Annotated in this window: 49 protein-coding genes and 1 other RNA gene (2 of these 50 cut by a window edge); 16 read left to right on the plus strand and 34 right to left on the minus strand. The window is 37.1% G+C overall.

Annotated features, from left to right (window positions below; genetic code table 11):
• On the plus strand, nucleotides 1–348 hold the 3' portion of the coding sequence (locus GYM71_RS04950) for an aldose 1-epimerase family protein (protein ID WP_103751604.1). It extends 540 nt beyond the left edge of the window; the window shows 348 of its 888 coding nt (coding positions 541–888); its start codon lies off the left edge, out of view; it ends in the stop codon at nucleotides 346–348.
• A gap of 312 nt (nucleotides 349–660) precedes the next feature.
• Here the strand turns inward: GYM71_RS04950 and plsY are convergent, their stop codons facing one another.
• The gene (plsY, locus tag GYM71_RS04955; protein WP_103751605.1) at nucleotides 661–1296 is read right to left on the minus strand and encodes a glycerol-3-phosphate 1-O-acyltransferase PlsY; all 636 of its coding nucleotides are present in this window, start codon (nucleotides 1294–1296) and stop codon (nucleotides 661–663) included.
• Between the two features lie 96 nt (nucleotides 1297–1392).
• Here plsY and parE point away from each other — a divergent pair, with 96 nt between their 5' ends.
• From parE to GYM71_RS04975, 4 genes are all read left to right on the plus strand, one after another.
• On the plus strand, nucleotides 1393–3351 hold the full coding sequence (gene parE / locus GYM71_RS04960) for a DNA topoisomerase IV subunit B (protein ID WP_220221127.1): 1959 nt from the start codon (nucleotides 1393–1395) through the stop codon (nucleotides 3349–3351).
• Between the two features lie 15 nt (nucleotides 3352–3366).
• Nucleotides 3367–5820, plus strand: a complete 2454-nt coding sequence (gene parC / locus GYM71_RS04965; RefSeq protein WP_220221128.1) for a DNA topoisomerase IV subunit A — start codon at nucleotides 3367–3369, stop codon at nucleotides 5818–5820.
• Nucleotides 5821–5959: 139 nt separating this feature from the next.
• Nucleotides 5960–6895, plus strand: a complete 936-nt coding sequence (locus tag GYM71_RS04970; RefSeq protein WP_220221129.1) for a LysR family transcriptional regulator — start codon at nucleotides 5960–5962, stop codon at nucleotides 6893–6895.
• A 61-nt stretch (nucleotides 6896–6956) separates the two neighbouring features.
• On the plus strand, nucleotides 6957–7886 hold the full coding sequence (locus GYM71_RS04975; RefSeq protein WP_220221130.1) for a manganese-dependent inorganic pyrophosphatase: 930 nt from the start codon (nucleotides 6957–6959) through the stop codon (nucleotides 7884–7886).
• An 81-nt stretch (nucleotides 7887–7967) separates the two neighbouring features.
• Here GYM71_RS04975 and GYM71_RS04980 read toward each other — a convergent pair whose 3' ends face one another.
• On the minus strand, nucleotides 7968–8327 hold the full coding sequence (locus tag GYM71_RS04980) for a helix-turn-helix domain-containing protein (protein ID WP_103751610.1): 360 nt from the start codon (nucleotides 8325–8327) through the stop codon (nucleotides 7968–7970).
• Between the two features lie 1655 nt (nucleotides 8328–9982).
• Here GYM71_RS04980 and xerS point away from each other — a divergent pair.
• Complete coding sequence (gene xerS / locus GYM71_RS04985; RefSeq protein ID WP_220221131.1) at nucleotides 9983–11056, plus strand: tyrosine recombinase XerS; 1074 nt, start codon at nucleotides 9983–9985, stop codon at nucleotides 11054–11056.
• A 52-nt stretch (nucleotides 11057–11108) separates the two neighbouring features.
• Here xerS and GYM71_RS04990 read toward each other — a convergent pair whose 3' ends face one another.
• The 3 genes from GYM71_RS04990 to GYM71_RS05000 all read right to left on the minus strand — a co-directional run bounded on the left by GYM71_RS04990 (nucleotide 11109) and on the right by GYM71_RS05000 (nucleotide 13181).
• Nucleotides 11109–11744, minus strand: a complete 636-nt coding sequence (locus GYM71_RS04990) for an NUDIX hydrolase (protein ID WP_220221132.1) — start codon at nucleotides 11742–11744, stop codon at nucleotides 11109–11111.
• Nucleotides 11745–11819: 75 nt separating this feature from the next.
• The gene (locus GYM71_RS04995) at nucleotides 11820–12695 is read right to left on the minus strand and encodes a DegV family protein (protein WP_220221133.1); all 876 of its coding nucleotides are present in this window, start codon (nucleotides 12693–12695) and stop codon (nucleotides 11820–11822) included.
• Between the two features lie 72 nt (nucleotides 12696–12767).
• Nucleotides 12768–13181, minus strand: coding sequence for a MarR family winged helix-turn-helix transcriptional regulator (locus GYM71_RS05000; protein ID WP_103751614.1), 414 nt, complete (start codon nucleotides 13179–13181; stop codon nucleotides 12768–12770).
• 369 nt (nucleotides 13182–13550) lie between these two features.
• Between GYM71_RS05000 and GYM71_RS05005 the strand changes: the two genes are divergently transcribed.
• On the plus strand, nucleotides 13551–15239 hold the full coding sequence (locus GYM71_RS05005; RefSeq protein WP_220221134.1) for an Rqc2 family fibronectin-binding protein: 1689 nt from the start codon (nucleotides 13551–13553) through the stop codon (nucleotides 15237–15239).
• A gap of 51 nt (nucleotides 15240–15290) precedes the next feature.
• Here GYM71_RS05005 and GYM71_RS05010 read toward each other — a convergent pair whose 3' ends face one another.
• From GYM71_RS05010 to GYM71_RS05060, 11 genes are all read right to left on the minus strand, one after another.
• Nucleotides 15291–18467, minus strand: coding sequence for a carbamoyl phosphate synthase large subunit (locus tag GYM71_RS05010; RefSeq protein ID WP_220221135.1), 3177 nt, complete (start codon nucleotides 18465–18467; stop codon nucleotides 15291–15293).
• 2 nt (nucleotides 18468–18469) lie between these two features.
• A complete protein-coding gene (locus tag GYM71_RS05015) occupies nucleotides 18470–19525 on the minus strand; it encodes a carbamoyl phosphate synthase small subunit (protein WP_220221136.1) in 1056 nt (351 codons plus the stop codon).
• Between the two features lie 4 nt (nucleotides 19526–19529).
• Nucleotides 19530–20438 (minus strand): RluA family pseudouridine synthase, encoded by a 909-nt coding sequence (locus GYM71_RS05020; RefSeq protein WP_220221137.1) that lies wholly within the window; start codon nucleotides 20436–20438, stop codon nucleotides 19530–19532.
• A complete protein-coding gene (gene lspA, locus GYM71_RS05025) occupies nucleotides 20431–20895 on the minus strand; it encodes a signal peptidase II (protein WP_103751619.1) in 465 nt (154 codons plus the stop codon). The genes GYM71_RS05020 and lspA overlap by 8 nt, the downstream gene beginning before the upstream one ends.
• Nucleotides 20896–20903: 8 nt before the next feature.
• The gene (locus GYM71_RS05030) at nucleotides 20904–22580 is read right to left on the minus strand and encodes a formate--tetrahydrofolate ligase (RefSeq protein WP_220221138.1); all 1677 of its coding nucleotides are present in this window, start codon (nucleotides 22578–22580) and stop codon (nucleotides 20904–20906) included.
• 213 nt (nucleotides 22581–22793) lie between these two features.
• Nucleotides 22794–23132 carry an acyltransferase gene (locus tag GYM71_RS05035; RefSeq protein ID WP_220221139.1) on the minus strand — a complete coding sequence of 113 codons (339 nt, stop codon included), beginning with the start codon at nucleotides 23130–23132 and terminating at the stop codon, nucleotides 22794–22796.
• Nucleotides 23133–23145: 13 nt separating this feature from the next.
• Nucleotides 23146–24375, minus strand: a complete 1230-nt coding sequence (locus GYM71_RS05040; protein ID WP_220221140.1) for a metallophosphoesterase family protein — start codon at nucleotides 24373–24375, stop codon at nucleotides 23146–23148.
• Entirely contained in the window at nucleotides 24372–25496 is a 1125-nt protein-coding gene (locus tag GYM71_RS05045) for a THUMP domain-containing class I SAM-dependent RNA methyltransferase (RefSeq protein WP_220221141.1), read from the minus strand. Before GYM71_RS05045 ends, GYM71_RS05040 begins: the two co-directional genes overlap by 4 nt.
• A 68-nt stretch (nucleotides 25497–25564) precedes the next feature.
• Nucleotides 25565–25934: RNase P RNA component class B (rnpB, locus tag GYM71_RS05050), an RNA gene on the minus strand.
• 26 nt (nucleotides 25935–25960) lie between these two features.
• On the minus strand, nucleotides 25961–26395 hold the full coding sequence (locus GYM71_RS05055) for a DivIVA domain-containing protein (RefSeq protein ID WP_103751624.1): 435 nt from the start codon (nucleotides 26393–26395) through the stop codon (nucleotides 25961–25963).
• A 95-nt stretch (nucleotides 26396–26490) separates the two neighbouring features.
• Nucleotides 26491–27060, minus strand: coding sequence for an SLOG family protein (locus GYM71_RS05060; protein WP_220221142.1), 570 nt, complete (start codon nucleotides 27058–27060; stop codon nucleotides 26491–26493).
• A gap of 69 nt (nucleotides 27061–27129) precedes the next feature.
• On the opposite strand from GYM71_RS05060, the gene recU reads away from it, so the two are divergent.
• The gene (recU, locus tag GYM71_RS05065; protein ID WP_220221143.1) at nucleotides 27130–27762 is read left to right on the plus strand and encodes a Holliday junction resolvase RecU; all 633 of its coding nucleotides are present in this window, start codon (nucleotides 27130–27132) and stop codon (nucleotides 27760–27762) included.
• The gene (locus GYM71_RS05070) at nucleotides 27752–30100 is read left to right on the plus strand and encodes a transglycosylase domain-containing protein (RefSeq protein WP_220221144.1); all 2349 of its coding nucleotides are present in this window, start codon (nucleotides 27752–27754) and stop codon (nucleotides 30098–30100) included. Before recU ends, GYM71_RS05070 begins: the two co-directional genes overlap by 11 nt.
• A 59-nt stretch (nucleotides 30101–30159) precedes the next feature.
• On the opposite strand, the gene nth is transcribed toward GYM71_RS05070, so the two are convergent.
• The 7 genes from nth to GYM71_RS05105 form a co-directional block, all read right to left on the minus strand.
• Nucleotides 30160–30786: an endonuclease III gene (nth, locus tag GYM71_RS05075; protein WP_103751627.1), complete on the minus strand. Its 627-nt coding sequence runs from the start codon at nucleotides 30784–30786 to the stop codon at nucleotides 30160–30162.
• Nucleotides 30787–31428 carry a DnaD domain protein gene (locus GYM71_RS05080; RefSeq protein ID WP_220221145.1) on the minus strand — a complete coding sequence of 214 codons (642 nt, stop codon included), beginning with the start codon at nucleotides 31426–31428 and terminating at the stop codon, nucleotides 30787–30789. It lies immediately after the preceding gene.
• 77 nt (nucleotides 31429–31505) lie between these two features.
• A complete protein-coding gene (gene asnS, locus GYM71_RS05085; protein WP_220221146.1) occupies nucleotides 31506–32804 on the minus strand; it encodes an asparagine--tRNA ligase in 1299 nt (432 codons plus the stop codon).
• A 66-nt stretch (nucleotides 32805–32870) separates the two neighbouring features.
• Nucleotides 32871–33356 carry a hypothetical protein gene (locus GYM71_RS05090; RefSeq protein WP_244986848.1) on the minus strand — a complete coding sequence of 162 codons (486 nt, stop codon included), beginning with the start codon at nucleotides 33354–33356 and terminating at the stop codon, nucleotides 32871–32873.
• Entirely contained in the window at nucleotides 33346–36135 is a 2790-nt protein-coding gene (locus tag GYM71_RS05095; protein ID WP_220221147.1) for a helicase C-terminal domain-containing protein, read from the minus strand. The genes GYM71_RS05090 and GYM71_RS05095 overlap by 11 nt, the downstream gene beginning before the upstream one ends.
• Before the next feature lie 22 nt (nucleotides 36136–36157).
• Nucleotides 36158–39775 (minus strand): helicase-exonuclease AddAB subunit AddA, encoded by a 3618-nt coding sequence (addA, locus tag GYM71_RS05100; protein ID WP_220221148.1) that lies wholly within the window; start codon nucleotides 39773–39775, stop codon nucleotides 36158–36160.
• 2 nt (nucleotides 39776–39777) lie between these two features.
• Nucleotides 39778–43251 (minus strand): PD-(D/E)XK nuclease family protein, encoded by a 3474-nt coding sequence (locus tag GYM71_RS05105; RefSeq protein WP_220221149.1) that lies wholly within the window; start codon nucleotides 43249–43251, stop codon nucleotides 39778–39780.
• A gap of 78 nt (nucleotides 43252–43329) precedes the next feature.
• On the opposite strand from GYM71_RS05105, the gene mvk reads away from it, so the two are divergent.
• The 4 genes from mvk to fni are packed head-to-tail and all read left to right on the plus strand — an operon-like array spanning nucleotide 43330 to nucleotide 47353.
• Nucleotides 43330–44238 (plus strand): mevalonate kinase, encoded by a 909-nt coding sequence (mvk, locus tag GYM71_RS05110; RefSeq protein WP_220221150.1) that lies wholly within the window; start codon nucleotides 43330–43332, stop codon nucleotides 44236–44238.
• Complete coding sequence (gene mvaD, locus GYM71_RS05115; RefSeq protein ID WP_220221151.1) at nucleotides 44238–45197, plus strand: diphosphomevalonate decarboxylase; 960 nt, start codon at nucleotides 44238–44240, stop codon at nucleotides 45195–45197. Before mvk ends, mvaD begins: the two co-directional genes overlap by 1 nt.
• A gap of 36 nt (nucleotides 45198–45233) precedes the next feature.
• Complete coding sequence (locus GYM71_RS05120) at nucleotides 45234–46316, plus strand: phosphomevalonate kinase (RefSeq protein WP_220221152.1); 1083 nt, start codon at nucleotides 45234–45236, stop codon at nucleotides 46314–46316.
• Between the two features lie 17 nt (nucleotides 46317–46333).
• Nucleotides 46334–47353: a type 2 isopentenyl-diphosphate Delta-isomerase gene (gene fni, locus GYM71_RS05125; RefSeq protein WP_220221153.1), complete on the plus strand. Its 1020-nt coding sequence runs from the start codon at nucleotides 46334–46336 to the stop codon at nucleotides 47351–47353.
• Nucleotides 47354–47473: 120 nt separating this feature from the next.
• Here fni and GYM71_RS05130 read toward each other — a convergent pair whose 3' ends face one another.
• From GYM71_RS05130 to GYM71_RS05145, 4 genes are read right to left on the minus strand one after another with little or no spacing between them, the layout of a single operon-like run.
• Nucleotides 47474–48265, minus strand: a complete 792-nt coding sequence (locus tag GYM71_RS05130) for a Cof-type HAD-IIB family hydrolase (protein WP_220221154.1) — start codon at nucleotides 48263–48265, stop codon at nucleotides 47474–47476.
• An 8-nt stretch (nucleotides 48266–48273) separates the two neighbouring features.
• Entirely contained in the window at nucleotides 48274–49671 is a 1398-nt protein-coding gene (locus GYM71_RS05135; RefSeq protein WP_220219674.1) for an RsmB/NOP family class I SAM-dependent RNA methyltransferase, read from the minus strand.
• On the minus strand, nucleotides 49664–50629 hold the full coding sequence (locus GYM71_RS05140) for a hypothetical protein (RefSeq protein ID WP_220219675.1): 966 nt from the start codon (nucleotides 50627–50629) through the stop codon (nucleotides 49664–49666). The genes GYM71_RS05135 and GYM71_RS05140 overlap by 8 nt, the downstream gene beginning before the upstream one ends.
• The gene (locus tag GYM71_RS05145; RefSeq protein WP_220219676.1) at nucleotides 50619–51371 is read right to left on the minus strand and encodes an SAM-dependent methyltransferase; all 753 of its coding nucleotides are present in this window, start codon (nucleotides 51369–51371) and stop codon (nucleotides 50619–50621) included. The genes GYM71_RS05140 and GYM71_RS05145 overlap by 11 nt, the downstream gene beginning before the upstream one ends.
• An 83-nt stretch (nucleotides 51372–51454) precedes the next feature.
• On the opposite strand from GYM71_RS05145, the gene lepB (GYM71_RS05150) reads away from it, so the two are divergent.
• The 3 genes from lepB (GYM71_RS05150) to GYM71_RS05160 all read left to right on the plus strand — a co-directional run bounded on the left by lepB (GYM71_RS05150) (nucleotide 51455) and on the right by GYM71_RS05160 (nucleotide 52877).
• A complete protein-coding gene (gene lepB / locus GYM71_RS05150; protein WP_220219677.1) occupies nucleotides 51455–52024 on the plus strand; it encodes a signal peptidase I in 570 nt (189 codons plus the stop codon).
• A gap of 21 nt (nucleotides 52025–52045) precedes the next feature.
• Nucleotides 52046–52624 (plus strand): signal peptidase I, encoded by a 579-nt coding sequence (gene lepB, locus GYM71_RS05155; RefSeq protein WP_220219678.1) that lies wholly within the window; start codon nucleotides 52046–52048, stop codon nucleotides 52622–52624.
• A gap of 61 nt (nucleotides 52625–52685) precedes the next feature.
• Entirely contained in the window at nucleotides 52686–52877 is a 192-nt protein-coding gene (locus GYM71_RS05160; protein ID WP_220219679.1) for an LBP_cg2779 family protein, read from the plus strand.
• Nucleotides 52878–52960: 83 nt separating this feature from the next.
• Here the strand turns inward: GYM71_RS05160 and GYM71_RS05165 are convergent, their stop codons facing one another.
• From GYM71_RS05165 to pepT, 7 genes are all read right to left on the minus strand, one after another.
• Nucleotides 52961–53788, minus strand: coding sequence for a hypothetical protein (locus GYM71_RS05165; protein ID WP_220219680.1), 828 nt, complete (start codon nucleotides 53786–53788; stop codon nucleotides 52961–52963).
• On the minus strand, nucleotides 53788–54492 hold the full coding sequence (locus tag GYM71_RS05170; RefSeq protein ID WP_220219681.1) for an ABC transporter ATP-binding protein: 705 nt from the start codon (nucleotides 54490–54492) through the stop codon (nucleotides 53788–53790). The genes GYM71_RS05165 and GYM71_RS05170 overlap by 1 nt, the downstream gene beginning before the upstream one ends.
• Nucleotides 54493–54827: 335 nt before the next feature.
• Nucleotides 54828–55667 (minus strand): hypothetical protein, encoded by an 840-nt coding sequence (locus GYM71_RS05175; protein WP_220219682.1) that lies wholly within the window; start codon nucleotides 55665–55667, stop codon nucleotides 54828–54830.
• On the minus strand, nucleotides 55668–56372 hold the full coding sequence (locus tag GYM71_RS05180) for an ABC transporter ATP-binding protein (RefSeq protein WP_220219683.1): 705 nt from the start codon (nucleotides 56370–56372) through the stop codon (nucleotides 55668–55670).
• A gap of 3 nt (nucleotides 56373–56375) precedes the next feature.
• Nucleotides 56376–56771 carry a GntR family transcriptional regulator gene (locus tag GYM71_RS05185; RefSeq protein WP_220219684.1) on the minus strand — a complete coding sequence of 132 codons (396 nt, stop codon included), beginning with the start codon at nucleotides 56769–56771 and terminating at the stop codon, nucleotides 56376–56378.
• Nucleotides 56772–56773: 2 nt separating this feature from the next.
• On the minus strand, nucleotides 56774–57136 hold the full coding sequence (locus GYM71_RS05190) for a GntR family transcriptional regulator (RefSeq protein WP_103751649.1): 363 nt from the start codon (nucleotides 57134–57136) through the stop codon (nucleotides 56774–56776).
• Between the two features lie 399 nt (nucleotides 57137–57535).
• A protein-coding gene (gene pepT / locus GYM71_RS05195) for a peptidase T (protein ID WP_103751650.1) crosses the window boundary here: on the minus strand, nucleotides 57536–57671 show its 3' end. It continues 1109 nt past the right edge of the window; the window shows 136 of its 1245 coding nt (coding positions 1110–1245); its start codon lies beyond the right edge, outside the window; its stop codon occupies nucleotides 57536–57538.

Genomic DNA, 57671 nt, shown 5'->3' on the forward strand with positions numbered 1-57671 from the left:
TGGGATAACCGCTCACTAGCATCAACTAACAGCTTGATAACTTTAAGTGATCATTTATTTAAAAATGATGCTTTAATTTTTCAATTGCGTGGTCATGATAATCGCGTTTCACTAAAAACAGATACTAGTAATTTCCATGTAAATGTTTGGTTGCGTGATGCTCCATTTGTTGGTATTTGGTCGCAATACCCTAAAACGGCTGATTATGTTTGTATTGAGCCATGGTGGGGGATTGCCGATCGGGCAGATACGAACCAAAAGTTAGAAGAAAAGTATGGCATGAATCATTTAGATGCTAACGCAACCTTTACCGCTGGTTTTAGTATGGCTTTTCATGATCAAGACTAGCTAGCAAATTTAGACTAAAGTTTAATAATTAACTAAAGGCGTCAAGTTAAAACTCGACGCCTTTTAATTGCCACTAAGAATAGATTGCTAGCCAAAAATTATTTGATTTTAGTTTTGAAGAACATTTTTAAAGCGACTAAGAGTAAAGCTTGCGGTGGCCTTATTACGCCGCGGTCAAAAGTTGGTAGTAAGTAAGATCCGGCTCTTTACATAAATAATCCAATTTGTTTATTTTTCACTTGCGAACTATTGTTCCCAAAAGTTATAATATAAAAGCCAGTAACTTAATTACTGGCTGTATTTATTTTAGCTTTATAACTTGTGGTGGCTTTTTTTATACCAGTACCACAACCCGAAAGGGATGATATTTTCTTGGTGGTGAATGAGCCGCTTGATGTTACTGCGGTGACGAACAAATAAAATGATCATGATGCAGCCAACAATTACCTCAAGGAAAATGTCATGAAAGAAAAAGGTAGCAATAAAAATTAATACGACTGCGATTAGACTGGATAAACTAACATACGATGTAATGAATACCAGTGGCAAGAAAATCACTGCACAGACGGCAAAGAATTTTAGGTTATAACCCAAAAACAGGCCTGCACTTGTTGCAACTGCTTTTCCACCCTTAAATTTAAGAAAAATTGAACAAGTATGTCCCAAAATAGCTAATCCACCAGAAATTAGCAATAAATATTTTGGCCCTGGAAGGTGAAACAGTCGTGGCAAGCTTGTTGCAAGTGTTCCCTTGAGAACATCAACTATCAAAACGAAACTTCCAGCAACCGGTCCAAAGACGCGAAAGGAATTTGTTGTACCGATATTACCAGAGCCATAATCACGGATATCTTCTGCGAAAAATATTTTACCGACGATTACACCTGTTGGGAAGGATCCGAGCAAGTATGCTAGAATAAATACCAGTATTAATTTAAGATTTATCATTTATATCCTACTTCCTTAATAACTAAAGCTATTTTATCAAAAATTGCTTAGTATGAGGATTAAAATAAATAAATGATTTAAACTGGAGGAGTTTATTTGGTTAAAGCAAATAAAAAAACGAATTCTTATGATGACTCATCAATCCAGATTCTTCATGGTTTAGAAGCTGTTCGTAAGCGCCCAGGAATGTACATTGGATCGACAGATATCCATGGATTAAATCAGCTCGTTTACGAAATAGTTGATAATTCAGTTGATGAGGCAATGGCCGGGTTTGGTCAAGAAATTGATGTAACCATCCATCAAGACAATAGCGTGACCGTCCGCGATTTTGGTCGTGGAATGCCAACAGGGATGCATAAATCAGGCAGACCGACAATTGAAGTCATTCTGACCGTTTTGCATGCCGGCGGTAAGTTCACGGAGCAAAACTATAAAACTTCAGGTGGATTACATGGTGTTGGTTCTTCGGTAGTTAACGCTCTTTCCAGTTATATGGATGTTAAGGTTGTTCGCGATGGCGTTGCCTATGAAGAAGAGTTTAAGGATGGCGGTCATCCTGTTGGTACTTTGAAGCGTTTAGGCAAGACAAAGGAAAAAACAGGAACGACAATCACCTTTAAACCGGATGAGAAGATTTTTTCAACGATTAAGTATAAGTATGAGACGATTCAGGAAAGAATTAGAGAATCTGCCTTCTTATTAAAAGGCGTTCGCTTTGTTTTGACTGATGAACGTGAGCCTGAGCATCATGATGATTTTAAGTATGACAATGGGATTGAGTCTTTTGTGTCCTACTTAAATGAAGGCAAAGATACGTTAAATGATGTTTTTTACTTTTCAGGTAAACAAGACGAAATCGAAGTCGAATTCAGTGGTCAATACAGTGACAGTTACTCTGAAAGTCTAGTATCGTTTGTTAATAATGTGCGAACTGCTGATGGTGGTACACACGAAGTTGGTGCACGAAGCGGTTTTACGCGGGCATTTAACGATTATGCTAAAAAGCAAGGCTTATTAGGTAAAAAAGATAAAAATATTGATGGCTCCGACTACCGTGAAGGTCTAAGTGCTGTGCTATCCGTCAAGATACCAGAAGAACAACTGGAATTTGAAGGACAGACGAAGGGCAAATTAGGCACGCCGCAAGCAAGATCAGTCGTAGACGCAATTGTTTACGAAAAGATGTCTTATTACTTAATGGAAAACGGCGAATTGGCCCAGGAATTAGTGAAAAAAGCTCAGCGTGCAAGGGATGCACGTGAGGCAGCTAAAAAGGCTCGAAATGAGAGTCGAAATGGTAAAAAACGTCGGAAAAAAGAAGTACTCTCGGGTAAACTGACACCAGCACAATCACGTAATCCTAAAAAGAACGAATTGTTCCTAGTTGAGGGGGATTCAGCTGGTGGTTCTGCAAAGCAGGGACGTGACCGTCGCTTCCAAGCTATTCTGCCATTGCGTGGTAAGGTGTTAAATACGCAAAAAGCTAAATTGCAGGATATTTTTAAAAATGAAGAAATCAATACGATGATCTATACCATCGGTGCGGGAGTTGGCGCTGAATTTAATGTTGCTGATTCTAATTACGACAAAGTCATTATTATGACGGATGCCGATGACGATGGTGCTCACATTCAGATCTTGCTGTTGACTTTCTTTTACCGCTACATGCGACCAATGATTGAAAACGGCAAAGTATATATTGCTTTACCGCCTTTATATCGGTTGCAAAAGGGTCGTGGCAAGAATACTCAAGTTAAATATTCTTGGACTGATGAGGAATTGCGGGCTGACGAAGATAAGATGGGCCGCGGTTACGCTTTGCAGCGATTTAAAGGTTTGGGGGAAATGAATGCCGAGCAGTTGTGGCAAACAACAATGAACCCAGAATCTAGAATGCTTATTAGAGTTAAAATCGATGATGCAGCTTTAGCTGAACGCCGAGTTACCACGCTAATGGGCGACAAGGTCGATGCCAGAAGAAGATGGATTGAAGAAAATGTTAAGTTCAGAATGGGCGAAAATGCTTCAATCTTGGAAGAAGAAAATGAGTAAAGAGGTTTTTAATTAATGGCAACAAAAGAACGAATTCGTGAAATGCCGCTTGAGCAGGTCATGGGTGAACGTTTTGGAAGATACTCCAAGTACATTATTCAAGAACGGGCTTTGCCGGATATTCGTGATGGTTTGAAACCCGTTCAAAGAAGAATCTTGTATGCTATGTACCGGGACGGGAATACCTATGACAAACCCTTTAAAAAGGCTGCCAAGGCGGTTGGTAATATCATGGGTAACTTCCATCCCCATGGTGACAGTTCAATCTATGGTGCTTTAGTTCACTTGTCACAAGATTGGAAGATGCGTGAGACTTTAATTGAAATGCACGGTAACAACGGTTCAATGGATGGTGACGGTCCTGCGGCGATGCGTTACACGGAATCACGTTTAAGCAAAATATCAAATATGCTTTTACAGGACATTGATAAAGATACGGTTAATATGGTGCTTAATTTCGATGACACGGAATATGAACCAACCGTTTTACCTGTCCGTTTTCCTAATCTATTAGTTAATGGTTCAACGGGAATTTCAGCTGGTTATGCAACAGAAATTCCGCCACACAACTTAACGGAAGTAATTGATGCGACCATCTATTTATTAAAGCACCCGGATGCAACCTTAGATGACTTAATGAAGTTTGTTAAAGGTCCCGATTTTCCTACCGGTGCAATCGTGATGGGACAAAAAGGGCTAAAAGAAGCGTATGAAACTGGTCGTGGTCGTGTGCAAGTGCGGGCCAAGTCATCTATTCAGGAAATTCGTGGTCACCGTGAAGAAATTGTCATTACGGAAATACCATATGCAGTCAATAAGGCTCTTTTAGTCAAAAAGATGGATGAAATCCGTTTGAATAAAGAAATTGACGGCATTGCGGAAGTACGTGATGAAACTGATCGTCATGGTTTGTCAATTGTTGTCGAACTTAAAAAGGGTGCAGATGCACAAAATATTTTAAATTATCTTTTTAAGAACACGGAATTACAAGTTTCCTACAACTTCAACATGGTCGCAATTGATCATATGACACCAATGCAAGTTGGTTTAAAGCATATCCTAGCGTCTTATTTGGAGCATGAGAAAGATGTAGTTACTAAAAGAACTAAGTACGACCTTAATAAAGCAGAGAATCGCCTAGAAATTATTCAAGGTTTGATTCACGCGATGGATATCCTTGATGAAGTAATTAAGGTGATTCGTGCTTCAAAGAATAAAACTGAAGCGAAGGTTAATTTGGCTAAAAAGTTCGGTTTTACTGAACGGCAAGCAGAGGCAATCGTTTCTTTGCAGCTTTACCGGTTAACTAATACCGATGTTGATGCATTAGTTGATGAGCAGACTGATTTAAACCAAAAGATTGCTCGGTATCAAACTTTGTTATCTGATTCAAAGGTTTTAGATAAAGAAGTCATTAAAGAGCTGTCGATTGTTAAGCGTGAATTTGGTAATCCAAGGCGAACGGAAATTTCGGCTGAAACGGCCAAGATTCAGATTGATGAAAAAGCATTGGTTGCTGATGAGCAAGTTCGAGTCCTAATAAGTAGGGATGGCTATTTAAAGCGTTCCTCTTTGCGTTCTTGGCAATCTAGTGATGATGAAGATAATGGTTTGCCGGATGGGGATGAAGTTGTTTTTGAAAAAACACTATCAACTCTGACCAATCTTTATCTCTTTACTAATCGCGGGAATTTGATTTACCGGCCAGTTAATGAATTAGTTGAAACTAAGTGGAAGGATACTGGTCAGCACCTTTCACAGGAAATTGGCTTAAACAGTGAAGAGCAAATCATCCGGGTCTTTGAATTTGATCAGCTTGATCAAGATGTCAACTTCCTGCTTGCAACTGATGATGGTTATATTAAGCAATTGCAATTGCAGAACCTGCAACCGACTAGAACCTACCGTTCCCGGGCAATTACTGCAATTAAAATGAAGAAAGATGATAGCCAGGTCGTACGAGTTGATTTAATTAAGCCGGATACTAAAGCAGAAATAATTTTATTTACCCATAAGGCATACGCTGTACGCTATGATGTCAGTGAAGTTCCTGAATCTGGTGCTAAAGCAGCCGGGGTAAAATCAGTTAACTTAAAAGATGATGATTTTGTTGTTTCTTATATTTTAGTTGATCCGCAATATTTCAATTTGGTACGAGTTGGCTTGGTAACGCAGCGAGGTGCATTTAAACAATTTAAAGTAAAACTAATTAATAAAGTTTCGCGTGCTAAACGCGGCGTTCTCGTATTGCGAGAACTCAAAAATAATCCTCATCGCATAGTAGCAGTGGCGTCATATGGCCAAGACCACAAATTAACAATTACTACTAGCAGCAAAAGGCGGATTAAACTGGAAACAAATGATTATCCACTTGGTGATCGCTATTCAAATGGTTCATTCGTAGTGGATACGACAAGTGACGGCATACCTGTTAATTTACAAATTGGTAAACCACTTAGTTCGAGATAAATTTTATTTACTTATACACTGTAAATAGGCTAAAAAAGGCTTAATTGACTTTGAATTATACTTTGACATGTAATATTTTTTGACAGATAATAGCATATAAATAGGGTTATATTATTGTTAAGATAGAAGGATAAATTTTATGCCTAAAACAGATACAATACTCTCAACTAAGTCTTTACATTATTTTTTACAGCTGATTGATACTATGAACTATACTCAAGCGGCCCAAATCTTAGGAATTACACAACCAGCTTTGACTCAACAAATTAAAAAAATCGAGCACGCGATTGGTACTCCTTTGTTTGGACAGATGGGTAAGAAGCTTTATCTGACTGAAGCAGGCAAGCAGCTGCAAACGGGTGCAATCAAGCTTTTGGGGACAATCAATTCAGTTGTCAATGATATTCAGGAGTTTACTCAAGCAGATAAGGGTAATATCTCAATCGGAGTCTTAGATAGTGTAGACTCTGAAGTATTACGAAAGTTTTTGGTCAAATTTAACCAAAAAAGTCCTGATATAACCGTAAACGTATGCTATTTTAATCGGAAGGATCTTTGGTATAATCTGGACAATAATTTAATTGATTTGGCACTTATTTATGTGCCGGATAATATGAAGAAGAGTCAGGTTAATCTCCAGAATCAATACGATTACATGAAAGTTTGTGAAGATCGGCTTACGATCTTGACGCATGATAAAAAAGCGAAGGCTGGAAAATCTTACCCGGTTTCTGAATTTATTGACAGACAGTGGGTAGCATATCCAGATAATTTTTATCTGACCCAAATAATGAGGGAAAAATTTGGTAGTAAGATGAATGCTAAAAATGGCATGAAGGTGCCGCTCAGCTTTTCTTCAACAAAGCAATTGCTTGATACGGCTGAAGAAACTGAGTACGATACTTTTATTAATAACTCATACTATCAATTACATAAAAATGACATCAATTTAACCCCGATTTATTTGAAAGATGATACAAAATTCTCAACGTCAGTAATTTATCGCAAGGGTAAAAAAGACGTTCCCCGAATTGAACGCTTTTTAGCCGAATTCAAAAAATTCTTGGATGAATAAGCATTATTAGGTAAACTTAATAATGAAGAATAATATTTTTGAAAGAAAAAGAGGAAGATTAATGGAAAAAGAGTTAATTTTTGGCCATCAAAATCCTGATACAGATGCGATTGGGACTGCTATTGCATACTCATACTTGCAAAACAAGCTGGGTTATAATACTGAGCCAGTTGCATTGGGTGAGGCTAATGATGAGACTGCATTTGCGCTGAAAAAATTTGGCTTTGAAGCTCCTAGAGTTATTAAAACTGCCGCAAATGAAGTAGACAAGGTAATGCTTGTTGATCACAATGAACCGCAGCAAAGTGTTTCAGATATTGATCAGGTAACTGTTACTCATGTGGTTGATCACCATCGAATTATGAATTTTAATACTAGCTCACCATTATTCTACCTAGCTGCTCCTGTTGGCTGTACAAGTACGATTATGTGGCAATTATATCAGCACTACAATGTTGAAATTCCCCAAAATATCGCTGGAATTATGCTTTCCGCAATTATTTCCGATACTTTGCTTTTGAAATCACCGACAACTACGGATGAAGATAAGAAAGCAGTTAAAGCATTAGCAGAAATTGCTGACGTGGACTACGAAAAATATGGTCTTGAAGAATTAAAGGCTGGAACTAATATCGCCAGCAAGTCTGAAGAAGACTTAATTGACTTAGATGCTAAGAGCTTTGATTTAAACGGCAAAACTGTCCGTGTAGCGCAAATTAATGTGGTTGACTTACCAGAAGCGATGGAACGTAAAAATGCCTTCTTGAAGGCAATGAACGCTGCTTCAGCAAGTGAAAATTATGATTTGTTCATGTTGCTAATTACTAATGTACTTGACTCTGATTCAAAGGCATTAGTAACCGGCTCAGATGATGCTATAGCAGCATTTGAGAAGGCTTTTGGCAAGGTTGCTGATTCAGAAATTAGTTTGCCAGGGGTAGTATCACGTAAAAAGCAAGTGGTTCCGCCATTGACTGAAGCATTTAACTAAAAACAAAATAAACAAAGCAATAGAAAAAGCACAAGGTAGGTGAGAAGCCTAACTTGTGCTTTTTAGTTTTAGGATTAATTCTTAATCTTTATTAATTTCTTTGGCCAGAATAATGAAAGACTTGCATACTCTTTCAGCTTTTTCTGGATCCATCTTTCTTAATTCATTAAGAACCTTCTTGATAAATACCGGTGTATTATCATGATGATTTTCAACCTTAACTTCTTTGAAGCGGTAAGCATTCATAATAATATCCGGCGTAGTAGTATTCAAAGCTCTAGCAATAGAATCCAATTTTTGAATACTAATGTTTTGGTTCTTAGTTCTTTCAAGACGTGAAATAAAGTTAACTGACAAATCGCTTAATTCAGCGAGGTCCTCCTGTGTCAGCTTCTGCTCACGTCTACGACGGCATATCTCTTTTCCTAAATTTATACTCATGGAATAAATTCAACCCTTTCAAAAATATAATTCCATATTACATAATAACAGATTAATTATGGAATTAAAAACTAAAACAATAAAAATAATGAATAAAACGCTTAAATTCAACTAAAACTTAAACAAAAACAGTCAAATAAAAACACTTTAAACTATACCCCAGATAGTATTGTAGGACAAAATAGAAAAAAATCAAATAAAAACTACTAAAAAAATCAACTTAAAATGGAAATTGAAAAAGTGGCAAATACTATTTTGCCTATTGGAAGGCTTGATTAGCAATGAAGTCCAAAATATGGTTAAGAATAGTTTTACCAAAAAGGGTAATAATATATAACATCAAGATGGAAAGCGCTTATTAATTTATTTTGAAAAACTGGCAATAATTAGCAAAATTGCTAAAAAGCAAAAGAAACAGTTCCAAAAATAATAAAATTCGCACAAACAAAAATTGCTTACAATTCTAAGAAAAATTTATAATCGCTTCAAAATTGAATAAGCAAATTAAACCAATTATTACACTAAATACATCAAATTAAAAAAGATAATTTGACGGTTGCTACAAACTTAAATAAATGCAGGTCCTAAGAAAGTAAATAAAGGGTATAGCAAGTGAAAATGATTCAATCCGTAAGATAACTTCGTATAATATATATTATGTAAAGTTGTCTCAATTTTATCAATGACTGCCAGTTGTTTTAGTAGAAGTGCGTTTTGCCAAAATCTGTTAATAATCAACGACAATCGACCTAATATTACTATTTAAGTTTTAAGCAGTAGTTAGTTTAATTCCTCTTAGCTTATTCGACAAATCTTACACTACTGACTTTAGAGAGTCTTAATAATTTTCAATAAAGGCAGTTTTATTGCTGAAATAAAACTATTGTCGTCAAGAAAACCAGTAGAAGTTAATTAATGACACACTTGATAACTTGATGCTTTCACGGTTAGTTTGAGCAAGCAAAAGCGTTCTGTTGCTGTTTAACTAGCTGTTTAACTATAAGATATCTTGGTGAGGAATTTGAACAAGTAAATGAAGATCACCACTAGCATGTATGAACTGAACGAAAAAACTATTCTCTGCCAGGATGCATTTGCTAGTAGAGTACTAATTTTACCCGGTATGGTTTGCTGCTTAAAATACTTTAGCTATCCGCGCTAAATAAGCAAAATTTTATTTTGGTATCATTAAAACTATAATTTTAATGATAAGTAAAAGTAGCTATCTGACAGGCTTTTGCTGAATTTGCTTAAATCTAACTCAAAAATATTATAAAAGTGATTACATAATTTTTGTTAAAGTCATTTGCAAATTATTCTAGTAATTAAAGTTTTAACTACTAACTTGGCAACTTGGGCGGTTTTGGCTGGATTTATTCAAAATATCTGTTTTTTATCGGCCTTTTTACCCTCCTGCGTGTTTCTTAATAAAAGGTTTCCCACACAAGGCTAAAGAACGCAATTTATCCTGCTTAGTTACCTAAAATGGTGCTGACCAAGTATTCTTTAACGTGGTCAACTTCCACTTATTATTGCAGTTAAATTAGCCTTATTAAGCCTCTTCTTCCCCACTTCCCACTCTTTCACTATAAAAAAGACAAACATACATTCAGATTTTGCTATATAATAGTTAGTAAAAAAGCTAGGAGAACTACGTGGAAACAAAAAAGTATTTGGATCTCATTCAAGAAGAATTAAATAAGATGCCGGATTTCGTTAAAGAGTACAATTTTGGTACCAGTCATTCTTTAGCGACATCGTACCAGTATCTTACAGAAATTAGACGTTTTTTTGATTGGCTTCGTCATGAAGGCATTTCCCCTGCTGATACCAATCAAAAAATTAGTATCGAAACTTTGGCGACTTTGCACCGAAACGATATTATGCTCTATATCAATTATTTGGGCCATGTTCGAAACAAGCAAGGTAATTTAAATTCACCGACAACGATTAACCGGTCAATTAATGCGTTGCGTTCCTTATTTAAATTTTTAACTATTACCGCTGATAATAATGATGGAAAACCATATTTTGAGCGAAATGTAATGCTGAAGATTGACTCACTTAACAATACTGAGACGTTAAATTATCGTGCACATGTTTTGGAATCGCATATGTACACCGGGAAATTAAAATATCAGTTTTTAGATTTTATAGCTAATGAATTTGAAAAGCAGTGTAATGTTCATGCGCTACCTAGTTTTAAAGTCAATAAGGAGCGTGATATGGCTATTATTGCTTTAATTCTTGGAACCGGCATTCGCGTTTCAGAATGTGCCGGAATTGACCTTACCGATTTGAATTTAAAAAAGGCTACTTTAGATGTCACCCGTAAAGGCGGACAGCGCGATAGCGTGCCGATTGCTCAATGGACACTAAACTATATATCCGACTATAAAAAAGTCCGCAGACAGCGTTATATGGCCTCAAAAAAGGAAACAGCTTTCTTCCTCACGAGGTGGCATCATCAAACAAAAAGAATTACGACCAATGCCATTGAAAAAATGGTTAATAAATATTCTGCTGCTTTTGGACACCCACTAACTCCACATAAATTACGGCATACACTCGCTTCCGAATTGTATGATGTGACTAAAGACCAGGTGTTAGTAGCACAGCAACTTGGACAAAAAGGTACCTCGGCTACCGATTTATACACGCACGTTGACCAAAAAAAGCAACGAGCAGCTTTAGATAGAATTGCTACAGCTAAAGATAAAAAAGAATAGCTAAGAAAAAAGAACTCCAATAATGTTATGTGGAGTTCTTTTTAGTTTTGTTTTAATCAAATAAAACTTGCCAGTTTGCGGCCTTATGAGCATCAAAACAAATTTTAATTTCTTCCGGTGTATTTCTAATAAGTGAAAGCGGCGGCAAATTGTCTAAGGAAAAATAGTCGCATTCAGTTGTTTCAGTATTTTTTACAAAATCTCCACCTAGTTCATGACATAAAAAGATTACATTACAGACATTAATTGCTCGCTCAGTTCGGTCATGGCCATGAACGTTAGTTTTGCTGTTTCTGATTGCAATTACTTGATCAATTGCAATCTTTCGGCCCGATTCTTCCCGAGCTTCTTTAATACAGTTTTGCGCAACTGATAAATTTGGCTCGCACCAACCGCCAGGCATTGACCAATGATCATCTGTAGTTTCGTGTACCAGCAATAGCTTATCATTCTTAAAAATTGCTGCACGTGTGGCCAATTTGGGTGTTTGGTAGCCATCATCGCTGCTGAATAAGTCCTTTACTTGCTTTAACGGCAAACCAGTTTTAGCTGCCATCATTTCAGTTGCAATTTCTCTAATGCGAGCATATCGTTCCAAATCAAAGCGATCATGACCATATTCCAGTCCATTTTGTGCGATACTTTGTAATTCAATTGCCCATTTTGAAAATTGATCCTTTTTTTCCATTATTGTTTCCTTTCAGCTGCAAGCAGCTCGATTTATTTTTACAAAAAAAGCAACTGGAACAGTTGCATACATAAATTATGTTAAATCGATTTTGTCAATATCAATCATCCAACCAATTGCAAATGACTTTTCACCTAAGTGTGTAGCAATTACCGGACTAAATTTAGTGACGGATACATTCTGCTCAGGAAATTCCTGCTTGATCCATTCTTTTGCTTCTTCAACCTGGCTGCTATCATTGGAATCAATAATAAAGAGTTTGATTTTATCCTTATACGGCAATTTAGCAATATCTTTAACCGTGAGTTTCTTGATTTTGGCAAATGCCCGCTTCATAGAACGAATTTTATCAAAGGCAACAATATTGCCCTCTTTAAACGTTAAAAGCGGCTTAATATTGAGCATGGAGCCAATAAAAGCCCCGGCATTACTTAGCCGTCCGCCACGACTAAGGTTGTTCAAGTCATTAACAACAAAAATCTCGTTAATAGTTGAGCGGATATTTTCAAGGCGCTCAAGAATAACGTTCAATTCTACCCCATTCTTAATCATTTTAGCAGCTGCTAAAACTAAGTTTCCCTGTAAGCGTACCGTCATCTTTGTGTCAATTGGATGTAAATTATACTTTAGATTGCTTTCCGCAATGTTACATAAAGTATGATAAAATCCAGAAATTCCGCTTGATAAAGTAATCGCTATAATTGCTTCATAACCATCATCATGGAGTTTATCAAATAGACTAATCAAATAGCCCAGACTTGGTTGTGAAGTTTTAGGAAAATCAGTTCCCTGCTTTTGCATTTCGAACAGTTGATCAGAAGTAATGTCGATATCTTCTAAGTACTCTTTGTTACCGATGATAATCGGAATAGGAACAACAACAATGTTGTTTTCCTTGGCTTCTTCTTTAGTAATAACGCTAGTACTATCAGTAACTAATGCAATCTTCATCTAATTAACCTTTCGCTTCTTGTATGTACAATATAGGGAAATTATAGCATAAAAAAAGAAGTGGTTCGACAGCTAGTTTAATGAATTTGCTTGCGCTTGCTCTACTAATGAATTAAAGATTTTAGTAAAAACTGCCACGTCTTGATCTGAAAAATCTTTAAACATTGCTTTTTCAATCTGAGTCAAGGCCTGTTTTAGCTCAATAATTTTTTGCAGCCCATTTTCATTTAAAACAACGGTCTTGCTAGAATCATTTTCTGAACGTGTGATGGTAACAAAACTTAATGTTTTTTTCTGCTGTAGCTGTCTACTCAAAGTTGAGAGTGAGATTTGCAAATTAACGGCTAAATCCCCCATTTTTAAAGCCATATTATTGTTTTGATCAAAATATAGCAAAATTCGTGTTTGTGAGAGGTTTAATCCGCACCTTTTGCTAATCTCTTTTTTGACATTTCCCGCTATTGTACTAAAAGATAAAATATCCATCTAACTACCTTTTCTTTGTTAAAGTAAACAATAAAAATATTTTATAAGTGAAAACTATTCCTAGAAAAGCCGGTCACCATAAGAAGACGCGGCTTTTGCTTTTAAAAATCCGTGAAACATCACCACGGACACAAAATAATTTTTGCCGTGAAACAAACTATATTATTTTTAACTTATGATATTTCATAGCAATAATCATAAATCTATATTACCAGTATATCGACTTTTTGCAATGATTTATTTGCAAAAGTGTCTAAAAGTTAATATATGAACAAAGGTAACTTATTTTAAGATTGATCATTCTTATTCTTCTTTTATACTTATGCCAAAATAATTGGTATAATAGATATCGTATTTTGAGGTGATATTATGGCATTCGATGGATTATTCATTCATAGCCTACTAAACAGTATTAAGCCAACTCTCGTTAACGGTCGTCTTTCAAAAATATATCAGCCGTTTGAACAAGACCTGGTTTTAACATTTAGAAATGAACGTAAAAATTATCAGTTACTTATTTCTGCTAATGCGCAATATCCGCGGTTTTATTTAACTAAGAAAGCAATTGCGAACCCAGATAAGGCTCCGACCTTTGTGATGGTACTTAGAAAGTATTTAGAGGGTTCAATATTACAGGGGATTGAGCAAGTAGGTGTAGACCGCATAGTTAATTTTCGCTTTAGTAATCGTAACGAATTGGGCGATCAGGTTCAGCTAGTTTTATCAGTTGAATTAATGGGCCGGCATAGTAATGTTATTCTTTACGATAATAGCAATGGTCATATCATTGATTTACTGAAGCGGATTAACCCTGATGAAAATCGGGCGCGTATTCTTTTACCGAAAGCTAAGTATGAGCTCCCTCCTCTTAACCCAGGAATTAATGGTTTTGATTTGAGCGAGCAAGAATTCAAGCAAAAAGCTGCTGTAAATGATCCTAGCGAATTTGCTGGTCAGATAAATGGTCTTGATCGTGATGATCGTTCCGAGTTAATAGGTTATCTTGAGGATGACTTTTCTTATTCCTCATTTAGGACTTTTATAAATCAATTTGATAAAAAAGGTGCTTTTGTACTATTAACACCTAGAAATAAACGTAAAATTTTTCCTTACCTTCCCTACCATTTGAATTTAGTTAAGGAAAGTTCTGATCCTGATTTAAATCATGCCTTAGATGAGTTTTATCTTTACCAAGCAAATCATGACTGGGTAAAACAAAAATCTAGCAAAATTGAACGTTTGGTTAAAAACGAACAAAAAAAGCTGACTAAAAAAGTTGTTAAGCTCAAGAAGCAGCTAGAGCAAGCTGAAAACTCTGAAGGATATCGCATTCGCGGTGAAATATTAAACGCTAATTTAGCGCAGGTCAAACCAGGTATGACCAAAATTTCGTTGCCTAATTATTATGATAATAATCGGCCAATTGAGATTAAACTTGACGCTGCCCTCTCGCCTGCTCGAAATGGGCAGAAATATTTCACACGCTACAAAAAATTGCGTGATTCAATTAAACATGTTAAAGAACAAATTGAGATTGCTAATGACAACTTACGTTATTTTGACTCAATTCAAACTGCTATTGATAATGCTGAACCAGAAGACATTGATCAAATAACTGATGAATTAATAAATCAGGGTTACCTTAAGCGACCACAAAAGCAAAAACGGAAAAAGAAGGTAACTGAACATAATTTGAACAAATTCAGGTTATCATCGGGTAAAACCGTTTTGGTAGGAAAAAATAATTATCAAAATGACTGGCTAACTTTAAAAAAGGCTAATAAAACCGATATTTGGTTTCATGTAAAAAATATCCCTGGTTCTCATGTCATCTTACAAGATGCTAATCCATCTGATGATGATATTTTAGAAGCGGCAGAAATAGCAGCCTACTTCTCGAAAGCCAAAAATTCTGCGCATGTTCAAGTAGATTACGTACAAGATAAGCGCGTAAAGAAACCAAACGGTGCAAGACCTGGCTTTGTCATTTACACAGGACAGAATTCAATTGAAGTTACGCCTGAAAAAGAACGTGTTTTGGCCAAAAGAATAGACTAAAAAAGTGATGACAATTTGTCATCACTTTTCTGTTGTAAAAATATTTAATTGTTAAATTGGTTGTGTAGTTAAAGAAAGAGATTCTAAAACTTTTAAAATCAATTCGGTAGTTTCGATACTCGAGAAAACCGGTACGTGAATATTTAGTGCTTCATCTCTAATCCGAATTGCGTCTTCGCTAGCAGTATCCGATAAATCTGTGATATTGATTACCATAACAATCTTACGCTGGCGTATCTTGGCTAACAAATTATTTGGATCAGAATGTACCTTAGTAACGAGTCCTGTTGTAATGCCAGCCTCAGCAAAATTATTAGCTGTTCCCTCAGTGGCAACGATTTTGAAACCTAAACGATAAAACCGTTGCGCTAGTTCAGTCATTTTCGCTTTATCTTCATCACGAACAGAAATAAAAATTGTTCCATAGCTTGGGATACGCAGACCACTTGCTTCGTAGCCCTTAAACAGAGCCTTAGCTAATTCAGTATCTCGTCCCATAACAGAACCCGAAGATTTCATTTTAGAATCAAAGGTATTATCGCTATTATAATTGATGTAAGAAAATACGGGCATTTTAACGTAAATAAAATCATTAGATGGCCAAAGCCCATTTGGATAGCCTAAATCACTTAAATTTTGGCCGCTTAGAACTTCAGTGGCACATTGCGTAATGTCTTTACCTAAAGCCTGCGATAAAAATGCTACATTATGACCAGCATAAGGCTTAATTTGTAAGAGATAAATATCATGATTAACGGTCAAAAAGTGTAAGGTAAAGATTCCCCGCATTTTGACTTTTTTAATCAGTTCAATTGCATAATAAGTTAGTCTCTTTCTACCACTGTCTGATAAATTTTGCGGTTTAAAGACGGCAATTGAATCAGAAGCATGAGAGCCTGTTTGCTCTAAGTGCTCAATTATTCCCGGGACAGTTACATTTTTACCATCAGAAATAGCAGTAATCTCGTATTTATTGCCTTCAATAAAATGAGATAACGTAATTTTGGCTAATAAGTTTTCCTCTAAGTACTTGAGTAAAGCTGGCATATCATAGACAACCGCAGATTTTTGCTTAACGCCCTGATCATTAAAACCACCAATTAAGATTGGAAAACCATTATCATGAATGAATTCTTTAGCCTGCAGTCGATCCACGGTAGTGACTAATTGATTTTGTTTAAGAGTCTTCATTGGTAACTCAAGAACTTGCCTGATTCGTTTCTTAGGGTTAAGATCCCCTGTTCCCAAAACGTTTAGACCATTTTCAATTAGTCTTTTACTTAAAGAATTAATCTCTTTACCAGAAAATTGCAGCAAAACGTCTTTAATTTGTTCTTTTTCAGCTACATGAATAATACTTTCAACGGTAATTGGTTCGAAGTAAATTTTATCGGCTTTTTTGAAACGTGTTGCAACGGATTCATCATTATTAGAAATCAATACAGTGGCATAATTATTATTATGTAAAGTATCAATTGCATGACTAATCATGTAGTCGAATTCGCTGGTTACGGAAACCTGAGATGGCAACATACCAATAACTAAAACCTTTTTCTGCGCGGTTAAAGGAACAGATTCATCTTGAACCCCAAAAGCACTGTAATAAGCATGAACCAGGGGCTCATGTAGGCCAGCCGACCCATCAATTTGTAAATATGAAGGTTTAAGATGTAATTTTGCGATTCGCCTTTTTAAAGCCGTAATTGGAATGCCAGTTAAATCAGAAATTAGTACGTTGCGAAAGCCCCGTTTTTTTGCTTCAAGTAACAATTCATCTGTGAGCTCCCCTGTAGCCAAAGATTGACCAATTTTGACAATATGTTCAAATTTTTGGTAATAAATTGGATGAATGTTAATAATCTTTTGTAAATCCTGATAGGAAAAGCCGACAGCAATTGCTGCTAAAAGCTTAACTAGATGAAGCTCGTCTGGATGAACTAAATCGTAAATAATTTGTTCTCTATCTTTAGTGGTTTCATCATGAAAAACTTTAATTGCCGCTTTGACATTGACTGTTGAAGCTAGTCCTTTTAAAAAAGCAGATTCAAAATTTTGACCAATGCCGATCGCTTCCCCACTGGCCTGCATTTTATTACCTAAGGCATAATGATTACTACCAGATTGGGTTAATGACCAAAATGGCATTCTAATCGCAACCTTATCTTGAGCAGGCTCGATTGCCGCATTTAGACCAGACATTGGGTCAAAGATTTCGTTAAGGCGATAGCCAATGGCAACTTTGCATACAATGTAGCCCATGCTGTAAAGCCCAATTCTCTGCGACCAAATTGCACTTCTTGTAAGGCGCGGCTTAATTGTTAGTACTTTAACGGTAAATTTTGTTCCGTGGTGCTTGACAGCAAAGTGAATATTTAAGATACCGACTATTTTGAGTCCTTCCGCAATTTTTTTCGCAATTGCTCGTAGTTTTTGGACCTGATCATTATTTAGGGTCAAAGCCGGCATAACTGCCGCTGAGTCACCTGAATCAATCGCTACTGATTCAATAGTGTCAGCTAAACTGGTAAAAAGAACGTTTCCGTCACTATCGCGAATGATATTAAGGATTACTTCTTCCCATGAAGACAAGTCCTCAGTTAAACGGTATTGATTATAAGAAAAATCATCATTTTGTCGTTCATTTTTGAGGTAATCAACCACATCTTGCGCACTGTCAAAAACAAGTTGCTTGTTATGGAAAAACTGCTCTTCTTTAATAAGCATTGCTGGAAAAACGATTCGTTCTGTCAACTGTTTTTCTAAATGCGTTGAGTCAAAGTCAGTTAATTTCCAATATTGGTTAACATCAATCTGATTTTGTTCAAGAAATGATGTCATCTTTTGCTGGTTATTAATCATGAGAGCTTGCTCGTTAATAGTAAGTAAGCGAATTCCCATTTTTCCCAGAATACCGTCTTTAACTAAATCACGTGTAACTTTGATTCCCATCGTTGAGCCATAAGCAGAAATAATTGCATTAGGCTCTTCCATGCGAATTATTCTCTTTAGAAAGTCTAATGACATTGGCTCTAAATATACAGTTACGTGCGGTCTTTTGTCAGTTGAGACGGTTGCGGGGTTAGGATTAACCAAGACAACCTGAATATCTTCCTCTAAAAGAGCCTTAATCGCATCTGTAATTAAGATATCCGTTTCCGAAACATTACCTATCAAAGTTGGCCCAGAACCGATAATTAATACTTTATTTAAGTCGTTTTCTAAAGGCATAATTACACCATCATCTTTACAAAATCATCGAAAATTTCGAGTGCATCTAAGCTTCCTGGTGCCCCTTCAGCATTAAAAGCTGTTGCAATTACTTTGCTTTTCTTATTACTGAAACCAGCCAAAAGTTCACTGTGCAAGTCATAATATTCTTGCTCCATTTCCATTTGGACACTGTTAGGTAAAACAAGCTGGTCAATATTCATGGCCGTCTGCCAAATACGATTGGAATTCTGCTCAATAACCGGATAATTGGTCCCGTTAAATGCCTCTGGCAATTTTATTAATTCAAAGTTTAAATATGAACTAAGAGCCAAAAAGCCTAGTCCAATGCCCCATATGGGATAATTACCAAAAAAGGTATCAAAGATAGGTTTGAGATTAGCGGCAACTTCTTCAACTTTGCCGGGGCCACCAGAAATAATGATTCCTTCAGGACGAAGATTTTTAATATCCGGGACGGAAACATCATACGGTAAAACGGTGGCGTTAATTTTTCTAAGAGATAATTCTCGCAGCATTGAGTGTTTGAGCCCAAGATCAATAACGGCCACTGTTTTGCCGACATTTGGAACTGCGTAGGCATTCTTCGTTGACACATTTGCGGACCGATTCTTTGGTAAAACAAGAGCCTTAATCTGATCAAAAGCATGCTCATCATTAGTATCCATGATGGAAGCCTTAATCGTTTTCTCTTTATTAAGCCGGTGCACCAAAGCCCGGGTATCGATGTTATAAATAGCAGGAATATTTTTTTCTTTTAAAAAAGAATCTAAATCCTGGAAATTCTCACTATCGGAAATATTCCGCGCAACATCATTGGCAATAATTCCTTTAACGGTGGGATTAATGCTTTCATAATCAATAGCATTAATCCCGTTACCACCAATCATTGGTGCAGTAAAAACTAAAATTCTACCCGCATTTGTAGGATCAGTTAGAGCTTCTTGATAACCAAAATTACCGGTTTGAATTGCTAATTCACCAGTTGAAATAATTGATGAGCCTAACCCCTCTCCTAGAAATGAACTACCGTCTTCGAGAATCAAATATCTTTTCATATCATCACTTAGTTTCTCTTAGTTCAGATAATCGCTGTTCAAAAATTTGTGGTGGATCAATCGAAAATTCAAGCCATTTTTGCGATACCGGTTGCGTAAAGCCCAAAACCTGTGCATGTAAAAATTGCCCGTGCCCCTTCAATGTGTGCTGTGGCCCGTACAATGGATCGCCAGCGACGGGATGCCCAATGTAAGCTAAATGGACTCTAATTTGATGCGTTCGACCTGTTTCAAGCTGACATTGAATTAAGCTGTAGCCGTTAAACTGTTCTAAAACTTTGAAATGGGTTATGGCATCTTTGCCGTTTTCAACTACTGCCATTTTCTTACGGTTATAATGGTCTCGCCCAATCGGGGCATCAATTAGACCGGAATCTTCGGTAAAATTACCATGAACAATTGCAAGATATAGGCGTTTATTACTTTTATTTGCCAATTGCTGCTCCAAACTTGTACGTGCATTGGCATTTTTAGCAATCATTAACAAGCCAGAAGTATCCTTATCAATGCGGTGAACAATCCCTGGACGAAAACCCTCGGGGCTAGCTGCTAAATCCTTGGTATGATATAAAAGCGCGTTGACTAGTGTATGGTCGGGATGACCTACTGAAGGGTGAACGACCATTCCTTGAGGCTTATTAACGACAATTACGTCATCATCTTCATAGACAATTGCAAGTGGAATATTCTCTGGTTCAACAGAAAGTGGCTTCAGTGCTGGAACAGTGACTTTGATTTCATCGCCCCCATGAACCTGATAAGAAGTTTTCTCTTTTTTGTCATTAACCAAAACGTGCTTTTCCTTAATCAGTTCTTTAATTCGTGTACGTGATAAAGAACTGATTTTCTCTGCAATAAATTTATCCAGCCTCGTGTTCTCATTTTTTACCTGTAAAAGATAATTTTCAGTCATGTTCTTCATCACTTTCATCGAAAAAGATTAGGTAGATAAATACTAGGATAATTCCGATAGTAATTGCAGAATCAGCCACGTTAAAAATATTAAAATGAATAAAATCAACTTGGATCATATCGATCACATATTTTAAATGGATCCGATCAATCAAGTTACCGAGAATACCCCCTAGAACCATGCTAATACCAACATCAAAAAGCTTACCCTGCTTTTGGTGTCTAAAAAGGTAATAGAGACAAACCAAAATAGCTACTACACTAATAATGTAAAATAGCCACATTTGTCCAGGCAAAATATTCCAAGCGGCACCCTCATTTTGAAGATAATTAAAAGATAAGATACCCGGAATAATCTGGTGAACCTCTCCTAGAGCATAGTTATTGGCAATGAAAAATTTTAAGCCTTGATCTAAACAAACAACAATTATAGGAATAATTAAGTATAAAAATTGCATAAATATTTTTAGAATAAACCACTTATTTTTCCGTTATTATCAACGTCAATATCAAGAGCAGCAGGATGTTTTGGTAAACCCGGCATGTCTAAAACATGACCAGTCGTAATTACAATGAACCCAGCACCGTTCTTTAAACTTGCACCCTTAACATGCAAGGTGAAATCAGTTGGTGCACCTAAAAGCTTTTGATTGTCAGTAAATGAATATTGCGTTTTGGCAATAATAACAGGTAATTTATCTTTACCAATTTTCTCTAGTTCTTGAATATCTTTTTCGGCCTTATCGCTGTATTCAACGTCTTTAGCGTGATAGATCTTTTTAGCGACTTTCTCAATCTTAGTCTTAACCGGATCACTTTCGCTGTATGTTGTTTCTAACTGAGCTTGACCAGAATTAGCAAGATCGACTACTGCTTTGGCAGCCTCAACGCCACCCTTTGAACCTTGCTCATGGTAATCAACGACAATTGCATCAATTCCCTGCTCTTTGACCAGTTTCTGCAGCAAAGCTAATTCTGCTGGTGTATCGGTGGTGAAGTGGTTAATCAAAACAATTACAGGTACATGATAATTGCGCATATTATTCATATGCTGTTCAAGATTTTTGAATCCAGTACGTAAAGCAGCAAGATTTTCTTCATCTAAATGATCAGTTGTACCTTCAGCTTGATACTTCAAGGCACGGACAGTAGCGACTACTACACTCGCATCAGGCTTTCGTTCTAAGTGCTTAGAGACAAAATCCATAAATTTTTGACCGCCTAAATCGCTACCAAAACCGGCTTCTGTCAACGTGTAATCACTAAGATGCAATGCTAAGTTGGTAGCCATAACTGTATTGGCACCATGAGCAATATTGGCAAAAGGACCACCATGAACTAAGGCTGGTGTGTGTTCAATTGTTTGAACTAAGTTAGGCTTCAAAGCATTTGATAATAATGCCGCAATCGCGCCTTCGAATTTCAAGTCCTTAACGAAAACTGGTTGATCATCTTTAGTGTAGCCAACTAACATTAAGCCAATTCGCTTTTTAAGATCATCAATATCAGTGGCTAAACATAAAATAGCCATTAATTCATTTGCTACTGTAATTGCAAAGCTTGATTGGTGTTCAACACCGTTAAACTTTGATCCTTGACCAACAGTAATATTGCGCAAACTGCGGTCGTTAACATCAATTCCGCGCTTTAGCACAATACGATTTGGATCAAGTCCGATTTCATTACCCTGGTAGATATAGTTATCAACCAAAGCTGCTAAAGTATCAATAGCGGCAGTCAGTGCATGCATGTCACCTGTAAAATGTAAATTGATATCTTCCATTGGAATTACTTGCGCTTGGCCTCCGCCAGTAGCGCCGCCTTTAAGTCCAAATACAGGTCCCATTGAGGGCTCGCGCAAAGCAATCATAGTTTTTTGATGCAATTGATTATTGATAGCGTCCCCCAGACCAATAGTAATGGTGGATTTGCCCTCACCTGCTGGCGTTGGGGAAATAGATGTCACTAAAATCAACTTGCCCAAATGACCGTTAGCCATTGTCTTGTTAATAGCTTGCCAATTGATTTTGGCCTTATCAAAACCGTAAGGTTCAAGGTCATTTTCGCTTAAACCAACTTTTGCTGCAATTTCTTTGATAGGTAATGCGTGAGCTTCTTGTGCAATTTGAATATCTGTTTTCATTGCGCATGCCTCTTTCTATTTAATTTAGTTAATGAATAATTTTATATTGTCATTTTAGTTATTTGCCTTTTCATATTAGAATTTAGGTCCCACCTTTTTATTAATCAGGTTCAATTATACCAAATTTTTCCCCATAAATACTTTTTAATAGATATCTGGTGACAAATTTTAGTTTCAATATAGAATTAATCGACACTAATAAATAATTGTTGGTTAATTTTGTTTTTCGATGCGCAATAATAGGTATTTTTCTAATTCAGTTACCTTAACTTGATAAATTGTTAACCAGTAGAAACGGCTAATCAGTTGAGGTTGCTTGTTTTCATTAATTTTTCGCTTAAATGGTAACTTTAAGCAATTATTTTGCCAATAAGAATTGAAGTAGGTGTATAACACCAGTAAAAAGAAAAGTATTCCTGTGATAATTGCCGGCCAATTAATAGCTTTTGTACTCTCATAAGCGAAAATTAAGCAGAGAAAAAGCACCACTAATAGCCAACTGTAATAAATTAAGCCTACTCTACCTAAGATCATAAAATGCTTTTTTTTCATAAAACCTTCTCAATTAATAATTAAGTGTGACAGATAGATTACTGTGATCGGTCGTATCGTATAGAGTTTTTAAATATTTACTAAAACGGGGATGATCGGCCACCAATGCTTTAAATTCAGGCGAAGCATATAAATCATGTAGCTGCTTTTCACTAAGATGGTTGTGTCCGGTAAAGTAGTTATAATTCATTTCAATAAACAATTGATTTATTTTGTTCAGTCTAGATGATTTTTGATTAGCCAAAGAATCTTTCTGCTTTGAATTCGTACTGAGATTACGTAGCTGAATATTTTTTAAATATTGGTGAAAATTAGTTAGTAACGGATTCTGGCGCTCTTTAGCGCTTAAATACGGCGTCATTTCAAATGTCTGTCGCTGATAAGTTAAAGAAGTTGGGTCCAGCTTAACAATGCCATATGCTTGGTCGTAAGAGCAAAAGCTTGAAGTTACGATTTCAGTCGTTGGTGTTCTGTCTTGCGGACCAACGATATTTTGTGCATGAATATGCCCAGAAAAGGCTGCTTTAATGTCATAATCTTTACATAGTTGCCGCAGTAAAGGTGCATTATTTAACACAAAGCCACGGTTAACTGCTGGATTATGAACATAAAGATTGTGATGCATAAAAAGTAGCGGTCGCAAATGGTGCTTTTTTGCATAAGTTAGCTGTTTTTCTAACCAAACAATTTGCTCTTCGCTAATTTGTCCTTCGGTCGGAGGAGCACCGATTGCTTCACGCTTGCCGTAAATATTGGAATCTAAAAGTAACAATAAGTATTGCGGATTAAGCTGGACACTATAGCCGAGAGAATAATGGTCTTGACTGAGAGCACATTCATAAGATGAACTAAAAATCCTTTTCCAATCGGTTGGACTAATCTGCTCGGTATAAAGCTGCTGTTCTTCTTTGAAAATCCGTGCCCATCCATCATAAATATCATGATTGCCCGGAATGACAAGTAATCTCGTTGCAGTTAAAGCACTAAATATTTCTTGGAATTTTTTGGCTGACAATAATTCACCGTTAAAAGTGACGTCACCCGTCACAATGATTGCGGCTGGCTTTTTATCATTAACCAGTTGGCAAAAGGCTCTAAGCGCTATTTCTTGGTAGGCCAGGTCTTTACCTTGACTGGTTTTTTGAATTTCTTGAAAGGCTGTTCCATTATCATGGAGACAGTCTGCAATCAAATGAGTGTCAGTAATAATCCAAAATTCGGTGTTTAACTTGTCAGTAATCATTTTTTCTTTGCCCAATATTGATAGAAATCAACCCGCAAATTACCGTTAAACAGCTTCCGTTTTTTGGTCGCTTTTTTACCAAAAAATTCTTCAAAAAGGGGATCACCGACTAAATAATATTGACTAAAGTCATCATATTTGAGCAAGGCCTCGCCCATCTGCTGGTATAACTCTTCAGCGGATTTCTTTTCTTTTAATCGCTTACCATAAGGTGGATTTGCAATAATCACACCATTTTTCAAATCAGTAGCAAAATCTTTTACAGCGACCTGTTTAAAATAAATGTCTTGCAAAACGCCAGCATTATTGGCATTTAATTTAGCAATTTCTAAAATTGACTGATCAATATCACAAGCCCAAATTGGTTGCTCAAGTGGTTTTACTTGCGTGCGCGCTTCTTCTACAGCTTCCTCATGCAAAGATTGATCAAACCAATCAAAGCCATCAAAAGCAAATTTACGCCAAGAACCTGGCGCAATATTTCTGCCAATTAATGCGGCTTCAATTGCCAAAGTTCCGGAACCAGTCATTGGATCAATTAACGGATGACTACCATCATAAGGTGTCAGTTTAATTAAGGAAGCACCAAAATTTTCTTTTAGCGGTGCACCACCATGTTCAATTCGGTATCCCCGTTTAAATAAACTGGCACCGGTAGTGTCAAGAGAAATTCGCGCAACATCTTTATAAATATGAATATCTAGCGGATACTCATTACCACTTTCCGGCAAAAATCCACGGCGATGGTATTGATCTGACATCTTATTGACAATTGCTTTTTTGACAATTGACTGTATGCCTGGTTCTGAATGTAATTTAGATCGAACTGCCCTTCCCTGAACTGGGAATTTGGCATCAACAGGTAAAAGTTCTGCCCAATCAATATCATATACTTGATTGTAAAGAGTATCGAAATCTAATGCTCGGAATTCTTTAAGTAAAATTTTTACCCGATCAGCAGTTCTAAGCCAGAGATTGGTTTTAACAATATCTGCCTGATCGCCTTTAAAAAAGACCCGACCGTTTTCTGTCTGTGTTTGGTAACCTAACGATTGTAATTCTTTGGCAACAACGCTCTCAAAGCCTGCTCCCATTGTCGTATATAGTTGATATTGCTTCATTATTACTTCTTTCATTCTTTAAAAAAAGCGTTGAGCCCTTTGAAAAGCTCAACGCTGCCAGTGCAAATTTTTATAAGCCACGTTCTGTTCCAGTAATTTTGGCCAAATTACCTTTAGCAGCCATCTATCTTTGCTATTAATAGCAATCCAACCTTTAGTTCAATTCCCTAGGTTGAGACGCCCCCACCAAATTTGGGTTGCACGCTCGCAGGGTTTACCTCGTTCCACCAAGAGCGTTTCCGCTCAAGCTTCGTCACTGTGGCACTTTTCAGAATAATCATGCATATCAAAAATGACTTAGCACTTTTTTCGCCGTAATTGTAACCAATTCTTTAGCTTATTGGGCTAAATACGAACACTACAAGCTTCGCAGCCTGTGCGTGCGTGGACTTTCCTCAGCTCAGTCAATAATAGACCAAACCGCGACTGCTCAAAATTTGCACCATTAAAAATTATACCAGAGCTTAGTCCTTTTGTAACCCATAAACTCGTTGTTCTAGATTATAGACTTTGCGTTCCAGAGTTGAAATGCGTTGAATTATTGCCATGTTCGTTGAACTTTCAGTTTGTGAATCACTGTTTAGTGAGCTGAATGTGTTGTCGCGGCCTTGGCTAGGAGTGTATGTCTTTACTGTTTCTTCAGTATTAACTGGGGTTATTCTCCTAGTCTTTTGCAATTGAACAGCGCTTTGCTTGTGTTGATCGTCCATTAATTGGCCTTGTAATTTGCCAATTTGGCCGTATAAATCCTCAATAATTTGTTCAAAAGTATCATAATCGGCAATCACCTGGTCCAAAAAAGCATCAACTTCGTCTGGATCAATGCCTTTAACCTTGGTTCTGAATTGTTTTTTTAATATATCCTGCGTGGATAGTTTAATGTCTTTTAAATCTGCCATAATGATGACAACTCCTTTATAATTCCCTAGTTTATTCTAGCAAAAAGCACCGGTTCTTAAAACAGAAAAGATAAGTTTAGAAAAAGCTTTAGAAATTATTCGTCAAAAGTATTTCCTTCCTGTTCAGACTGGTATTCCTCAGCAGCATCTTGAAGATCATAAAAATCAATTAATTCTAGTGGATAATTATTGGCTTCTTGGTATTTTTTGATTAAATTATAATCAAACTTAGGTTTGCCAGGACTTTCTAAATCATAAACCATTAATGCGCTGTCAGTGTGCATTAACATAAAATTTTGATAATTCCTTAATTGCACAGGGCTTTGATAAGGCTTATTTGAAGTTGCAGCAAAAAAGTCGACCTGATTTTTAAGGCTTAAAAATTTAGCTTGGTTATTTTCGTTCCATCTAGATGCAAATTCCTCATAAGGAATAATCATTGAAACTCTTAAGGGGTATTTTTGCCTTAATTCAACGGCAACCTCACTAGCCCACTGTTCAACGCCAAGATTTGCCCCGGTGATTACCCAATCGAGTTGTCCATCCTCTAACATTTCTGTTAAACGTTTTTCTATTACAAACTTGATGATTTTTATTTTAGGATCTTTTTCACCAAAAGTGTTCAGTTCATAATTGCGGTACCCAGTAACCCATAGTCGTTGCATATTGAAAGAGATAGCTCCTTGTTCAAAAACTTTTCCTTTATTGCTATAATGCTAGCAGGAGTGAGATTGATGGTCAAATATCCAAGCGGTAGTTCTGCCGCATATCGTAAAGCTGCTGAAGAACCAAAAATCAGGAAAAAGTACACACATCGTGAAAATGTTAATTTTTCTGATCGGGGAATGAATCTTGAGCAGATGATTAACGAATCAAATAAATTTTATCGCATTAAAGAGATTGCGGTAGTACATAAAAAACCAACACCAATCCAAATTGTTAAGGTAGATTACCCGAAAAGATCACGAGCAGTTATTAAAGAAGCTTATTTTCGCCAAGAATCGACAACGGACTATAATGGAGTGTATCAGGGTTATTATTTAGACTTTGAGGCTAAAGAAACTAAAAATAAAACAAATTTTCCGTTAAAGAATTTTCATGAGCACCAGATTATTCACTTAGAACAGTGCTTGAAACAAAAAGGAATTTGTTTTACCATTATTGGTTTCACGGTTTTAAATAGGTACTTCGTTACGCCAGCAAGTAAAATTATTGAGGCTTGGTGGGACAAGGACAAAAGCTCGGTCACGTTAAAAGAAGTTGAAAAATGGTCAATTGAAATTAAAAGCGGCTTTCAACCTACCTTACCTTATTTAAAAGCTGTAGATCATTTTATCGCAGATAGGAAATTGAATAATGGCAAATAGAAATTATAATTCAAACAATAGACGCGAATCACGAAAAAATTACCGCGAAAATTTACCTAAACCAAGGTGGCACCGTGTAGTTAAATTGCTCTTGATGGCTATTTTTCTATTATTGCTTTCCGGTGTTGGTCTTTTTGCATATTATGCTAAGGATGCGCCTAACATTAGTAGGGCTAGTCTTGAAAGTGGTGGTTCTACCGCCTTTTATACCCCAAACGGCAAGTTTTTATTATCTCTTGGTTCAGAAAAAAGAATCTATGCTAAAGATAGTCCAGACATGCAACTGTTAAAAGATGCAATCGTCTCTGTCGAAGACAAGCGCTTTTACAAGGATAAATTGGGAATTGACCCAATCAGAATTGTCGGTTCCATGTTAAGCAATGCTAAAAGTCAAAGTATTTCTGCGGGTGGTTCAACGATTACGCAGCAACTCGTTAAACTTAGTGTGTTCTCCACTGATGCATCACAGAGAACCTTAAGGAGAAAAGCACAAGAAGCTTGGCTAGCAATGCGGGTTCAACGTGAATATACCCATGATGAAATTCTGGAATTTTATATTAATAAGGTTTACATGAATTACGGTAATTATGGTATCGGCACGGCTGCTAACTATTATTATGGTAAGAAAATTGGCGAATTAGATCTATCACAAACTGCACTGTTGGCTGGGATGCCTAACAGACCAACGATTTATAACCCATACGTTTATCCTAAATATGCCAAATATCGGCGTGACATTGTTTTGCAGGCTATGCTTGATAATAAAAAAATTACTAAAGCCCAGTACAATCAAGCACGAAAAGAAAGCATCAAAAAGGGCCTAAAGCCACATCAACAAAAGAACCAGTCAAATATTCGTAAAATTGATGATCCTTATATCAAGGAAGCAGTTCAAGAAGTTAAAAATAAGGGCTTTGACCCCTACCGTGACAATTTAAAGATTACATTAAACATTAATCAAAAAGCCCAAAGAAAGCTTTATGAATTAGCAAATAATGGTCAAGTACCATTTACCAGCGATACTATGCAGGTGGGTGCTACGGTAGTAGATCCAAGTAATGGCCATGTTGTAGCAATAATTGGTGGACGGCATATTCCGTCAACGGTTCAATTAGGTCTTGATCGAGCAGTTCAAACTAGTCGCTCCACCGGTTCTTCAATAAAACCCGTTCTTGATTATGGTCCAGCTATTGAATATTTAAACTGGTCAACTGCTAAAGTACTGGATGACAGTAAATATTACTACCCTGGAACTAATATCCAACTTTATGATTGGGATAATAAGTATGAAGGCCAAATGACTATGCGGCACGCATTAGAGCAGTCTAGAAATGTTCCGGCTGTTAAAACTCTAAAAGAGGTCGGCATTAGACGTGCTTCTAGGTTTGCCCGGCAAATGGATATTAATGTGCCAAAGACTGCAGGTCTATCCGTGGGTATTGGCGCAGACGCATCGAGCTTACAAATGGCAGGTGCATATGGTGCCTTTGCTACAATGGGGATTTACCACAAACCACAATTTGTTTCCAAAATTGAAACACCTGACGGCTTAGTGAGAAACTATGATTCCGAAGGAATTCGCGTAATGAGTAAAGCTACTGCTTATATGATCACTGATATGTTAAAGGGCGTTATTAAGCATGGTTCTGGAACCAACGCGCAAATCAGAGGTTTATACCACGCAGGTAAAACCGGTTCTGTTAAATACTCTGACCAAGAATTAGCTCGTTACCCTAGTTATGGCGCAACGCCTAAAGATTCTTGGTTTGTAGGCTATACACAAAGCTACTCGATGGGAGTTTGGACAGGCTATGATAACTTAAAGGATGGAACTATTTCTGGTATTGGCCAGCAATCTGCTCAATTGCTTTATAAAAATATGATGTCCTATCTTATGAGCAATAAAGAAAATGTTGATTGGCAAAAACCAGATTCAGTCATTAGAGCTAGAATAATTAAAAATTCTAATCCTCCTGTTGTTTCTTCAACTGGTGAATGGCAACTGTTTGTTCGTGGGCATGCTCCAGCGGGAATTGTTGATGATAGTAGTGATTATGATAGTTCTGAGGAGCAGACTAGCAGCAATTCAACTCAGAATAATTATAACGAGCAAAACAGAACTATTACCCGTAAAAAGAGACCAACCGAATCACAGTCTGATGAAAACAAAAATGATGCTGGACATGATCGTGATCAGACAAATAATGGTAATAATAATTCACCGGAAAATAAACCAAATAATCATGATAATGACAGCTCTCATTCAAATTCAAACGAAAATTCTGATAATCATGAAGGCAATAGCAATCCGGCAAATGACGGCGAACATGATCATTAATAATTAAAAAATAAAAATGCCATAGCTAATTTACAGCTATGACATTTTTGTATGCGGTGTTATTGTTTTTTCAAATATGAATATGGATCTTCTTTATCTCTTGCTGTCATTGAATAACGACCAAATAAAATCATTGCGTGATGAGTGTGGATCCACTCACTTTTTGGTAATATTTCTTCTAATCGTTTTTCAATTTCAAGTGGCTTAGCATTTTGCGGTACGATATGAAATCTTTTTGAGATTCGGGAAACATGTGTATCAACAGCAATAGCCGGTACACCAAAACCGTCAGCTAAAACTACATTTGCAGTCTTCTCGCCCACTCCGGGCAATGTCACTAACGTTTTCTTATCTTCAGGAATCTGACCGGCAAATTTGTCCACCAAAATTTGGGCGGTTTCTTTTAAGTGCTTGGCCTTAGAATGATAGAGGCCAATTTTTGAAATATGGTGCTCAATATCGGTAATTGATGCTTGCGCTAAAGAGCTTGGATCTGGATAATCCGCAATAAATTTAGGCATGATTCTGTTAACCATTTTATCAGTCGTTTGAGCACTCATTAACACGGCGCAAAGTAAATGAAATTTATTATCCCAAATCAATTCACTTTTTGCATCAGGGTACATCTCGTTTATGGCACGCAAGACTTTTCTTGCTTCTGCTGTACTTAATAATTTTTCAGGCATTTAACGGTTCCTTTGTAAAAATTTTTGCACTTCACTTGTTGTTTTTAGGTTGTGCCGCTGCCAGTTAAGAAGCACGCGGTCAACATACTTTAAACTATATGCTTGCGACAATACAGCCTCTCTTAACGCCAACTTGATAATTTCCGGATCATAATGATCAACATTCAACCAAGCAGCAACCTCTTCTCGTTCGATTGGACTAAGATAACGGCCAAATTCAATTTCAAATTGCCGCATTAACTGGTTTAACGGACTATTATCAACAGTTGAAGAGCTGCTTTCAGTTACTCCTTCTTCAGCATTAGGCAAAACATTCTTGGCTAACAACTCATCGAGTTTTATATATAATTGGTCCAGATTAAATTGATTGCCAATCCGGCCCTTCTTATCAGTGACTTGGTCAATTGCCAAGTAATTTTTTTCAATTAGGCGCTGAATAATATCAGCGATTTCGGCTGAAGAAAAATTAGTGTTAGCAGCGATCTGTTCGTTAGAGGGAAAATTCTCACCTTTTTGAGCAAATAATTCAAGTTGCATAATTAAGATTATTTCAGAGTCACTAATTTTAAGTTGCGGATAATAAGCTAATAAACCATTGGAAAAAGTTGTAAATCCAAGAGTTCGGTAATCATTGTAATGCATGATAATTTTCTCTCCTTTAAAAAAGTTGAACTAAAATATTTTAGTTCAACTTTTTTAATTATTTAGTTAATGCAAATTTATGGCTTAACCCGGTTAATCATTCTTGGGAATGGAATAGCTTCGCGAACGTGATCTAATTTGCAAATCCAAGCAATTACACGCTCGAAGCCCATACCAAAGCCTGAGTGAGGAACACTACCATATTTACGTAAGTCAAGATACCAATCATAATTTTCTTCTTTAAGACCGGCTTCTTTAATTTGCTCTTTCAGAGTGTCGTAGTCACTTTCACGTTCAGAACCACCCATAATTTCACCATAGCCCTCTGGAGCCAAAACATCGGCACATAAATATTCCTTAGGGTTATCTGGATTTTTCTTCATGTAGAATGGCTTAATTGCCGTTGGGTAATTAACAATGAAAAATGGCCGATCAAATTTTTCAGAAATGAATGCTTCGTCTGGAGCACCAAAATCATCGCCCCACTTGAAATCTCTGCCATCTTCTTGAAGCATTTTAACCGCATCATCATAAGATAAACGGGTATAGTTGCCTTCTGCAGCAGGCCGCAGTTTTTCCTTATCACGACCGAGTAATTCTAATTCGTAATCGCAGTTTTCCAAGACTTGTTTAACAACGTATGATAAAAAGCGTTCTTGAATATCCAAAGATTCATCTTGGTGCATCCAGGCCATTTCAGGTTCCATCATCCAAAATTCAGTAAGATGACGTCTTGTCTTAGATTCTTCTGCTCTAAAAGTAGGACCGAAAGTGAAAATCTTACCAAAGGCTTCAGCGCCTACTTCACCATAAAGCTGACCAGATTGTGATAAATAAGCATCGCCACCAAAGTATTCGGTATGGAATAGCTCCGTGGTACCTTCAGGAGCTGAATGCATAAAAATTGGAGCATCAAATTTAACGAAACCCTCGTTTTCAAAGAAATCAACCGTTGCCTTAAAGATGGTGTTTCTGATACGCATGATTGCAAATGGTCTTCTGCTACGCAACCATAAGTGCCGGTGATCAAGCAAGAATTCAATTCCGTGTTCTTTATTCCCGATTGGGTAGCCTTCATTATTAGTGACAACCTTTAAATCAGAAATTTGAATTTCATAGCCGAAGTGAGAACGATCATCTTGGTGAACAGTTCCTGTGATGTAAAAGCTAGCTTCTTGGTGCAATGATTTTGCTGCTTCAAAAACTTCATCTGTAACATCATTTTTTCTAACTATTCCTTGGAAAAATGCAGTTCCATCACGTAACTGTAAAAATACGATTTTTCCACTTGACCGTTTATCAGTCAGCCAAACATGCATTTGAACTTCTTCATCAACATGCTTTGAACAATCTCTAATTGAAATTAATTTTGTCATAAACTTTTATTCCACTTTCCTTATCATATCAACTTAATAATACCAAAGTTTTGTTAAATAAGCGACTTAACCTAGTAAATTTCCGTTTTTAAATTCATAGAGTTTGTAATGGTAGTCACCTGAGCTATTTTTAGCCGCTACTTCCCAAACCGCTTTGTTACGATACCAACCCAAGTTAACCGCAGTAATTTTATCATCTGGATACTTAGTTCCGTATTTATTTCTAACTGCTGTCTCGCTAACGCCCTTTTTACTAGATAAAAGGTAGGCTTTCTTTGAGGCGGGTAAATAAATGAAGTAATAGGTTTGGCTGTTTTTAGCAATGCCTTTAGCGGAGTAACTATTAACACCGCGATCTAAATGATAGTTTCGCTCAATTTTTTTAATCGGTGATTTTTGCAAGACTATTTGATTAAGCTCACGTGTTTCATTTCGTACGGGACTGCTTGCTTTATAGAAAATAAGCAGAAATGAAAAATAGAGCACAACAATAATGGCAATTAGCCAAGCAATAAATTTAAGCGTTTGTTTTGTGTCGTCTTCAATTATCATAATTATCCAACTTATTCCGTAAATCTTTTATCAAAATTTTTCTTGTTGTTATAGGTATTGCGTTTAAAAATACTTTACCATAATCTTTGCTCCAAATCCGTGAATCCAAAATTAAGAACTGACCATGATCTTTTTCGCCACGAATTAGGCGTCCCATGCCCTGCTTAAACCGAATAATTGCCCGTGGCATCGTATCATTTTGGAAAACATTAATGCCCTTTTTTTGCAATTGGCGTTGACGTAAACGCACTTCGGGCTGGTCGGGGGATTCAAATGGTAGTTTAGCGGCAATAACTAAATCAATCCGACATTCATGAAAATCAATTCCTTCCCAGAAACTATCGGCCCCGATTAAAATAGCCTTTTGCGCAATCGCGAACCTTTTGGTAATGCGGTTATTAGAGCCGGATACACCTTGGGCTAAAATTTCAAAGTCACGTAGATTAGGCGAATTTAAAATGGCACTGAAGACTTCTTTTATTTTATCCAAATTAGTCATTAAAACTAGAATATGGCTTTTCTGACTCAAGTCATTTTCTAGAATGTTAGCCAGCTGCTGATCATATTGCGGCGTGTCGATAGCAGGAAAGTCTTTCACGGCTAAAACCTGCAAATGCTGATCAAGTTTAAATGTGCTGCTACCAATGAATTTTTCCGGATGTAAATCAGTTAAAGCTAACTGTTTAATTGTAAAGGAAAAATCATTGTCATTTGTTAAAGTAGCACTAACAAAGCAAAGATGGTCAAAACGAGCGTAAATTTGTTTTAATTCACTAGAAGCGTCTAATGTCATCCAGCTCAGATTAACACTTAACGGATCCTGAGGATTGGTTAAAGTTAGTAAAAATCCTTCCTGAGTTAAAACTTCCTTGGTATGAAGAATGTCTGATAGCTGGTAGCTTTTAGTAATATAAAAATCAAGACGATCAATTTGATCAGTCAACTCACTTAAAACAGCATCCCTCTCCAATCCCGAATTATCAGTTTCATTATACAGCTTAAATAAAATAGCATTAGTCTGTTGCCGGACATCTTCTAATTTGCGTTGAAACTCACCAAGTTTCGGTAAAAATTGACTCTCACTAGCGAATAAATCCGTGCCCTCAAAACTTAAGAGCAGATTACCATTTGGCAAGATATTTTTATTTACCGCTTGCTCGTTTTGGGCAAATAATATTCTCTGTAACTGGTTAATGACGTGAATCAAGTCCAATATCGCCGGATCTAATTTTTCTAGTAAAAAGTTGACTGAAACATCGTTACCATACTGGTTAAATACGCTATCTTCGGCATAAAACAAAAGATTGCGCAAATGATTGAGTACGCCCCAAAGTGATTCAAACTGAAATGAGTCATTCCGCGAATTGATTACGTTATCGACAAAGCGGTGAGCTTCATCAATCACCAAATAAGGATTTTGCCCCCAAATTGTGTCGTTGTAATGATTGGCCAAATAGGCGTGATTAGTAATTAAAATATCGGCTTCTTCTTGCTTTTGCCGCGCTAAATTCCAAAAATCGACTTTAGCAAAACTACTACCTACCCGGGCATCCCCCGGATGAGCTATCTGAACAAACAACGGTGCCTTATAGTTAGTCAGCTGTAATTCATCTAGATCTCCCGTTTTAGTCTCCGTTAACCACACCAAGATTCGCATTTGCAAGACTAGCGTCATTTTATTAGGCGTTCCCTGGTATAGACTTTGGTAAAAGCCATCTAAATCGAGATAATGACTACTTGATTTCACCACTTCTGCAGTCAAATCAAGGTCAGTGACCTTAAGCAATTGGGGAATTTCCTGCGTGATGATCTGATCTTGCAAAACTTTAGTTGGCGTCGCCACCACAAGCTTTCGACTCGTATATAAATGATAGGAATAAGCAAACAAGTAGGAAAAAGTTTTACCTGTACCATTGGGTGCTTCAACCAATAACGCCCTTTGATCAGGATTCTTGATGAACTGATTAATTTGGTTGATTAAATCAACTTGTGGCTGCCGGTAATTGATTTTTCCTTTAAATAGCTGATGCTTGGCTTTATTACTGAGAGGAAAAGATGCATTTGAGCCATTACTGTGCTCTGGAATTTTAGTCTGTTGTTTTTGCAAAATAATATTGCGGACCTGCACGTAGTTTTTACCTAGTGGTCTTTTAGTTAGCCGCAATTCATCTGCAATTGTGGTAAAAATCCAGGAAGTGTCTCGGATAAGACCGTGCGCAAGAGAACTTAACGTATTCAGTGTGGCTTGCGGCAATGTTTCCAATTTGTTGATAATCTTAAGCAGTAACACAGCCGTCCCGTATGCATCTGAATCAGCTTTATGCGGATTTAGGTGTGGGATGTTTAGCTGATTAGTTAGATCTGTCAGCTTATATGACGGTAAAGTCGGAAACGCAATCTTAGCCAGTTCAACTGTATCGATTGCCCTATTGGTTAAAGCCTCATAGCCATGCTGCACTAGTTCATAATTAAGAAACGGCAAATCAAAATTTACATTATGCGCCACAAAGACCGCATCCTTTAAGATGGCAATAATCTTTGGAGCATAATAAGAAAAGTCCTTTTGCTGAGCTACATCTGAATTATGAATATGCGTAAGGTTCTGAATTGCTAAAGGGATGTCACGGTGGGGATTAATCATAAAAGAGTAGGTTTTAACAACCTTCATGTTTTTGATGATGGCACAACCAAACTGGATAATATGATTGTCCTCTTCGCGCTGGGTTCCGGTTGTTTCCAGATCCACGACTGCAAATGTCTCCTTAGCAAATAATGTCATTAAATTCGACCTCCTTTCTTTTCTACTTAATTTCGACGATTTTTTGCGCTGCCAGTAAAACTAGGTATTTGTGCGTTACCTTTTTGTTAGCAAACGAATTTAAAGCCTGCTCATAAAGTCTTAACTGCCCCGTGTATTTTTGCTTAAGCTGATTAATTGCTAAATCCAAATGATTAGGATCGAGATAATCAGTTTTATAGTCAAATAGTATTATGCCATCATTTTGGATGAAGTAACCATCAATTGTACCGTGAATTAAAATTTTAGCATTTGGATCACTAAAATGGTCAAATAAGCTACTTGCCGAAAGTAAACTAGAAAATTCAATTTCACGTTTTAAGTTCTCCGGCCTTTGCCAAAATTCACGGCTAAAGTCGCTATGAACAAACCAGTTAATCTGTTCTTTATTTAAATCCGGTACAATAGCGGGATTTAGTTTATCTTGCTTAACTAATGAAGCAATTTCATCATCTAACTGCTGGTCATCACCCTTGCCGTGATAATCATAATATTGTAACAGCAGGTGTGTCGCGGTTCCGATTTCGGCTCCGGTAAACTTGGTTGCAAACAAAAAATTAGGCTTAGTATCAATCGGCTGTAAATACCTATTAGTTGATGAGAGCAAATGAGCATTCTCTAGTTCACTGTCCAGTGGATCATTAAAGGCCTTTTTTATTTCTGAAACAGATTGGTAAGCGGTCGTCTGACTAGCATCTTTAAACGGATAAGCAAAATCATAGAGCTTTTTGGCTGTTTGATTTAAAAGCGTGAAATCCTCTGTAGCGGCCGTTTTTGCTTGTACGGTTTTGGGCCGTGCAATTGTTTCATCCTGGTAGTGAATTAAGAGTAAATCTTCTTGCTCTTCTAGTTCCGGGGTGATCTCACTCATCGGCAAAGCTACCTGATGCGTAAAGTTAATGGCTGGACCAATAAAGCTCATTGCGCTGGTAGCATCAATCTTATCGCTTAAGGGTAACTTATGCTCATGATTAAGTTGCTGACTCCAAGTCTGGGTAAGTTTGGGAAAATTCTTTAAGTCAGTCACTAAAATTAACTTTTGCCGAGCTCTAGTCATACCAACGTATAGTATTCTAGCCTCTTCTTCGAGTAATTGTTTTTTCTTGGCAACATTGTCATATGATTTAAGCAGTGAATCAGCGCGATAATGCTCTTGGCGTAAAGTCAATCCGACATTATCTGCGTTAATAATATAATTTCCACTAAGATCACGCAATTGAAACCGGTGCTGCAACCCAAGATAAAAAACAATTGGAAATTCCAGGCCCTTAGACCCGTGAACAGTCATTAGCCGCACTGAATTGCCTGCTTCTTTAGCCAGTAATGGCTGTGCCAGATCTTTTTGGCTGCGGCGCATTCTTTCGATAAAGTTAATAAACTGGTAAAGTCCCTTAAAACCGGCACTTTCATATGAGCTTGCCCGTTCATACAGTGCTTCTAAGTTGACTCGCCGCTGTTTGCCGTTGGGCAATGCCGTCATGATTTCTAGCAAATTGGTTCGCTCATAAATGCTCCAGACTAATTCGGAAATCCGGTGATTCGTAGCAAATTGTCTTAATTCAGCTAATTGGTTTAAAAAATCCTTTATTTTTTGACTGAGGCCATCGTTAATTGCCACATAAGAGGTCAAAGCATCATAAAAATTAGTATTTTTGCTATGAATCCGAATTTGGGCTAAATCTTGTTCATTAAAGTTAAACAGCGGAGAGCGCAGAACAGTTACCAAAGGGATATCTTGATCGGGATTATCAATAATGCGCAAGTAATTCATAACAATGGTCAATTCAATTGTTTGAAAATAGTTTTTGGCATCCGTCACCATTAACGGCAGATCGTTTTTCGCAAATTCCTGCATGATAGCAAGGTTCTCACTCCGGCTACGAGTCAAGATGGCAATATCACTATATTTAAAAGGCCGCTTTTGACCTGTCTGTGGGTCATATACTTCTAAGTGTTCATTTTGAAATTGCTTGATGCGATTAATAACCATGGCTATTTCTGCTGAGTCAATATCTTGCTCCTGCTCCTCATTTAGTGAACCCTCTTTTTCATCTTGGTTATGGTAAATGATTTCGCATGAAGCGGGAAGTGCAGCCGGATAATATTTAGCCCCTAAAACCAACTGCCCTTCTTTTTGGTAGTCAATGCCGCCAAAGTCGGGTGTTAAGATGGTTTTAAACACTTGATTAACAATTTTGAGAACGGGATTAGTCGAACGAAAGTTTTCGGAAAGCAAAATTCGCTCTTGGTCGGTATTTTCTTTCTTCGCCGCTTCTTGGTATTTATGCAAGAAAAGCGTGGGTTCGGCTTGCCTAAAACCGTAAATCGATTGTTTGACGTCACCTACCATAAATAAGTTATTTTGACCGGTTTTCTTAATTAGTTGTAAGATCTTTTCTTGCAACGGATTAATATCCTGGTATTCATCAACTAAAATTTCAGTGAACTTATTTTGGTAAAAGGAGCGTGCCATTTCAGCGTTAGATGTGTCTTGACTTAGGATCTGGTATGCAAACTGCTCCATATCACTGAAATCGACCAAATTTTCTGCCCGCTTTAATTCCCCGAAACGTTTGATTAGGGCATTTTCTGCTTTTACAACTGCGGTCATAATTTTTTGGCCACGTTTTAGGATCTCAATTTGCTCATGTTCATCTGTAGCGTAAAAAGACGTGAAGGCAGTAAACACTTGCTCAGCGGCTTCGGCTTTGCGGTCATAGCAATTTTGGTAAAAAGCTAGTAGATCCTCATCCCATTTTTTTGACTTACGAAAGGTTCCGGTAAAAAGACAACTACGCAATAACTGCCTTTGGTCGTCGTAATTAGCGTCGTTAACTAATCCTTCAAGATACCGGTTTAGGAATTTCTGAAAGATAGTAAAACTTTCCTTAACCTTCGCTAGTTCCTTGGTTTCAATCAATGGGTCGTTAACAATTTGCTCAATTTTATTGCTGAGCTCAGTAAAAGTATTTGTTAAATAAGGTTTAATTTGCTTTTGCCACAGCTTAGTTGTAATTACGCTTTCCCCTACTTCATATTTAGCAGCTAAGCCTTTTAACCAACTGGAATAATCAGGTTTAGCCATTGCGTAAGAGTATAAATCTAAAAGAAGATTTTGCGCTGATTCTGCATCCCTGTCGCCAGCAAAATTATTATAAAAGCTAATGAAGTCCTCGTCATTTTCCTCTAAAAACTCGCTTTCAATTTCGTGCAGTGCTCGTTCACGCATCAATTCGGCTTGTGTTTCATCGGTCAAGACGCTAAAGCTTGGATCAAGATCGATGACGTAGTAAAAGCGATGAATGACGTCTAGGCAAAAGGCATCAATTGTGGAAATATTGGCAGAGTCAACCGCGTTAAGCTGCTGCCTGAGATAGGTTTTGGCAGTCGTCTTGGCTAGCTCAGTTTGCAAAACTTGTTTAATTCGCCCCTTCATTTCTTGGGCTGCTGCCTTGGTAAACGTTACTACTAATAGTTGGTCTACCCTAGTTCCAGCAAGAATTTCTTGCAGCAAACGCTGCACCAAAACAGTGGTTTTGCCACTTCCAGCGGAAGCAGAAACTAAGATGTCGTGTCCGCGATCGCTAATCGCCTTATTTTGGGCTTGAGTAAAATCTGCCATGACTATTCCTCCTCTCCCAGTTTCTCTTTAATTTTACTTAATAACTCTTTTTTACTTAAACTGCCAACCTGGTGATACTTGTTTTCTTTAAGCATTGCGTCAAAAAAGAAAATATCACGGTAGTCGGAATAAGTTAAGGCGTTAATACCTTTGCCATACTTATATGGATTGAGCTTAATTTCACCGGATAAAATTTGACTTGCGGCGTCCTTAATGAGCTCTTCATCATATTGCAGCAAAAGCTCAATTTCATCATCTTTAAAAGCATTACCCCGAAAGCTGAGACTGCCATCTTTTTTACTATTAACACCGGTATATAAATCCGAGGTGGTACTGTTTTTTTCAAGCTCAGGGTCAGCGTCAAGAACTAGTGCTTGGTCATAATTAATTAATCCGGTGTATTTTAGCCTGGTTTTGCCATCCAGATTATCTTGTTTTAACTCTAAATGACTATTGTACAAATCTTTACCGTTTAACCGCTCAGTTTGCCTCGTAATTGTTTGGTAAAATGCACCAAGCAAGTAAAGTGGTGTTTTGCCCGTAAAGAAGGGCTGGTTTTTCAGTAAAACATCGAGATAGGAAACCATTTGTAGTGAAATACCTTGGTAAAAGAGGCCCAAATTAAATTTCTTTGCGGAAGACTTGTAATCAATCACCTGCGCCAAGTATTCATTCTTGTCACTAATTTGGGCCAAATCAACCCGGTCCATCTTACCGCGTAAATTAACATAATGCTTGCCAGCCAAGTTAGGAACAACCAGGTCAAGGCCGTGGACTTTTTCGCCAAAACCAAAACTAAGTTCAGAGTATTTTGCCCGTAAAGGCGTTTTTTGTACTGCTTTTTGCCAGTTGAAAGCAACCTTGGTGGTAGTTTGATCAAGACACTTAAATAAAAATTGGTTAAAGGGATCATTGGCAAGCTGCTTATACTTAGCTTCGGCCATCATTTTCGCTCTAGCAATGGCTAGTAATTGACTTAAAGTAGTTTCGTCAACATCGGCTAAATCTAAGTGCTTTTGGTTAAGTTCTTTTACCAAACGGTCGAAAGTTTCGTGAAAATAATTACCGGCTTGAATAATATCAAACTCATTTTCAAAGCGTTTATGCAAATGCAAACCGTAATTTAAAAAGTATTCGTAAGAATTTTCATAAAAAGTTTCCAGTTGTGAAACGGATGAATTTAAATTCTGGCCGTACAATTCCTGGGCTAACTCAGCACCAATATCTGCCGGCTGGTTGTCAAATTGACTGGCTTCTAGAACCATTGCCGTCTTAGTTGGGATTTTTGCTGCTGTTAATTTTAATAATTGATCAACATCAATTTCGCTATTTGCCTGCTTTAAGTAAGTCAAGTAACCTAAACTTGCCTGGGGATTGGTCAGGAAACTTAAAAGGTCCTGGAATTTTTCCGGTAAATTGTGTTGCTGGAATTCGATTGCACCAGCGCGTTTGAGCCGGTCATAATAAATTGAAGGCTCAACTGCTTCGTTGTCAGAATTGGCCACCGAATAAGATAAGTAAACCTTGTCACTGGCCAAGGCCAAACAAATACCAAACTGATAGTTCTGATCAAGATTGCTTAATTGCTGGTGATCTTCCAAATAAGAATCTTCGCCAAAGGCAGTACTTAAATTCTCTAGATTTTCAGTGCTTAAAAAACCTGGGGTGGTTTGAATGGCTGGCAAACCAGTGCTAGTAGCGCCCATGATGAAAACTTGCTTATAGCCGCTAACTTGGACAATACCTGTTTCAGAAAGATTAACTGCATCCAAGGTAGAAGGAATTTGGGAGAAAGTAGCCTCTTTAAAGCCGTTGGTTAAAACATTGAAAAAACTGGCTACATCAAATTCAGTCGGATTAATCAGTAAGTAATCATGTAATAACGTAATGAGCAAGTCCCATACTTGTTCAGATTGGCGTGCTTGCTGCAAGTCACCAGCGGTTTGCGCATCTTCGCGCCATTTTTCAAGTACTTGATTAACCTTATTATTAGTTAAAAAATTAAAGAAAGTGGTAATCGCTTTTTGCGTGTCCTCTTCCTGCTTAAGTTTAGTTAATAACCGTTCGAGCTTTTTCACAAAAAAGTCTTTTAATTTGCTTATTTGAGCCACTTCATCAGGAACTTTGTCTAGTCTGATCACTTCAGAAGCAACATAGTCCGTAAAATCACGTTTCCATAAATTATGGTTAATTCCGTGCGCCAAAACAAAATTTTCCAGCTCATCGACGTCATGAATATAAGCTGATTCTTCTTGGTACCAGTCCGGAATAATTAGATGGGTTTTCATAATTGCCAGCATATTTTGGGTTTGAAACGGCCGTGCCAAAAGCTGAGCAATATTTTCAATTAAAATAACTAACGGATGATATTTCATTTCTTGCTGTAAGTCATCAAAAAATGGGACATGATTCTGCCGTAAAATCGGAATCAGGTATGTTTCGTATTCATGTAGATTGGGTGCTAATACCAAGAAATCGCGATAACGGTAGTTTTTTAGGGCCACTTGTTGGTAAATTGTATGGGCAACATAATAGGCCTCGGCATACCGGTTATCTGCTCGAACTAATTGCACCTGGTCAAGTTTACCCACATCATAAGCAGTGCCCGTCCAGAACTCATTGAGCAATTCCCGCTTAGTGGGCTGGGGCGAAATAGGAGTTTTTTCTACTTCATAAGACAGATCATGCTGTTTCAAATAATTCAGTAATTGATTAATTGTTCTCTGAATTACATAATCGTAATCACCTTGCGCAAATTCAGGGTTAATGTCGCCAATTTTGGTTTTAAAAGCTAAGGTAACGCTATGAGCATGCATCATTAACAATTTGACCGTCAGACATTCCTGCAGTGAAAAATGAGAAAAATCACTAAAATAAAAATCGGTCTTGCTTAAATCAATTCCGCTAGCAAGATACTCATTCAGCTGCAATTGCACCTCATTTGAAGTCGAAAACTTAGTAGCAATTGTACTAGTAAATGCCTCGTAAATGATTTTAAGGTCTGCAATCTTATTTTTCGTTTCTAAGTCAAGAGAATCTTCGTCGATTTCATCAAGATCAAGGTTCCCTTCCCTAACCTGCAAAATCGTATCATAAAGCTGTTTAACTAAACCGGGACTGACGCTAACCGTTTTAAAAAGATGAAGCTGGTCACGCTTTTGCTCAATAATCTTGGCTAAAATCATGGCAGCCGCGGCATTATCAAGTTGCGTTGGCAAACCCTGTTCAGCATCTTTGAGGAAAAACCAGGCAAGTCGCGAAAATGATAAAACCTGCAAATTTTTAACCGATTGCTCAACGTTGCCCTTGCTAACGGCTAATCTGTTTATTGCTCTGACTTCTGTGGTAAACTTAATATGATTAGGAACGATAATAAAAGTTTCGTGTTCTGGAAAGCGTTGGTAGTTATCAACTGCAGCTTGCAGGACTTTTTCTTGTAAAGAATCTGTCTGCCGACCGACTAAAATCTTGATCATCTGTTCTCTTCTCCTTTGCTATTTATTTTAGCATAAGGAGTTAAAAAAATTTCACAAACAGTAAGGATCTTAAGCAAAATGAAATCTAGTTATTTGGCCCATGGCAAAGTAATTTTAATCGGGGAACATTCCGTTGTATATGGCTATGATGCGTTAGCAATGCCAATTAATTCGCTTCATATCAAAACAACTGTTGAACCGGCCCCCGAGATGTGGATGGACACTGAGCGTTATCAAGGGCCTTTTTTTATGGCTCCAAATGAATATAACGGCTTAAAATATGTTGTTAAAAAAATGTTGGAGTTAGCTGCCAGTACAGAGCAACTGAAAATCTCATATACTGGGCAAATTCCAATTGAACGCGGATTGGGTTCTAGTGCCACCGTTGCCCTGGCAACCACTCGGGCAATGGACGACTATTTCAAGCTTAATCTGACCGAAGAGCAAATTTTGGCTATTACCAATCATGCGGAAATGATTAATCATGGTAAAGCCTCAGGTTTAGATGCGGCTACAGTTAATTCCAACTACCTCGTTTTTTTTAATCAAAAAGATGGTCCACGTGTTTTAAAAGCAAAACTGGGCGCTACTTTATTAATTATGGATACAGGAGAATTAGGCAGTACGAAAGAAGCTGTTATGCAAGTTCATGATCAAATAAAAGCTTCACCACAAGCAGCAGATAAGTTAAAGCGACTGGGAAAATTGGCAGATAGGACTAAGACGTCTTGGCTTAATCATGATGCTGGTCAAATTGGTACTTACTTTAATGAAGCACAAGAAATTCTGTGTTCTTTTGACTTATCAACGGCTAAAATTAACCAATTACAAAAAATTGCACTTGCGCACCAAGCGCTCGGCTTTAAGCTTTCAGGCAGCGGTCTTGGCGGCATTGTAATTGCTCTTTGCAAGAATCATGCGGTAGCGCAAACAATAGCAGATCATAGTCAAAAAATTGCTGTTAATAGTTGGATTGAGGAGATTTAATGGGAAAAACTGTACGAGCACACGCCAATATTGCACTAATTAAATATTGGGGGAAAAAAGACGAACGTTTGCGACTTCCTTTAATGTCAAGCCTTTCTATGACGTTGGATCGTTTTTATACTGATACTAAAATTACCGAAAGCGATCTTAATCATTTTTACTTAAACGGGATTGAACAAATCGGTCAAAGTTCGCAGCGTGTTTTCACTTATCTTAAATTTTTGCAGGACAAGTTTGGTGTTAGTGGTAATTTAGCAGTCAGATCAACCAATCATGTTCCAACGGCTGCTGGCCTGGCATCGTCTTCGTCAGCTTTTGCTGCTTTAGCAGGAGCTTTCTGCTCTCATTATGGCTTTGAAATAGAACCCAAAGAATTATCCCGGCTTGCTAGAATGGGTTCAGGCTCTGCGTGTCGGTCAGTTTTTGGTGGCTTTGTCTTGTGGCAAAAAGGTGAAGATGATACTACATCTTATGCCTACGCCTTAAACGAAAAGCCCGAGATGGACTTACAGCTTTTGGCAATTGAATTAAATCCGAAACCTAAGAAACTTTCATCAACGGAAGGGATGAAACAAGCGACCAGTTCCCCCTTCTTTAAGCCTTGGTTACAGCGAAATCAGACCGAGCTAGACCAAATGATAACGGCCATTCAAAATAATGATTTTACTGCGCTGGGACAACTAGCAGAATTAAACGCTAACGAAATGCACGCAATTAACTTAACCGCCCAGCCTGGTTTTACATATTTTGAGCCACAAACAATTGCAGCGATTAACTTGGTAAGGCATTTACGTGAAACTGGGATTGAGTGTTATTACACGATTGATGCCGGTCCCAACGTAAAAGTTATTACTCGTTTAAAAAATGTAAAAGAAATTACTAATCAGTTTGTATCGCAATTTGACAATGTTAAGATAGTAAATGCAAGTTTTGGTCCAGGTCTATCATATTTGGACTAATTAATGTAATTTAATTGATTAGGAGATTAAATTCTTTTGATAACAGAACAAGCGCCCGGAAAGTTATATATTGCTGGCGAATATGCGGTACTTGAACAAGATTGTCCCGCAATTTTAGTCGCAGTTAATCAATTTATCCGGGTTTCAATTACTAAAACAAAGTCATCTACTGGGTTAATCCATTCTAAACAATATTCACAAGATTCAATTCACTGGGTTAGGCATGGAGCCGAAATGGTTATTGACAATCGTGATAACCCTTTTGAATATATTTTGGCGGCTATTTCGTTTACTGAACGATTTTGCCTTGAAAAGCACATTGAGATGCAGGTCTATGATCTTTATATCAATTCTGATCTTGATTCGGCTGATGGTAAAAAGTATGGCTTGGGCTCCAGCGCGGCAGTTACGGTAGCAACTGTGAAAGCAATCTTACGCTTTTATAACGTACCCTTCAGTAACGAACTTGTTTATAAATTGTCAGCCATCTCTCATTATTCAGTTCAGGGTAATGGTTCGGCTGGTGATATTGCTGCCAGCGTTTATGGTGGCTGGCTTGCCTACCAGACTTTTGATAAAAGCTGGCTAAAACAAGAACTAGCACATAGATCGCTGTCTGAAGTTGTCGATGAAGCATGGCCAGGACTAAAAATTCAGTTGTTAACGCCGCCAACCGGCATGAATTTAATGATTGGTTGGAGTCAAAAGCCTGCTTCCACTTCCCGCTTAGTTGATGAAACTAATGCCAACAAAGAGGCACTGAACGGAAAGTACCGGGAATTTATTAGGCTTTCACGAAAATGTGTTTTAAAAATGATTGTTGGGTTTGAAAGAAACGATATCGACCTAATTAAAAAGCAGATCCGCGAAAACCGTAAATTGTTGCAACACTTTGCTGCTATCAATCAAATTGCGATTGAAATTCCCCGCTTATCCAAATTAATTAACATTGCTGAATCATTTGGTGGTGCTGCTAAAACTTCTGGTGCCGGTAACGGTGATTGCGGGATCGTCATTACAGATGAGCAAACCAACATAGCGGCCCTTGAAGAAGAATGGCGTCAAAACGGGATTATGCCCCTTGATTTTCACGTTCATTCCGTCAAGTTAGCCCGGTAAATGAGTAAGAGGAAAAAATGTCCATTAGATCTACGCGTAAAGAAGAACACTTGGCTTTAGCCCAAAAGTTCTATGAGAATGAGAAGTCGAATAGTTTTGATCAGATGCATTTAGTTCGACCGGCTTTACCTGAAACTAGTGTTAACTTGCAGGCGATTAGCACAAAAATGTTTGGCAAAACTGTGAGTGCCCCATTTTTCATTAATGCAATGACGGGCGGCTCTAAAAAATCTTTTGCAATTAACCAAGCTTTAGGTAAAATTGCCCAACAAACGCACATTGCGCTTGCTTTAGGCTCCGCCAGCATTCTCGTCAAAGAAGCAGATCAGCTGGATAGCTTTATCATTGCTCGTCAAGAAAACCCCAACGGTGTATTGCTCGCTAACGTAAATGCTAAGACTTCTGTAAGAGATGCTGAAAAAATTATTGCTGAGCTGCAAGCAGATGCCTTGCAAGTCCATTTAAACGTCGTGCAGGAAATAGCAATGCCGGAAGGTGATCGCGACTTTCACTGGCTAGCTAACCTTCAAGAACTACGCCAGCAAATAACTGTGCCAATCATTATTAAAGAAGTTGGTTGTGGTCTGGATCAAGCAACAATTCACCGTTTAAAAAAAGAAGGCATCACCTTCTTCGATATCGCTGGTAGTGGTGGAACCAATTTTGCACAAATCGAAAATGCCCGAAACCCGCAGCCCCTTGCTTACCTTGAAAATATCGGCTTACCCACTGTTATCGCGGCGGTGCTAGCTGCAAACGAAGATGTTGATTTGATTGTTTCAGGGGGGATTCGCAATCCGTTAGATGTCTTCAAGGGACTTTGCTTAGGTGGAAAATATGTTGGTATTTCTAACACTTTCTTACAAGTCCTGCTTCAAGACAATGGCTTTGAAAATTTACTTCAACTGATTAAAGAATGGCAAAAGCAACTTGCTTATTTAATGGCGATTTATGGTCAAAACAATTTAACCGATTTGCCTAAAATTAAGCGTTACTTTGATTTACCATTAAAAGCGCAAATTGACCAATTACTTTAAAAATAAGTCAAAAACATGAGTATTGAAAAATCCTGTTAGATCTTGGTATTGTAAACCTTGATTTAACAGGATTTTTGTTTGGATTAAAAGATAAAGTATATTTAACTGACTTGCTTATTATTAGTCATTTAAAAGCCGCCAAATTTCTTTTTGAACTGCACTACTATTGCTAGAGCCAATTACGCGGTTAGCTGCACTTTTAGCGATTGGCAAGGCGGTAGCAGTCACATAACTTTGACCAACATATTTAAGCATTCCCACATCATTGCCACTATCACCGAAAGCAACCATTTCGCGGGGATTGATATGATACTTTTTGCTTAAGTACTCTAATCCAACCGCCTTGTTCATTTTTTTAGTCGAAATATCAATTGAAGTAGCTGACCCCGACACAAAACCAATCTGAGGATAATTATTTTGCAATTCGCTAATAATTCGTGGCCTCTTTTTTGCTGGAACATCGAGTGTAACTTTAAAAATCTGATCTTGTAAATCGGTAAAACTTGGCACAATTGTCAATTTAGCATAATATTTTTTTAACTCAGTAGCATATTCTGGTCCGTCACTTGCGCGTACGTATGCACTTGCAAGACCGGAAACGGTTATCTTTTCATGCGCATACTTAGCGATAATCTCAAAAATGACTTGCAGATCCTCATCGGAAATACAATCGGTATGAATAACCTGTCTGCCCTGGGCTACCAATGCTCCATTCTCAGCAATAAAGTACATTTTAGCTGCCGTTTTGGGAAAACGGGCATAAATATTTTCATATTGGTTACCGCTAGCAATGACAAATTTAATTCCGCGCTCCTGCATAATTGCAAATTCACGTAAAAATAGTTCCTCATCGTAGGTTTTTTGATCGGTCAACCATGTTCCGTCCATATCGGTAGCAATTAATTTAATCATGTTAATCTCTAATCTTTCTTCAAAATTCGTAAACCTTTAGGGTAAAAATTCTTCAAAACGCCATCTCTCGTATTTTTACCAAAGCTAAAGATTAAGTGCTGGTAACTAAGTAAAATAAAGCCCTGCATCTTTTTATCTTGGCCACGTAATGTTTCTCCGTGTAAAAAAGCGGCGAAATCTGGTTGGTTAAGTTCAAGCACCTGCTTTTGCTCAACTTGACTTAAAACCATTGCCAATTGATGACTCGGTTCAAACCGATTTTTCTTAAGCAAACCTAGTTCAAAACCATTATTTAAAATTTTCAAATGAGCAATGTTTGTCGTTAAAGCTGGTAAAAAAACGTGATCGTGGCTTACTAAACAGCGCGTGGACCATTCACTTAATGCCGAAGGCAGATTGAATGGTTTTAAGACTGGTGCAATCAATTCCACCTCTTGATTAGTTAGGTGCCTAGTACTGGCTTTTTCACGTTTACGCTTTTGTCGTTGAGACTTGGCTTTAGTGATCACTGAGCTGGCAGGCTTTTGCAGTCTTGCCACAAATTGGCCTTCTCCTAGCTCATCAAAAGGCCAAAAACGTACTGTGTTAGTTAACGCCGGATTTTGATCAGCCCAATCAGGGTTTCCAGCGGCGCAGTTAGTATTGCTTAAAGTGATAGGTAAAATCTCAAAGTTATAAGTTTGGGCGAGCCAAGATACAATTTGTTCATCTTCTTCGGGCGCAAAAGTACACGTCGAGTAAATAAGCTCGCCACCCGGTCGCAACATTTCTGTCGCAGCTGCTAAGATTTCTTTTTGACGACTTTGGCAGGTTAAGACATAATCCTGGGACCAATAAGAAACGGCATCTGGATTTTTGCGAAACATCCCTTCCCCACTACATGGTGCATCAACAACAATTTTATCAAAGAAATTGTTAAAGTGCTGCGCTAATCTTGCTGGACTTTCATTAGTAATTAATGCATTGGTGACTCCCCAGCGCTCCAGATTTTCACGTAGGACTTTTGTTCGGGAAGATGAGATATCGTTAGCAACTAATAGACCATCACCTCTTAACTGTTCAGCCAAAGCGGTACTTTTTCCGCCAGGCGCAGCGCAAAGATCAAGCACTTTCTCTCCGGGTTTTACCTGAGCAATCTGCGCAGGAAACATTGCAGCTGGCTCTTGTGAATAGACCATCCCACTTACCCATTCAGGATCTGAACCACTAACTTGACCATAATACGCGTTATTAATCCCTAAAACAGGTTTGCTTAGCGCATAACCAATATCTTGTTTTTGCTTGAGTGCGTTAATGCGAAATGCTTTCTTTGGTTCTTTATCGTTCATTGCAGCAAATAGCTGATCGGCTTTTGGACCCAATAATTTGCGGTACTTAGCAGTAAATTCATTAGGTAATTTAAGCATCTAGTTTTTCCTTTCGTACGCGATAAAAAATACCATAACTATAGATAATGGAAATAATTATCCAGCTAACTAGTAACAATAACAAGAGATGGTCCGGCTTTGAGAAGAAAGCCCGCCAGCATAAGAAGAAATAGGCACCAAACACCAGTAAAATTTCGGTTAAAATGGTTCTAATTCCGTGGTTTAACAGCCAATTACGCAGTAATCCGCCACTTAAGTGAGTTTGCTTAACAGTTTGCCAATCTAAAAAGGCTAAAATGAGATTGCTGATTCCGGCAATCAAAATAAACACGCCAATTAATAATATTTCCTTGATCACTGAAAATTGATGGCTCTGATGACTTTTGACAAACGATGGTGTTTTAACCTTTACACCATAATGAGCAGCAATCTGTCTGATCACTCTAGTCGAACTATCAATGATAATTACATAATTACGCAATTTAAATTGACCAGTCGGCTGCTTTGAACCCGTAGTTAAGTAATACCCATTCTGTTTCATTTGCCGATAATGTTTTAATGTCCCAATTACGGTGTAATATTTATTGTTTAAAACAATGTACTGGTTTCCCTGTGTTTTATACTGTTTAACATTGGCATTTAAGCCTAAGACACCAAAAGAGACCCTACCCTTAAAGTCGTCAGAAGTAAAGTAACGACCCGCTTCTGTTGGCAAAGTTAAGACATCTTTGTTAGACCAAATTAAAGTTTGCTTATCTTTTCTGTTACTTGCTAGGTGAAGCTGGATCTTGTTTTTTGGAAACTTTTGCTCTAAATAACGCACAAAAGTGCTAATGTTTTGGTCATTTTTAATTTTAATATAACGAGTATTATTGCTTAATCCGTATGCTTCAAGTAATTGATTGGCTTCATCGGATTGAATATTAGATAGCATTGAGCCCATACCGAGCATTGCTAAAAAAATAATAAATAATAAAAAAATCTTTTTAAATTTCATGTTCTATCTCAAATATTTGTTCATCGATAAAATCGTAACTGGTAAAAGTTTGCTTAATTTGTCTAAGAGCTGGTGAATGACGAAATTTTTCCTGGTGCCAAAAAGCTGGTGAGTTTGTGGCCCCATTTTTTTCGCCAATAAACAAGAAGTGACTTTTGGGATTGTACTTTTGCCAAGCTTTAACTGCTGCTAAATCACTGCGGTTAAAATTGGGCGCCCAAGAACAAAGAATTAAGTCTACTGCTGAATACTGTGCAATAGCTGAACTAGCATTTAGATTAACAACGGAAGCAAACGGTTGCTGGCCAGTTCGCGAAGTCTTGGCCCACTGCAATGAATCTGTTGCAACTGTTTCAACCCCAACCTGTTGTAATGCCCTAGTCCAATAAGCGTTACCCGCCATTATTTCCAGTGCCGAATTTACATGTAAGTTCTCTTTGATTGCTTGAGCCGTTTCCAAGTTCGGTAAAGACCATAAACCATAGTGAATCGATAAAAACTGCCTTGTACTGTTAAAAAGCTGGTTAATTATCTTAAGTGCCGCTGCTCTTTGCGGTCCGACTTCTGTCATTATCTCCTCTAGTTTATCAGGATAAAAGCCGAGTAAACCCGGTGCTTTAGCCAAAACTTGCTTTTTTTCAATTGTTTGAATGATGCTCATGATTTCTTTAGCTTGCTGATCAACCTGTTGGTTGTCAATCTCAATTGCTAAGTGCTTAATTTTCTCTAAAAATTCTGTCATATCAAATACCTATAATGATTTTACCATTCAAATGAAATGATTTCAGTTATAATAAAGAGTAATAGAATAAAGGAGAATATTTGATGGAAAATGATATAAAAAAAGACGATGAGGAAGAAAGTTTAGGGAAATTCATTTTAGATTTTGTCATAATGGTAGTCGTTATTTTCGGGATTTTTTATCTGCTGTTTCACTTTGTTTTAGTTAACGTGCGTGTTTCTGGCATTTCGATGCAGCCGGCTTTTGAAAATAACGAGCGAATGATCTCAGTTCGTCACTTTACACCCAAAAGATACGATGTTGTTGCCTTAATTCCTCCTAAAAGGGCGAATGATCCGCATGCACTCTATGTTAAGCGTGTGATTGGATTGCCGGGTGATAAGGTCACAGCAAAAAATGATAAAATGTATGTTAATGGTAAACTAATACCTGAACCTTATTTGAATAACAAATTCAAGAAAGCAGATAATGCTGCGGGCTATACCTATACCAACAATTTTACCTATCGCGTACCTAGTGGCCATTATTGGGTTATGGGTGATCATCGGGATATCTCAAAAGATTCACGCAGATTTGGTCCCGTTAGCCGTGGTAATTTAGTTGGTAAAGTTGTCTTTCGTTATTGGCCGTTTAACCGGGTTCAAAGTTTTTAATCTAAAATAGGGAGAATTTTTATGGCAAAAAATGTTACAAAAAAGCAGGATCAAGAGGAAGAAAGCCTTGGCAAATTTATTTTAGATATCGTCGTCATGATGGCGGTTATCTTAGGCGCTTTTTATCTCATTTTCCATTTCGTATTGTCTAATGATCGGGTTTCTGGTCCATCAATGCAACCTACTTTTGAAAATAATGATCGGTTGATTTCCGTCAGAAATTTCACACCTAAAAGAAATGATGTCGTCGTTTTATTAGCTCCTGAGGCTGCCAACGATGTTCCTGGCGCTCTATATATTAAGCGTGTTATCGGCTTACCTGGCGATAAACTGGTGTCTAAAAACGATAAAATGTATGTTAACGGAAAATTGCTTCCTGAGTCTTATTTAAATAATAGCTTTAAAAAAGCAGCTAATGACACTGGCCATACTTATACTAATAATTTTACTTATAAGGTACCGAAAGGTTACTACTGGGTAATGGGTGATCACCGCGATATTTCGAAGGATTCACATATTTTTGGCCCGGTAAAACGTAAGAACTTAATTGGTAAGGTGGTATTGCGGTATTGGCCTTTTAACAAAGTACAAGGTTTTTAATATGACTTTTCTTTAAAATTACCGGTTTTTTCGCTAAAATAAACTGTAAAGGAGAATTATTATGAATCAGCAACTAGAAGAATTATCCAGTTCAATTATTAATTATCAAATTAAGCATCATATCACGGACACTGACTTGGCTTTTGCCAGTCACCTTTCGGTTGAAAAAATTCATGCAATGAAAACCGGTGAGGGTGAGTTCACTCCTGAAGAAATTAACCAACTCTATGATTACCTTGCCGCTAACCAGTAGGAGTTATGATTTTAATAATTAAAGGGCACTAAGCATCTGCTTAGTGCCCTTTTTGCTTAAGATAAAATGTGTTACTAGTAACTTTACTTACTTTCACTCGCTTCGAAGAATTTGTTGTAAGAGAATAAATTAATAATAGCTAATACAACATTAAACGTGATCAATATAATAATTATGTTTGACAAAGTATGATTGTCGGAAAACAGGTCTCCGCGCAAAAATGAAAGCGGATATAATACAATTGATGCGATAAAGTTATTTGTATTAATGATGGTCCAAGCAATCAAAATAATCAACAAGATAATAATAACTCTGATATACGCTTGACCGTTAGAACCGGGAAGAAAATCAGCAATTGAGCGGCTGCTAAAGTTTAAAAAATCAACTATGAAGTAAAATAAGAAACCCAGTAAGATTAAGATAAAGACTAAACTCAATATACTAGAAACAATTTGAAAATCGATCTTAGTTGCATCGGCATTAACATATTGAATGCTTTTAATAACTTCTTTGGCAAATTGGCGATCGACCAGCATTGTAATTAAAAGAAAAATTATATTACTAATGATTTCCAATATGCAAAAGAATGCTACGGAAACAAATGAACTTAACATGTTGTCTGCGTATAGTCCCGAACTACTCATTGGGATTAAACGCCAAGTTTGATTGCGGTTGACTTTTTCATGAGTAATACAGGTTATACAATAGTAAATTCCAATAAATAAAAAAGTTAAATATAAGAAATTAGTCAACCACGTTGCGGTGAAACTGGCATTCTGAAGAGATTTATCGTGAATGTAATTAAAGAAGGTCAGGGCAAATGAGCCAATTAGCTGGCAAATAAACCATAGATGAGTATTTTTGATTTTTAGCTTGAACAGCTCAGTAAAACTACGGTAAAAAATTGACATTACTCTTCCTCCTTCTCGTAAAGACCTTCATAATAGTCTTCGAGACTTTCGTTTTTAGCTCTAATTTCTTCAGTAGACTTGTGGCAATAAATTGTCTTGTCTTTGATAATGACCACTTCATCTAAAAGTGATGCAATTTCATTAACAAAGTGGTCAGAAATCAAAATGGTAGCTTTTTCCGCTTTCCACAAGATAATAGAACTAATTATTTTTTTGCGGGCCATCGCATCAATGCCAGAAAAAGGCTCATCAAGCAAATAAAGGTCAGTTTTACGTGAAAAAGTTAAAGCAATAACTAGTTTTTCCCGCATCCCCTTTGATAGTTCTGCCAATCGTGAACTTGCATCTAGCCTCATAAACTGGCGTAACTGGTCAAATTCTTCAAGATCAAAATCTTGATAAATCACTTCGTAGAATTTGACAATCTCACTAATTCTGGTTGAATCAGTAAAACCTGTCAGGCCGTCAGTAAAGGACAGGTGTGCCTTTCTTTCGGCTTCTTTTTCACGTCCAGCTACATAGACACTACCATGGTAATTCTTGGCTGTGCTGCTGATGATACGCATCAGGGTGGTTTTCCCTGCCCCATTTTCACCTAGTAGGGCTACAATTTTACCAGGTTGCAGGGTTAAGTTAATATTTTTTAAAATTGACTTTTGATTTTTCCGGTAGGTCAAATCCTTGATTTGTAAAAGATTTTCCATTGTACTACTCCTGTTTTGAATAACCAGATAAGATTGTACTGGTTTTTAATGTCCTCCGCTTTATTGTCTAAAGTGTTGGCAAGCATTAAGCTATTTTTAACTGTTTAGTGTGGTTAGACGTTGATGGTATTTGATCATTCACGAGAGAAATTTTTTAAAAAAATCCCTTGCAAGATAATAAGATTAAGCTCAAAGCATCAGATTTTTCTTTTTACTGTATTATTTTTCTAATACAGTATCATGTTAAACTAAATAATAAGAATTTGCAATAACTTTAAGAAAAAGACCAGCTCTGACATAATTTCAGTAGTTGGTCTTTTGAATTCGATATTTGCTCAATCTTTTGGTTCAAAATAGCGGTTGAATAAAAATAAATCCGCTAATAAGAATACAAGAAAGATAATCACACAAATGAGACTGGAGCTATAAAAGAAGCCCGTCAAGTCCGGGTCATTGTAGAATAAAGAACCTGGAACATTGGAAGCAACGAGCCAATTGATGGGTTCCATTACTTTAATTACTAGCCAAGAAATTACTAAAATTAGTAATCCGCGAACAAAAAATAAAGCTGGACGATTTGAAAATCCAGGTAAAAAATTGAGAATGGCCTTGCTGGAGAAATTTAAAAAGCTAATTAAGACATAAGTTACAAATATTAGTAGAATCAGCCAAACCACTATTTGTAACAGCGTAAGATAAAAGTCGGCCCCTAGTTTGAAAGCATCATGACAAATATCTTGCCAGATACTGATGGTATTTATTCGAAAATCCTGATCTGTCACAAAGGCTAATATGGAAAAAAGGACGACAAATAACAGATTAATAATATTCATCACGATCAGGGCAACAAATGAACTTAGAATATTAGCTAAAAAATATTTAGTATCGCTAATCGCCAATAATCGGTAGCTTTGGTTGCTATTGTAGCTTTCGTTGTTAAAGCAAGTAATACCAAAAAATACTATCAGAGCAATCACAGCCAGACTAGCGAAAACCCCAATCAAGATGAGGAAAAAGCCAACATTGCCATTATCGTATAAGTAAAAATGGCCGTCTCTAAAACCAATTACACTAATAATTGAAATAACTATTGCCGCAATCGTTTGAATTGCTAGCAGAATGTAGCCTTGCTTCATTTTATTCTTGAAAAAGACTGAAAATAACCGCTGAAACATCTAATCCTCCTCATCTTCATAAATATTTTCGTAAAAGTCTTCGATACTTTCATTGCTTTCCCTGATTTTCTCGGTAGACTTATGCGCATAAATTGTCTTGTCTTTAATAACAACGACCTCATCAAGGATAGAAGCAATTTCATTAACAAAGTGGTCGGAGATTAAGATTGTTGACTTCTCATCTTTCCACAGAATAATAGATTTAATTATCTTCTTACGTGCCATCGCGTCAATACCAGAGAACGGTTCATCCAAAAGGTAAAGATCAGTCTTACGTGAAAAAGATAAAGCAATGATTAGCTTTTCGCGCATCCCTTTAGACATTTGCGCTAAGCGAAGATCAGGATCTAATTTCATAAATTTTACTAGTTGCTCAAATTGTTTATTATCAAAATCAGCATAAAGCTCCTGGTAAAACTCACCTAGTTGCTTTATTTTGCTTGATTCCCGAAAGCCAGAAAGACGATCACTAAAAGATAAATGAGCTTTACGCTCAGTGAGGTCTGAAAAATCACTGACGGTAACAGTACCAGTATAATTTTTGGCAATTCCTGCGATTATCCGCATTAAAGTGGTCTTCCCTGCACCGTTTTTTCCTAAAAGAGCAACAATTTTTCCTGACTGCAAGGTTAAATTCACATCTTGCAAAATTTTTTTCTGATTTTTCTTATAACTTAGATTTTTAATTTCTAAAAGGTTAGCCATTACTTAAACTCCTAGCTTTAGAATCCGCCTAAAGGCTGAATTGATTTGATTATTATCAACGCCTTGCTTATTTAGACCCCCAATGAAGTCCTTTACTGCATTATTAAGCAAATCTTGTTTAAGCTCCGAGATTCTTTCGTTATTATCCGTTACAAAATAGTCATCAGCCTTGTTAACTAAGATTTGCTCGTGCAATAATTCGGTTAACACCCGCTGAACGATATGCGAATTAACCGTCAACTCAGCTGCCAGATTACGACTTCCAGGTAGTTTCTGGCCAGCAGCCAATTTACCGTAATAAATTTGCCACTCAATGTATTGTTTGACCTGTAAATAAAGCGGCCAATCATCTACTAGACGAAATTTTCTTACTTTTTTGTCGTGCAAGCTAATGCTCATAGTTATTGCTCCTTTTTTAAATATTCGGTTAAAAAAGTACTAATTTGATCATCAGAAACGCCTAAAGCATGCATGCTTTGAACAAATTTATCTAGTTCTTCATTAATTAAATCCTGCTTGGTCTTATCAAGCAAATTGGTATCTTCCGTAACGAAGTTTCCTTCACCACGTTTCGTATATAAAATACCTTCTACATTCATTTGTTGCAGTGCCCGTTGAACTGTGTTGACGTTTACAGTTAGTTGGACAGCTAATTCTCTTACAGAAGGTATTTTTTCTCCTGATTTTAATTTTCCCGTAACGATTTGCCGATAAAGGTACTGCTTAATTTGCAAATAAATGGGAATGTTATCCTTGAATTCCACAAGTCCACCATCCTTTTAAGCTGTATTACATTTCTAATACACCGTAATATTATCGCAGTTTCGCTTATTGTGCAATCTTTTTTATTTTATTATGATAAATATTTCATTGTTACTATTCTGACCTCTTTACTACCAATTGTTTTAGCAGGAAGAAGTTAGACTGCAAGCAAATTTTTAGACATTTTTAACTGTTCCACGACTTATCACTTTTAGTCCTGAGAAAGAAAAAAAGCCCATAAAACCATCTATAGCAATGATTTTATGAGCTATTTTTTTACTTTATACTAGATGTGCATAATTTTTCAATTATAGTAGAAATACGCTTTTCTTTAGTATAACAAGCTTTTTAATGTTTAAGCTGATTTTTAACAAAGCAACTTTAACGTCATTTTTGTTTCACTACTTATTGTTTGTAGCATTCATTTCAGCCATTTTTACCATAACGTCCACTGCTTGATACATTGATTCAAGTACAGTGTATTCAAAACGACCATGCATGTTTTCTTGTCCTGAGAATAAGTTTGGACAAGGAAGA

Source organism: Lactobacillus panisapium (assembly GCF_019469265.1).
GTDB lineage: Bacteria > Bacillota > Bacilli > Lactobacillales > Lactobacillaceae > Lactobacillus > Lactobacillus panisapium.

What these genes read in the sequence shown, in the direction of transcription:
- plsY (WP_103751605.1), bottom strand. Translation starts at nt 1,296, where the DNA reads ATGATAAATCTTAAATTAATACTGGTATTTATTCTAGCATACTTGCTC.
- parC (WP_220221128.1), top strand. Translation starts at nt 3,367, where the DNA reads ATGGCAACAAAAGAACGAATTCGTGAAATGCCGCTTGAGCAGGTCATG.
- GYM71_RS04970 (WP_220221129.1), top strand. Translation starts at nt 5,960, where the DNA reads ATGCCTAAAACAGATACAATACTCTCAACTAAGTCTTTACATTATTTT.
- GYM71_RS04975 (WP_220221130.1), top strand. Translation starts at nt 6,957, where the DNA reads ATGGAAAAAGAGTTAATTTTTGGCCATCAAAATCCTGATACAGATGCG.
- GYM71_RS04980 (WP_103751610.1), bottom strand. Translation starts at nt 8,327, where the DNA reads ATGAGTATAAATTTAGGAAAAGAGATATGCCGTCGTAGACGTGAGCAG.
- GYM71_RS04990 (WP_220221132.1), bottom strand. Translation starts at nt 11,744, where the DNA reads ATGGAAAAAAAGGATCAATTTTCAAAATGGGCAATTGAATTACAAAGT.
- GYM71_RS04995 (WP_220221133.1), bottom strand. Translation starts at nt 12,695, where the DNA reads ATGAAGATTGCATTAGTTACTGATAGTACTAGCGTTATTACTAAAGAA.
- GYM71_RS05000 (WP_103751614.1), bottom strand. Translation starts at nt 13,181, where the DNA reads ATGGATATTTTATCTTTTAGTACAATAGCGGGAAATGTCAAAAAAGAG.
- GYM71_RS05005 (WP_220221134.1), top strand. Translation starts at nt 13,551, where the DNA reads ATGGCATTCGATGGATTATTCATTCATAGCCTACTAAACAGTATTAAG.
- GYM71_RS05010 (WP_220221135.1), bottom strand. Translation starts at nt 18,467, where the DNA reads ATGCCTTTAGAAAACGACTTAAATAAAGTATTAATTATCGGTTCTGGG.
- GYM71_RS05015 (WP_220221136.1), bottom strand. Translation starts at nt 19,525, where the DNA reads ATGAAAAGATATTTGATTCTCGAAGACGGTAGTTCATTTCTAGGAGAG.
- GYM71_RS05020 (WP_220221137.1), bottom strand. Translation starts at nt 20,438, where the DNA reads ATGACTGAAAATTATCTTTTACAGGTAAAAAATGAGAACACGAGGCTG.
- lspA (WP_103751619.1), bottom strand. Translation starts at nt 20,895, where the DNA reads ATGCAATTTTTATACTTAATTATTCCTATAATTGTTGTTTGTTTAGAT.
- GYM71_RS05030 (WP_220221138.1), bottom strand. Translation starts at nt 22,580, where the DNA reads ATGAAAACAGATATTCAAATTGCACAAGAAGCTCACGCATTACCTATC.
- GYM71_RS05035 (WP_220221139.1), bottom strand. Translation starts at nt 23,132, where the DNA reads ATGAAAAAAAAGCATTTTATGATCTTAGGTAGAGTAGGCTTAATTTAT.
- GYM71_RS05040 (WP_220221140.1), bottom strand. Translation starts at nt 24,375, where the DNA reads ATGATTACTGACAAGTTAAACACCGAATTTTGGATTATTACTGACACT.
- GYM71_RS05045 (WP_220221141.1), bottom strand. Translation starts at nt 25,496, where the DNA reads ATGAAGCAATATCAACTATATACGACAATGGGAGCAGGCTTTGAGAGC.
- GYM71_RS05055 (WP_103751624.1), bottom strand. Translation starts at nt 26,395, where the DNA reads ATGGCAGATTTAAAAGACATTAAACTATCCACGCAGGATATATTAAAA.
- GYM71_RS05060 (WP_220221142.1), bottom strand. Translation starts at nt 27,060, where the DNA reads ATGCAACGACTATGGGTTACTGGGTACCGCAATTATGAACTGAACACT.
- recU (WP_220221143.1), top strand. Translation starts at nt 27,130, where the DNA reads ATGGTCAAATATCCAAGCGGTAGTTCTGCCGCATATCGTAAAGCTGCT.
- GYM71_RS05070 (WP_220221144.1), top strand. Translation starts at nt 27,752, where the DNA reads ATGGCAAATAGAAATTATAATTCAAACAATAGACGCGAATCACGAAAA.
- nth (WP_103751627.1), bottom strand. Translation starts at nt 30,786, where the DNA reads ATGCCTGAAAAATTATTAAGTACAGCAGAAGCAAGAAAAGTCTTGCGT.
- GYM71_RS05080 (WP_220221145.1), bottom strand. Translation starts at nt 31,428, where the DNA reads ATGCATTACAATGATTACCGAACTCTTGGATTTACAACTTTTTCCAAT.
- asnS (WP_220221146.1), bottom strand. Translation starts at nt 32,804, where the DNA reads ATGACAAAATTAATTTCAATTAGAGATTGTTCAAAGCATGTTGATGAA.
- GYM71_RS05090 (WP_244986848.1), bottom strand. Translation starts at nt 33,356, where the DNA reads ATGATAATTGAAGACGACACAAAACAAACGCTTAAATTTATTGCTTGG.
- GYM71_RS05095 (WP_220221147.1), bottom strand. Translation starts at nt 36,135, where the DNA reads ATGACATTATTTGCTAAGGAGACATTTGCAGTCGTGGATCTGGAAACA.
- addA (WP_220221148.1), bottom strand. Translation starts at nt 39,775, where the DNA reads ATGGCAGATTTTACTCAAGCCCAAAATAAGGCGATTAGCGATCGCGGA.
- GYM71_RS05105 (WP_220221149.1), bottom strand. Translation starts at nt 43,251, where the DNA reads ATGATCAAGATTTTAGTCGGTCGGCAGACAGATTCTTTACAAGAAAAA.
- mvk (WP_220221150.1), top strand. Translation starts at nt 43,330, where the DNA reads ATGAAATCTAGTTATTTGGCCCATGGCAAAGTAATTTTAATCGGGGAA.
- mvaD (WP_220221151.1), top strand. Translation starts at nt 44,238, where the DNA reads ATGGGAAAAACTGTACGAGCACACGCCAATATTGCACTAATTAAATAT.
- fni (WP_220221153.1), top strand. Translation starts at nt 46,334, where the DNA reads ATGTCCATTAGATCTACGCGTAAAGAAGAACACTTGGCTTTAGCCCAA.
- GYM71_RS05130 (WP_220221154.1), bottom strand. Translation starts at nt 48,265, where the DNA reads ATGATTAAATTAATTGCTACCGATATGGACGGAACATGGTTGACCGAT.
- GYM71_RS05135 (WP_220219674.1), bottom strand. Translation starts at nt 49,671, where the DNA reads ATGCTTAAATTACCTAATGAATTTACTGCTAAGTACCGCAAATTATTG.
- GYM71_RS05140 (WP_220219675.1), bottom strand. Translation starts at nt 50,629, where the DNA reads ATGAAATTTAAAAAGATTTTTTTATTATTTATTATTTTTTTAGCAATG.
- GYM71_RS05145 (WP_220219676.1), bottom strand. Translation starts at nt 51,371, where the DNA reads ATGACAGAATTTTTAGAGAAAATTAAGCACTTAGCAATTGAGATTGAC.
- lepB (WP_220219677.1), top strand. Translation starts at nt 51,455, where the DNA reads ATGGAAAATGATATAAAAAAAGACGATGAGGAAGAAAGTTTAGGGAAA.
- lepB (WP_220219678.1), top strand. Translation starts at nt 52,046, where the DNA reads ATGGCAAAAAATGTTACAAAAAAGCAGGATCAAGAGGAAGAAAGCCTT.
- GYM71_RS05160 (WP_220219679.1), top strand. Translation starts at nt 52,686, where the DNA reads ATGAATCAGCAACTAGAAGAATTATCCAGTTCAATTATTAATTATCAA.
- GYM71_RS05165 (WP_220219680.1), bottom strand. Translation starts at nt 53,788, where the DNA reads ATGTCAATTTTTTACCGTAGTTTTACTGAGCTGTTCAAGCTAAAAATC.
- GYM71_RS05170 (WP_220219681.1), bottom strand. Translation starts at nt 54,492, where the DNA reads ATGGAAAATCTTTTACAAATCAAGGATTTGACCTACCGGAAAAATCAA.
- GYM71_RS05175 (WP_220219682.1), bottom strand. Translation starts at nt 55,667, where the DNA reads ATGTTTCAGCGGTTATTTTCAGTCTTTTTCAAGAATAAAATGAAGCAA.
- GYM71_RS05180 (WP_220219683.1), bottom strand. Translation starts at nt 56,372, where the DNA reads ATGGCTAACCTTTTAGAAATTAAAAATCTAAGTTATAAGAAAAATCAG.
- GYM71_RS05185 (WP_220219684.1), bottom strand. Translation starts at nt 56,771, where the DNA reads ATGAGCATTAGCTTGCACGACAAAAAAGTAAGAAAATTTCGTCTAGTA.